This window comes from bacterium, assembly GCA_040754625.1.
Classification (GTDB): Bacteria; JACRDZ01; JAQUKH01; order JAQUKH01; family JAQUKH01; genus JAQUKH01.
Genome location: JBFMCF010000054.1, coordinates 1 through 57671 on the forward strand (window position 1 = coordinate 1; position 57671 = coordinate 57671).

General features: G+C 39.4%; 56 protein-coding genes and 1 pseudogene (1 of these 57 running past the window's edge). 5 read left to right on the top strand and 52 right to left on the bottom strand.

Annotated elements, in window-relative coordinates:
* Positions 1-279: 279 nt before the first annotated feature.
* From AB1498_04170 to hflX, 35 genes and pseudogenes are all read right to left on the bottom strand, one after another.
* The gene (locus AB1498_04170; GenBank protein ID MEW6087477.1) at positions 280-855 is read right to left on the bottom strand and encodes a plasmid pRiA4b ORF-3 family protein; all 576 of its coding nucleotides are present in this window, start codon (positions 853-855) and stop codon (positions 280-282) included.
* Between the two features lie 241 nt (positions 856-1096).
* Positions 1097-1339, bottom strand: a complete 243-nt coding sequence (locus AB1498_04175; GenBank protein ID MEW6087478.1) for a Fic family protein — start codon at positions 1337-1339, stop codon at positions 1097-1099.
* Between the two features lie 110 nt (positions 1340-1449).
* A complete protein-coding gene (locus AB1498_04180) occupies positions 1450-2448 on the bottom strand; it encodes a PDDEXK nuclease domain-containing protein (GenBank protein ID MEW6087479.1) in 999 nt (332 codons plus the stop codon).
* Between the two features lie 506 nt (positions 2449-2954).
* Positions 2955-3800, bottom strand: coding sequence for a nucleotidyl transferase AbiEii/AbiGii toxin family protein (locus tag AB1498_04185; protein MEW6087480.1), 846 nt, complete (start codon positions 3798-3800; stop codon positions 2955-2957).
* 1 nt (position 3801) lies between these two features.
* Positions 3802-4635, bottom strand: coding sequence for a type IV toxin-antitoxin system AbiEi family antitoxin (locus tag AB1498_04190; GenBank protein MEW6087481.1), 834 nt, complete (start codon positions 4633-4635; stop codon positions 3802-3804).
* Between the two features lie 233 nt (positions 4636-4868).
* Positions 4869-7310, bottom strand: a complete 2442-nt coding sequence (gene pbpC / locus AB1498_04195; GenBank protein ID MEW6087482.1) for a penicillin-binding protein 1C — start codon at positions 7308-7310, stop codon at positions 4869-4871.
* Entirely contained in the window at positions 7311-12647 is a 5337-nt protein-coding gene (locus AB1498_04200; GenBank protein ID MEW6087483.1) for an alpha-2-macroglobulin family protein, read from the bottom strand.
* 132 nt (positions 12648-12779) lie between these two features.
* Positions 12780-13289 carry a shikimate kinase gene (locus AB1498_04205; GenBank protein ID MEW6087484.1) on the bottom strand — a complete coding sequence of 170 codons (510 nt, stop codon included), beginning with the start codon at positions 13287-13289 and terminating at the stop codon, positions 12780-12782.
* A gap of 13 nt (positions 13290-13302) precedes the next feature.
* Positions 13303-15177 carry an O-antigen ligase family protein gene (locus AB1498_04210; GenBank protein ID MEW6087485.1) on the bottom strand — a complete coding sequence of 625 codons (1875 nt, stop codon included), beginning with the start codon at positions 15175-15177 and terminating at the stop codon, positions 13303-13305.
* Positions 15174-16280 (bottom strand): chorismate synthase, encoded by a 1107-nt coding sequence (aroC, locus tag AB1498_04215; GenBank protein ID MEW6087486.1) that lies wholly within the window; start codon positions 16278-16280, stop codon positions 15174-15176. Before aroC ends, AB1498_04210 begins: the two co-directional genes overlap by 4 nt.
* Before the next feature lie 8 nt (positions 16281-16288).
* Positions 16289-18097 carry a type IV pilus secretin PilQ gene (pilQ, locus tag AB1498_04220; protein MEW6087487.1) on the bottom strand — a complete coding sequence of 603 codons (1809 nt, stop codon included), beginning with the start codon at positions 18095-18097 and terminating at the stop codon, positions 16289-16291.
* Between the two features lie 28 nt (positions 18098-18125).
* Positions 18126-18701 carry a hypothetical protein gene (locus AB1498_04225; protein MEW6087488.1) on the bottom strand — a complete coding sequence of 192 codons (576 nt, stop codon included), beginning with the start codon at positions 18699-18701 and terminating at the stop codon, positions 18126-18128.
* A 10-nt stretch (positions 18702-18711) separates the two neighbouring features.
* Entirely contained in the window at positions 18712-19155 is a 444-nt protein-coding gene (locus AB1498_04230) for a prepilin-type N-terminal cleavage/methylation domain-containing protein (protein MEW6087489.1), read from the bottom strand.
* A 28-nt stretch (positions 19156-19183) separates the two neighbouring features.
* Positions 19184-19627, bottom strand: coding sequence for a hypothetical protein (locus tag AB1498_04235; protein MEW6087490.1), 444 nt, complete (start codon positions 19625-19627; stop codon positions 19184-19186).
* 151 nt (positions 19628-19778) lie between these two features.
* The gene (gene pilO / locus AB1498_04240; GenBank protein ID MEW6087491.1) at positions 19779-20345 is read right to left on the bottom strand and encodes a type 4a pilus biogenesis protein PilO; all 567 of its coding nucleotides are present in this window, start codon (positions 20343-20345) and stop codon (positions 19779-19781) included.
* A 2-nt stretch (positions 20346-20347) separates the two neighbouring features.
* Positions 20348-20893, bottom strand: a complete 546-nt coding sequence (locus tag AB1498_04245) for a PilN domain-containing protein (GenBank protein ID MEW6087492.1) — start codon at positions 20891-20893, stop codon at positions 20348-20350.
* A 28-nt stretch (positions 20894-20921) separates the two neighbouring features.
* Positions 20922-22097, bottom strand: a complete 1176-nt coding sequence (gene pilM / locus AB1498_04250) for a type IV pilus assembly protein PilM (GenBank protein ID MEW6087493.1) — start codon at positions 22095-22097, stop codon at positions 20922-20924.
* Between the two features lie 69 nt (positions 22098-22166).
* The gene (locus AB1498_04255) at positions 22167-23405 is read right to left on the bottom strand and encodes a hypothetical protein (protein ID MEW6087494.1); all 1239 of its coding nucleotides are present in this window, start codon (positions 23403-23405) and stop codon (positions 22167-22169) included.
* A gap of 52 nt (positions 23406-23457) precedes the next feature.
* Positions 23458-24099: a prepilin-type N-terminal cleavage/methylation domain-containing protein gene (locus AB1498_04260; protein MEW6087495.1), complete on the bottom strand. Its 642-nt coding sequence runs from the start codon at positions 24097-24099 to the stop codon at positions 23458-23460.
* 6 nt (positions 24100-24105) lie between these two features.
* On the bottom strand, positions 24106-26493 hold the full coding sequence (locus AB1498_04265; protein MEW6087496.1) for an Ig-like domain-containing protein: 2388 nt from the start codon (positions 26491-26493) through the stop codon (positions 24106-24108).
* Positions 26490-27239, bottom strand: a complete 750-nt coding sequence (locus tag AB1498_04270) for a prepilin peptidase (protein ID MEW6087497.1) — start codon at positions 27237-27239, stop codon at positions 26490-26492. The genes AB1498_04265 and AB1498_04270 overlap by 4 nt, the downstream gene beginning before the upstream one ends.
* A 141-nt stretch (positions 27240-27380) precedes the next feature.
* A complete protein-coding gene (locus tag AB1498_04275; GenBank protein ID MEW6087498.1) occupies positions 27381-27836 on the bottom strand; it encodes a prepilin-type N-terminal cleavage/methylation domain-containing protein in 456 nt (151 codons plus the stop codon).
* Positions 27837-27953: 117 nt separating this feature from the next.
* Positions 27954-29159, bottom strand: a complete 1206-nt coding sequence (locus tag AB1498_04280) for a type II secretion system F family protein (GenBank protein MEW6087499.1) — start codon at positions 29157-29159, stop codon at positions 27954-27956.
* Between the two features lie 9 nt (positions 29160-29168).
* Positions 29169-30233: a type IV pilus twitching motility protein PilT gene (locus AB1498_04285; GenBank protein ID MEW6087500.1), complete on the bottom strand. Its 1065-nt coding sequence runs from the start codon at positions 30231-30233 to the stop codon at positions 29169-29171.
* Positions 30234-30466: 233 nt separating this feature from the next.
* On the bottom strand, positions 30467-32194 hold the full coding sequence (gene pilB / locus AB1498_04290; GenBank protein MEW6087501.1) for a type IV-A pilus assembly ATPase PilB: 1728 nt from the start codon (positions 32192-32194) through the stop codon (positions 30467-30469).
* 38 nt (positions 32195-32232) lie between these two features.
* Complete coding sequence (locus tag AB1498_04295) at positions 32233-33102, bottom strand: shikimate dehydrogenase (protein ID MEW6087502.1); 870 nt, start codon at positions 33100-33102, stop codon at positions 32233-32235.
* Positions 33103-33113: 11 nt separating this feature from the next.
* Entirely contained in the window at positions 33114-33434 is a 321-nt protein-coding gene (locus AB1498_04300) for a hypothetical protein (GenBank protein ID MEW6087503.1), read from the bottom strand.
* Positions 33415-34938, bottom strand: coding sequence for a ComEC/Rec2 family competence protein (locus AB1498_04305; GenBank protein MEW6087504.1), 1524 nt, complete (start codon positions 34936-34938; stop codon positions 33415-33417). Before AB1498_04305 ends, AB1498_04300 begins: the two co-directional genes overlap by 20 nt.
* Positions 34939-34946: 8 nt before the next feature.
* Positions 34947-35171: pseudogene (locus AB1498_04310) on the bottom strand (hypothetical protein).
* A gap of 12 nt (positions 35172-35183) precedes the next feature.
* A complete protein-coding gene (locus AB1498_04315) occupies positions 35184-37571 on the bottom strand; it encodes a DEAD/DEAH box helicase family protein (GenBank protein ID MEW6087505.1) in 2388 nt (795 codons plus the stop codon).
* Positions 37571-37801, bottom strand: coding sequence for a hypothetical protein (locus AB1498_04320; protein MEW6087506.1), 231 nt, complete (start codon positions 37799-37801; stop codon positions 37571-37573). Before AB1498_04320 ends, AB1498_04315 begins: the two co-directional genes overlap by 1 nt.
* A 43-nt stretch (positions 37802-37844) precedes the next feature.
* On the bottom strand, positions 37845-38594 hold the full coding sequence (locus AB1498_04325; protein ID MEW6087507.1) for a DUF1828 domain-containing protein: 750 nt from the start codon (positions 38592-38594) through the stop codon (positions 37845-37847).
* Positions 38591-39079, bottom strand: coding sequence for a hypothetical protein (locus tag AB1498_04330; protein ID MEW6087508.1), 489 nt, complete (start codon positions 39077-39079; stop codon positions 38591-38593). The genes AB1498_04325 and AB1498_04330 overlap by 4 nt, the downstream gene beginning before the upstream one ends.
* A gap of 295 nt (positions 39080-39374) precedes the next feature.
* Positions 39375-39749 (bottom strand): ComEA family DNA-binding protein, encoded by a 375-nt coding sequence (locus tag AB1498_04335; protein ID MEW6087509.1) that lies wholly within the window; start codon positions 39747-39749, stop codon positions 39375-39377.
* 97 nt (positions 39750-39846) lie between these two features.
* The gene (hflX, locus tag AB1498_04340; GenBank protein MEW6087510.1) at positions 39847-41094 is read right to left on the bottom strand and encodes a GTPase HflX; all 1248 of its coding nucleotides are present in this window, start codon (positions 41092-41094) and stop codon (positions 39847-39849) included.
* A 221-nt stretch (positions 41095-41315) separates the two neighbouring features.
* Here hflX and AB1498_04345 point away from each other — a divergent pair, with 221 nt between their 5' ends.
* The 4 genes from AB1498_04345 (at position 41316) to hemG (ending at position 45386) form a co-directional block, all read left to right on the top strand.
* Positions 41316-41888: a hypothetical protein gene (locus AB1498_04345; GenBank protein MEW6087511.1), complete on the top strand. Its 573-nt coding sequence runs from the start codon at positions 41316-41318 to the stop codon at positions 41886-41888.
* Positions 41889-41904: 16 nt separating this feature from the next.
* Positions 41905-42939 (top strand): uroporphyrinogen decarboxylase, encoded by a 1035-nt coding sequence (gene hemE, locus AB1498_04350; GenBank protein ID MEW6087512.1) that lies wholly within the window; start codon positions 41905-41907, stop codon positions 42937-42939.
* Positions 42917-43852, top strand: a complete 936-nt coding sequence (gene hemH / locus AB1498_04355; GenBank protein MEW6087513.1) for a ferrochelatase — start codon at positions 42917-42919, stop codon at positions 43850-43852. Before hemE ends, hemH begins: the two co-directional genes overlap by 23 nt.
* Positions 43853-43949: 97 nt before the next feature.
* Positions 43950-45386, top strand: a complete 1437-nt coding sequence (gene hemG / locus AB1498_04360) for a protoporphyrinogen oxidase (GenBank protein ID MEW6087514.1) — start codon at positions 43950-43952, stop codon at positions 45384-45386.
* A 30-nt stretch (positions 45387-45416) separates the two neighbouring features.
* On the opposite strand, the gene AB1498_04365 is transcribed toward hemG, so the two are convergent.
* Complete coding sequence (locus AB1498_04365) at positions 45417-47102, bottom strand: AarF/ABC1/UbiB kinase family protein (GenBank protein MEW6087515.1); 1686 nt, start codon at positions 47100-47102, stop codon at positions 45417-45419.
* A gap of 27 nt (positions 47103-47129) precedes the next feature.
* Entirely contained in the window at positions 47130-47426 is a 297-nt protein-coding gene (locus tag AB1498_04370) for a phasin family protein (protein ID MEW6087516.1), read from the bottom strand.
* 126 nt (positions 47427-47552) lie between these two features.
* Here AB1498_04370 and AB1498_04375 point away from each other — a divergent pair, with 126 nt between their 5' ends.
* A complete protein-coding gene (locus AB1498_04375) occupies positions 47553-48200 on the top strand; it encodes a uracil-DNA glycosylase (GenBank protein MEW6087517.1) in 648 nt (215 codons plus the stop codon).
* 22 nt (positions 48201-48222) lie between these two features.
* Here AB1498_04375 and greA read toward each other — a convergent pair whose 3' ends face one another.
* The 15 genes from greA to AB1498_04450 all read right to left on the bottom strand — a co-directional run.
* Positions 48223-48699 carry a transcription elongation factor GreA gene (gene greA, locus AB1498_04380; protein MEW6087518.1) on the bottom strand — a complete coding sequence of 159 codons (477 nt, stop codon included), beginning with the start codon at positions 48697-48699 and terminating at the stop codon, positions 48223-48225.
* 69 nt (positions 48700-48768) lie between these two features.
* A complete protein-coding gene (locus tag AB1498_04385) occupies positions 48769-49101 on the bottom strand; it encodes a DUF4404 family protein (protein MEW6087519.1) in 333 nt (110 codons plus the stop codon).
* 145 nt (positions 49102-49246) lie between these two features.
* The gene (locus AB1498_04390; protein ID MEW6087520.1) at positions 49247-49708 is read right to left on the bottom strand and encodes a hypothetical protein; all 462 of its coding nucleotides are present in this window, start codon (positions 49706-49708) and stop codon (positions 49247-49249) included.
* A 190-nt stretch (positions 49709-49898) separates the two neighbouring features.
* Complete coding sequence (locus AB1498_04395; protein MEW6087521.1) at positions 49899-50279, bottom strand: clan AA aspartic protease; 381 nt, start codon at positions 50277-50279, stop codon at positions 49899-49901.
* A gap of 68 nt (positions 50280-50347) precedes the next feature.
* Positions 50348-50548, bottom strand: a complete 201-nt coding sequence (locus AB1498_04400; GenBank protein ID MEW6087522.1) for a tetratricopeptide repeat protein — start codon at positions 50546-50548, stop codon at positions 50348-50350.
* A gap of 2 nt (positions 50549-50550) precedes the next feature.
* Positions 50551-51276 carry a hypothetical protein gene (locus AB1498_04405; GenBank protein MEW6087523.1) on the bottom strand — a complete coding sequence of 242 codons (726 nt, stop codon included), beginning with the start codon at positions 51274-51276 and terminating at the stop codon, positions 50551-50553.
* Positions 51277-51422: 146 nt separating this feature from the next.
* Entirely contained in the window at positions 51423-52145 is a 723-nt protein-coding gene (locus AB1498_04410) for a hypothetical protein (GenBank protein MEW6087524.1), read from the bottom strand.
* Positions 52146-52580, bottom strand: coding sequence for a hypothetical protein (locus AB1498_04415; GenBank protein MEW6087525.1), 435 nt, complete (start codon positions 52578-52580; stop codon positions 52146-52148).
* 19 nt (positions 52581-52599) lie between these two features.
* A complete protein-coding gene (locus AB1498_04420) occupies positions 52600-52752 on the bottom strand; it encodes an LDCC motif putative metal-binding protein (protein MEW6087526.1) in 153 nt (50 codons plus the stop codon).
* A 136-nt stretch (positions 52753-52888) separates the two neighbouring features.
* The gene (locus AB1498_04425) at positions 52889-53401 is read right to left on the bottom strand and encodes a YHS domain-containing protein (protein MEW6087527.1); all 513 of its coding nucleotides are present in this window, start codon (positions 53399-53401) and stop codon (positions 52889-52891) included.
* Positions 53402-53491: 90 nt separating this feature from the next.
* Complete coding sequence (locus tag AB1498_04430) at positions 53492-54190, bottom strand: ABC transporter ATP-binding protein (GenBank protein MEW6087528.1); 699 nt, start codon at positions 54188-54190, stop codon at positions 53492-53494.
* Between the two features lie 59 nt (positions 54191-54249).
* Positions 54250-54936: an ABC transporter ATP-binding protein gene (locus tag AB1498_04435; protein ID MEW6087529.1), complete on the bottom strand. Its 687-nt coding sequence runs from the start codon at positions 54934-54936 to the stop codon at positions 54250-54252.
* A 92-nt stretch (positions 54937-55028) separates the two neighbouring features.
* Positions 55029-56798: an FtsX-like permease family protein gene (locus tag AB1498_04440; protein MEW6087530.1), complete on the bottom strand. Its 1770-nt coding sequence runs from the start codon at positions 56796-56798 to the stop codon at positions 55029-55031.
* Between the two features lie 100 nt (positions 56799-56898).
* On the bottom strand, positions 56899-57384 hold the full coding sequence (locus tag AB1498_04445) for a TlpA disulfide reductase family protein (protein ID MEW6087531.1): 486 nt from the start codon (positions 57382-57384) through the stop codon (positions 56899-56901).
* Positions 57385-57475: 91 nt separating this feature from the next.
* On the bottom strand, positions 57476-57671 hold the 3' portion of the coding sequence (locus AB1498_04450) for a hypothetical protein (protein ID MEW6087532.1). 182 nt of this gene lie beyond the right edge of the window; only the last 196 of its 378 coding nucleotides appear in the window; its start codon lies beyond the right edge, outside the window; the stop codon is at positions 57476-57478.

Here is a 57671-nt window from a genome sequence, read left to right on the forward strand (position 1 = left end):
TCCGATAATGAAAAACATAAAACTTTCAGGCAAAAAGTTTTTCATTTTAGAGATTCTTTTTCTCATGATTCACTTATGGTTTTGCCAAATATTTTAAAATTGGCGGCTTAATTTTGCCAAACTCAAGTTAACTTATAAACCAATGGGGCCTGAATAGAAAAAGGAAGTCAAGACTTTTGTGGAAGAAATTTAGTATCAGAAATGGATATTTAATTTTGGATAAAAATAGATTTGATTCAGCGATTTATTCTGAAAAGTTTTAGACATAAATTTTCCTTTTTAACCAATTAAATCCACAGAACCAAAATCTTTTTGCTTTAATAATTCATTAATTCCAGATAAATTAAAATATTCCGGATCAAATTCCTCTTCCAGCCACTCCATCATTCCTTCGTATTCTTCGTGCTCGGGATTTTTTATGATTTCTAATAAATTTTCATAGCCTCCCATACCACCACAATCCTCTGGCGGACAGTTTCTCTTGCCGTCAATACATTTTGGATAATAAACTTTTTTCTCTATGGGTAAAAATTTTTCTAAAAGAATAGTGTGTTCCCAGTTATCTCCAAAATCATAAGTGTATGTAAATTTTTCATTTTCTTTGTTGATTAAACTATCCAGTTTGATTGAAGAATAATCAATAATCCTATTTTCATCATCAAATTCATCGTCAGGCAGACCATAAATATTACCCTCTATCTCAAACTCGTGCAAATGCGAGTTTGTCCAGCCCATTATTGTCTGAATAATCTTATGCAGGTCAGGCAATAATACATTTGATTTGACTAAAAACCGCCGCCAGATTGAAGGATGGCTGTCATTTAATGTGATTTTTAATTGATAAATTTTGGTCATGTTCTCCTCCATCGGTAGTTCGCTATTAACCAAATGCCTAAGGATGCTACATTGTCCCATTTATATCCCCTTAATGTCCCAAATGTCCCATAAATGTCCGATATCTAATAGTGTAACGTCCGTCTCAACTTAACGATTACCTAAAGATTCTGTCTTACATCAAGCATTGAATCATCATCTCCAGCCATTTTTTTATCAAAAGGGGCTCAGATTGATTTAGGTTTTTAATAAACTCTATTGTTCATTTTTTTTGTTCCTTCATCTCTAAAATTTGCCGCCCTTTTAAAGTAATTCTATATTTTTGAAATTTGCTATTTGGTTTATCTGGAACAGTTAATACAATATAACCCTTTTCAAGAAGATGTTGGATCCCTTTTTTAAAATTACCTGTCCTTTTTTGATAACCGGCAATTCCAAGAAGTTCTCTCCCTGTTTTATCACTTTCTGCACATGCAGTTAAAATTTTTATTTGCCAAATAGGCAATTCAACTTGGGCCTTTTTAAACTTTGACTCACCTCCAACAGCCTCAAATGCACCTTAAAGCTCTACCGTTAATAAAAAACTTAAAAAAACATAAAAATACCAAAGATTAATTATCTATTTAACGTAAGCAACCGCCGTTCTCTTTTTAATTCTTTTATCAATTCTTCCTCGCTCGGTAAATACAATTTGTATCGGGACGCAAAAATTTGCTTGTTATCTTTAGGAAGCGTGTATCGGACAACGGCATCCTTTTTATTTTCGCACAAAATGAGACCGACCGTTGGATTATCATCCGGCTGTCTCAGGTCGCGGTCATAATAATTTACATACATCTGCATCTGACCGATATCCTGATGAGTCAGCTTACCTACTTTCAAATCCACGAGTGTATAACATTTCAAAATTGTATTATAGAAAACTAAGTCGATGTAAAAGTGGTCGCCATCGAGTGAAATGCGTTTTTGCCGAGCTACGAAAGTAAAACCTTTCCCCAATTCAAGTAAAAATTTTGAAAGATTATCAATAAGCGCCTGCTCAAGTTTGGTTTCGTAAAGTTTGGAACTTGGGGATAAGCCCGTAAACTCCAAAACATACGGATCCTTTATCATATCTTCGTATGTCTGAAGCTCTTGACCCTTTTGTGCCAATTTCATAAGACCTTTTTTATCTTTACTTAAGGCAAGCCGTTCAAAAAGAAGTGAACCTTTTTGACGCTCAAGCTCCCGAGCCGACCAATTATTTTTAACACACTCAATCTCATAAAAATACCTGGCTTCAGGTTTCTCAATACGCATTAAAATACGGTAATGGCTCCAGCTTAATTCTCTACGCACTGTGTCGAGAATCGGATATACTTCATAAAATTTACGCATATTCCATAAATTACTATCATCAAATCCTTTCCCAAAATCAACAGATAACTGCTTGGCGAGGGTTTCTATTAACTTCTTTCCATATATAGCACGGACATTACCTTTCTGCTCTTCCTCTATAATTTCCCGGCCAATTTGCCAATACGCGATAACCATTTCCGTATTAATAGCCCGAGCAACATTTCCGCGCGCTTCCTCAATGATTTTTCTAATTCGATCATATATCCCTGAATGCATATCTGTTTTTTTATTCAGACTATTCGACTTTAACTTATCAGATTTCATATGCTTTTGACAAATTATACCATCAATTTCTTAATTTTTAACGCAATAAAATTTCTTTCTCAGGGAGATATAGTGTGCCACGGGGTGGGGTAAAAAGAGGTGTTTTTTTGATGAGATATTACATTCAAGTTTTTGATCGGAAATTGTGCCCGAAATTGTGCCCGCCGCTATCCAAATCCCTCCAATTTATGCCAACTCCTGCCAACATGCAAGTTTTTCAAAAAAGCCTTATCTGGTAAATAGATGCTTTGTTTTCAGGCACTTACACGATTTTCAATTTTAGCCGGACAAAGTCTTTTAAGTCCACTGCGTCTACCAGTTCCGCCACCCCGGCAACCAACTATCAATTTTTCAATTTTTTAAATCAATTCAGATATTATAACACTAATGAAAAATTTTTTCTAATGTTTTTTATTTCATTTTATTTCCGATTTTCAGCTTTTCACTCTTGCCCGAAATCATGTCCTTATTAACAATCCTGCTTGTCTAAATTCCCTTTTTACCGTTCTATAAATATCCTCAAATTCGGGAAGCAGCGACATTTGGGAAAAAAGCCTGGTTTCCCAAAGTTTTTTTAAGCGTTGTTCTTTCAAAGGAAATTCTTTCAACACACCAGCCAGTTTTTCACCGCGGAATTCTATTTTTTGTTCCACGGCTCCGGTTAATTCTAAAAGACTGATATGTTTATTGTGAATCAAATACCATATGTCATAGAGGTCACGAGGTTCATTCCGTGCCCTATCCAAAAGAGCAATCACTTTCTCCGAAGATATCTCTTGAAGAGAATAAACACTGATGATTGCATTATCCGGAATATCCTGGTATTCATCATAACCCTGGAGAACTTTTTTATGCATGATCGGAAAAACTATTTTCTCTTGTAATGTAATGTCTATTTTGACCCCTTTATTTGAAGCAGCCGGCAGAGGGCCTTCATATCCAATAAAAAAGGTATAGGTATTTGCATGGTTATGCCGATCCTGCCGTGAAAAATAAAATTTTATCCCGGATGTTTTATAAATGTAATCGTAGACAATTTCCAGTTGTTTTAGAATATCTTCCAAAGAAATTTCTTTTGCTAAAGTAAAATCCATGTCTTCTGAAAAACGATAGTCAAAAAAATAACATTTTTTGATAGCCGTCCCGCCTTTAAATAGAAGAATATCCTTCAAAGGAGTTTTGGATAATCCCGCCAAAAACCAGGAAAGGCAATAATCCCGTTCAAGGATTATCTCTGGAATACGCCGTCCGCCTTTCCGGGCAAGACGGTTTGAAAGTAATGAAAGATTTCGTTGTGGTATCACTTTATGTCCTTATTACAGATAAAAGTTCTTCAGGGTTCACATTAAGATGCAATTTCCACTTTCTTAAATATTTTCCTTCCCCTGGCAAAACTGGATCTAACCGTACATAAGTTTCTGTAAGATGCTTAAAAAGAATTCCCATGTTTTCTTGACTCCCAATATTGTAAAGTTCCAATAAATATCCGAGCCTGCGAATAACAGAACCCACATTCATTTCCACAGCATATTCAATAAGCCGGTTTATATCCATATCTTTATGTCCTATCCATAGGCCCTTGGCTACTTCTGTTAATCCACCGCAATATTCCGGTTGTCTAAGACAATCAATAATTGTCCGTTCAGGATTGCTGAGTCTTACCTTTTCTTGCTTTGTCGCCCAATGGTCAGTCAATCCGAAAAAAAGTTTTTTCTTGCTTCGTATAAAACGAAACTCTATACCGTGTGTTTTAATGGGTCTTCGCGATTTTAAGACTGTAACATAAACAACTAATTGCGGCTGGGTAACCATATTGTGAATCTCCATTGCTGTCCCGTGAGAGAGGTAATAATCTTTTCCATTCACAATTTCACGCGCAACAATTAACGGATTCCCCGTATATTCAGATTCTTTTCCAAGCTCAAGCGGTATCAGTATAAAAAGTCCTGCTTTTAATCGTGTAACAATTCCTCTGTTAATAAGTTTACGAACAAAATTCCGCGATGCAAATTCATCTAAATGAAGAATTTTTTGTACATCCTTTAAATGAAATATGCGCTTGTTCTGATCGTATAGGGTAGTAACTAAATGAGAAGAACGAGGGCCCATTGTTTTAGATTTAGTATATTTTTTTTGCATTTTATATCCTTTATGAACAAATATTACAATACTGGTAAAATTTTGTCAATTAAATTATTATATTGTTATTGCATTTAGTGTCCTACCAGGACACATTACGCATTTATGATATGATAGCAAAAGTAAAGCTATGTTTTTATTTTCCATAAAGTAACTCAATAATATTGTTATCTGGTAATAAGTTGCATTAATTATTCTAAATATATTTTTGAAAAATATAGTGTGCCACGGTTTTACTCCACCATTATCCGGACTTCATCCGCGTTATTGAAAGAATCAATCGCGGTAAGCCTGTGCAGTCCTTTTTCAAGCTCCCAATCTGCTTTATAAGGCGGCCGGACTTTTGCATATTCAATACCGTCAACATACCATTTAACATGCTCAGCCGGCTTTCCCACAATTACCTGCAAATCAATGACCTGGCTGAAAAAATCCTTATCGATCACATATCTGTCTCCGTCCAGCGGGTAGGTTATCCTGATGTGGCCTTCCGGCCCGTTAAAAACGTTATACCTTGAGATATCAGCACCATTCCCGATAGAGTGGTGAGAGTTTTCTACAATAATCCACTCTTTTTCAATGGTTTCGTCTCCAAAAACCTCCCCCTCCTTGACATTAATTGCCGGCTTATCCACCGGCTTCACCGGTTCTTTTTGAAAAACCCTGTCAAGGTCTTCTTCAAAACCAGCGAGTTTATTATTTCCCACTGTGCCTTTCCTGTTTTTTTCATAAAGCCATGCCGCGTAATTTACGGGCAGGTATCTTGACTCATTATTTTTTAAATGGAAAATACACGGCGTTTCCGGCACATTTTTTTCAATAAACAACTCTTCTTTCAAATGGGAACAATCAGCGGTCGGCGGCATGCCGGAAAAAGAACATACCTTAACCGATACGAGGCCGGCCGGCACCTGGAATTCCCCGGGATTTGCCTTGTTATATATATAAACCAGCACGTCATAAAGAACAGGGACCGCGCCGTCTTCCCCGTTTAAATTATAGGTGGGCCTGCCTTCAAAATTACCTGTCCAGACTCCAAAGGTATATTCAGGAGTGTAAGCGATGACCCAGGCATCCCGGTAATTGGTGCTCGTTCCGGTCTTTAAAGCGGCCTTAAAAGGAAACTGCAATTTTTTATTGCTGAAGGTAAGCATCTTTGCCGAGTAATCCGAAAGAAAATCCGTAATGATATAGGACGCCTGCGGAGAAAAAACAAACCGGGGAGCCTCTTCTTCTTCATTTAAAATAAATTTCAGCGGCCTGTAAATACCACCGCTGGCAAGCATGGCATAAGCCGCAGCCAGCTGTTGAAGAGTTATCTCCGGGTTCCCGATTGCCATTCCCAATCCGAAATATTCCGGGCCCTTATCCGGGTAGTTTATTAAATTCATTTTTTTAAGGGTATTATAAAATTCTTCATACCCCACCTGTTCAATCAAATTAATGGTCGAAAGATTTAATGAACTTGCAAGGGCCGTCCGCATAGTGACAGGGCCGTATTCTTTCCGGTCATAATTCCTTGGCATATAATCACCGGACGGGGCCTTGAATATTTTCTCGATATCAGACAATATAAGGGACGGGCTGTATCCGGAATCAAGGGCCAGCGCGTAAAGAAACGGTTTTAATGTTGACCCGGGTGATCTTAACGCGTTCGTCCCGTTATTAAACCCTTTCGCTTTTTCGCTGTATTCAAATGACCCGGCCATTGAAAGGACCTCCATAGTTGAATTCCTGACCATAATAAACGCGGATTGATTGGCGCCTTTCGCGTTTAAACGGTCCCTGTGCGATTTTATTATTTTTTCTATGTTCTTTTGGATGCCTGAATCAAGCGTTGTAACGATATCGCCTGTCAGTCCGCTATATTTTTTTGAGACAAAATCCACAAAGTGCGGACCTTCCATCGGGAACCTTTTCATTTTAAAAGATATTCCGCTGTTTTTAGCATCGTTAAATTCTTTTTCACTGATATACCCAAGCTCGGACATTCTTCTTAATACCCAGTTTTTTCTATCTTCAAGCCTTCCGGAATAATTCCCGTAATAATCAAGGCTGCCCGGCACTTTAGGCAGAGACGCGAGCAGCGCGCATTCCAATACATTAAGTTCGCTGCATTTTTTTTCAAAATAAACCTCCGAGGCGATTTTCACCCCCCGCAAATTATTGCCGAGCGGCACCCTGTTTAAATATTGTTCCATAATTTTTTCTTTTCCAAGTTCCATTTCAAGCTTTACACTTTCGACAACTTCGACAAATTTGTTCAAAAAAGTCCTTCTACGTTTCTTGATAAGTTTCACTACCTGCTGGGTAATGGTGGACGCGCCTGATACAATCCTTCCCGCGGCCAGATTGTCCTTTACCGCCCGGGCAATTGAACTCAAACAAAACCCGTAATGGCTGTAAAAATTTTCATCCTCGGCCGCGATAAAGGCGTTTTTTAAAAGCACTGGAACTTCACCGGAGGGGACCCACAAATGCCTTTCCCCGTTTTTATCAACAAAAAAACGGAGCGTTCTTTCTTCCCTGTCTTTAATAATTAAATTAGAAGGATATAAAAGGTCTTCAGGGGAAATATAGTTTATTCTGTATAACATAAAAGTGAAAAGCAACAAAATTATCAACAGGGCCTGGCATATAATTCTTTTTTTAAAAAAGAAAAATTTTTTAAACATTTACTTTCCTTCGATAATAATTTTATCCAGCGGAGTATAAGCGACTATTTCCGGAGAATACATCAATTCAACCTTTGAGGAAGGAACAATAAACTCTCCCGCGCAAACCGCCCTGGCATAATAACTGTATTCATAGGGGCCCTGCCATATATCGTTTTTAAATACAAGCACCCGGTCATTCCTTATTTCAAAATAATTGGGGACAAAATTATAAAAACCGCCCGGATTCCAGTAATACCAGTAATACTCTTCTTTATTATAATTTGACCCGGCCGGCACCGGTTCCTCTGTTTTTATGGCGCTGTTTATCGCCACAAATCCGGCAGGAAAAGGGTCATCAATGGCAATGTATTGATAATGGCCCCCGGCCTCTATTTTAATTTTTACCTTGACTATATCCCCTACCCTGATTTTATTTTTACCGCTTGTGCTTTCGATATCCTTTGAAATTCTAAAACCGTTCGAATAACCTTTTTCGCCGTAATCCACTCTTGGAAAATTTATTTCCACTTTATACATTAATGATTCCCTGGAATCGGAAAATAATGTAAAAGAAGGATTGTCCATAAAATCCCGCGGGTCAAGCTCCAGGGAATAGTTTTTTAGAGGGTCAAATTGGAATTTCCATTCTTTGCCTTGAGGATTTTTAACACCGAAATTTACAAGCCCGCTGGCAAAATTCAGGCCCTTGAAATACTCTCCCAGGGCCGCCAAAGCCCATCCCGTGTCAGTGGTGGTCCTCCATATTCCCTGCTTATCAATATTACCTATCAATTCCAATGCCAGATAATTTTTGATTTCATTGTCTGAAACAATATTAACACACGCTATTAACGCCAAAGCCCTGCCTATATGCCTGCTGTAATAATGCCCGTAATATTCAGAATAACCCGCGGGGGAATTTAAAACATCCAGCAATTCATTTTGCAGTGTTTCCTTCGGCACAAAACTGGAAGCGCCCGCGGCAGCGATCAAAATAATCCGGTTTTCTTTAGGCTCTCTTTCCTTATCTTTTGAAACAGTTTCAAAAGTATTTTTATCCAGCCTGCCGTTTAAGGCAAGAAGATACGAAGCAAGGATTTTAAACGAACTGTCGCTGTTTGTCCCGTTTATTTCGCTCCTTAGATAATTTAATGATTTATCAAACAATGAAGAAGGGACATCAAATCCTCCAAGCCTGGCCCTGGTTAAAGCGTTCACCGCATAAATTGAACCCCATGGACTCGGCCTCCTATCGCCCGGCCAGTATCCAAAACCTCCTGAATCAGTCTGCATACTGAGAATCCTCTCAACACCCGCCTTTAAAAATTTATCTGTCTCTTCTGCGGAAATATCCGGGACAAGGCCCTGTAATATCAGGTTCCTGAGCGCCGCCAGGGGGAAAACCCCGGAACTGGTCTGTTCAATACATCCATAGGGATATCTTAAAAGATATTTTAACCCGGGTGAGAGCTTGAAAAAAGGCGATCCTGAAACAGTCAAAACGCATTTAATTTCATCCTCGTTTAAATCCCGCCACTTTATTGATTCGGTCCCTTCAGGAAATGTATAAATAATTTCCTTCGAACCGGAAAAATTCCCGAATAAAACGTCTTTCCCGCGTATATACCCTGAATTTACAGGGACCTTAACCTCAACTGCATCTGATTTTCCGTCAAAACTGCCGCTAAAAGTTACGGTAGAAAATCCTGCTTTTTCCGCCTTTCCTTTTACGGGAATAAGGCTCCTGTCATATGAGTTCAAAGGATAATTGCTCTTTTCATCCGCGGCTGACAACGCGAGGTTCCCATCCGGCCTTAAATCTATATTGACGGTCCCGCTGCCTTCGGTTTTATTAAAAGCCGACAATAGAAACAAAAAAGTATCGCCTTTTGTCAAAAATCTCGGGAGCCCCGGTTCAAGGTAGAAATCCCTGGTAACCAATAATTTTCTTTCAACCGATTCAAACCGGCTTCCCTTATCGCAGGCAACAACATAAACACGGTATGAAGTTATAGTGTCCGGGCATTTAAAACGTATTGACGCATTGCCGTTTTCATCAGTTAAAACAGCCGGGTTAAAATAGGCAACCGGCCTGAAATCTTTCCTCATTATGGGAGTTGACACTTCTATCCCTTCGTCCCCGCCGCCGCCCCCGGTCAACGGCAAATTAGACAATTCCGAAAACGGAGTCTGCCCTAAAAGAAACGGAGTGAAATCATAGGTAAAAACAGAAAGGGGATAAACAAAACGGATTAAATCATTCAGGCGGGGCGTTCCATACCTGGTTAAGGCGAGGACACTTTCATCAACAACACCAACAGCCAATTCACTTACAAAACCTTTATTTTTTTCATCCAGAACCTTAATATTAAGTTCTACTTCACTCCCGGGCAGGGCTTTAAGTTCCCTGTCTTTCTCATTAATGGCAACCTTTATTTTATTATATTGTTTTTTTACTTCGACATTAACATACCCGAAAGCCACAGACGGCATTTCCTCATCGTATTGATAGCTGTAGTTTGGAAAATCACCCCTCGGGACCATTCCCGTCAATGAAATATAAACGTTTGGATAATAATCTTCTTTTACCGGCACCTTAATCTCGGGTGAACCAGGCGATACCTGGACAAGTTTATAATCTAAAATATCCCCGCGTTCAACCGTCATTAAGTAAGTTGACAATTTCTTTTTAGAATTCACCATTATTTTTATATCTTCATTTTCCGTGTAATATTTTTTTTCAGGTATTAAATTTACCTTTTCATATACCGCATTCCGGGATGTTTCCTCTTCCGAATAATCATAGTAATAATATCCTTCAACTTCATAAATTGTGCTCGAAGTATAAATTTTGCCGTCATTTTCATAACTAAAACTCAAAAGATATTTCCCGCCCCAGTTAAAATCAAAATCAAAAATCGCCTCGCCGTCCGCGATATTGATAAAACTGGAATATTCCCTGTCCCATACAATCTTGCTTACCCAATAAGTGTTGCCGGACTCATTTCTTTTTCTTATATATCTATGATTTTCTCTCAGGACATCAACTTTTAATCCGGCTTTTTTGATTCTTTTGCCCTTCCCGTCAATAAGAATCGTTTTTAATATTTGTCCGTCTTTAGATTTTATTCTGCCCGGGTGTTCACTTATGCCGATAAGGTATTCCGGGCTTATCTGGTAGACAGATGTATTTGTGGAAACCTTGGCGTCAAAATCCAAGACCGCGGCGTTTATTTCAACGCCTGCCATCCCGGACAACACTTCTTTCGATAAAGGTATTTTTAATGTAATCTCGCCTTTTTCATTTAAAATAGATTCCCCGGTCTCAAGGAGTTCATCGTTTATTCCCGTATACCCGAAAGTAAAATCCGGATAATCGTCCCTGTTAAAATTTGTTTTCACCAAATTAACTTTCCATCTTACCTGCCCGTTTTTCACCGGCCCGCCCGCGTAATATTTACCCATAATCACGCATTCGAGATATTCCTGCGTCTTTTCCATATTTACAAACCGCTTGTCTTTTTCGCTCTTTTTCACATAAGAAACATCAACAAAATGCCTCGGGGGTTTAAATTCCTGCACTTCAAAAGTCCTCACGGCAACAAGAGTTTTATCCTGGGAATACAGGTTTATCGTATATGTGCCAAGCGGGAAAAAAGATTTTAAAAAGATTTCGTCCTTTAATGTTCCAAATTCATTAATATCAAAATCCCTGCTGAATATTTCTTCTCCTTTTGAACTCAAAATCTGCACCCTGAACTTCGCCTCCCCTGGAACAAACACCTCTCCTTCCTTGTATTCACGGATTGTCCCTTTAAAATACACGGTTTCCCCGGGCTGGTACATCCCTCTTTCCGTGAAAACATGTCCCTTGTAAAATTTCTTGTTTCCCAGATCCGTAAACCTGCGGTGGTCAAACCCCTCAATTTTTAAATTTTTATTACGGTCAATCTGAAGATAGGAATAATCATCCCCGCCTTTAACTAATATCATGTCCAATTCTTTTAAATTTAACGGCGCGTTTTCTGATTTTTGGGAGTTTAAAGAAAAAGTCCTGTACAGCTTATTATCATTTTTAATAAAAACCACGCCGTCTTTATCCGTCCTGCCGGCCGCGAAAATGTTCAATTGTTTAGTCGCCAATAAAACTGAAATGTCTTTTAGCGGTTTTCCCGTTCTTAACGAAGTAATCCAGACTAATAATGAATTATCCGATTCTTTATATGTAATCCCGATATCGCTTATGCTAAGAAGATTTAATTGTGTCTGGGCAGGCAGAGTCTTATTGTTATTATTTAATCTCACTAATTCAACACTGCCCTTTTCCTTCCCATCCCTGAATTCCAGCGGGATTGAAAAATCATGTTCAACATTTCTCGGCTTGTTGTTGAAAAATAATTTTGAAGTATATTTTGTTTCATCAAGAAAATCAGCAAATATCTTATCCTCATCACTTTTCAGGGATGATTTTATTCCGGCTGACTGCTTATCTAAATTCGCCGACAATTTCTCATATTTAAGCTGGTCCTTTAAATTGATTACCGTTGGTATCAATATAGGCGGTATTTTTAATCCTTCATATAATATTTCATTCACATTCATTATTTTTACATTCAACATCTGCCGGCTGTCCCTTTCAATTATACTCCCGGCATCGGAATACTTTATTGAAGGCAGGTAATCAGGGATAATAAATGAATTTGTCCCCTCAACATATTTCCTCCCGTCAGTGCTTTTAAAATTTTCACCCACCAGGACCTTGTAATTCTGCCCCTGTATAAAATCACCGTGGACATCCACGGAATTATTACTATCTATATTCGTGTGGGCTATCATAGTGTGAGGAAAAAACTTTATAGAATTTCTAATAAAATTCGCCATCTCGTTATTATAGCGATACCTGTTGTATCCGGGGATGTTCGCGAAAGGGGCAGAAAAATTTATACTTATCCAGTGCCTTTTTCCTTCACTAAAGGTTTCTATTTTTGAAATAGTAAAAATGTCCTTAACCTGGAAGTTTACAGCAAAATCCTTTTTTAGTTGAAAGTTGTTGCCTGCATCCCTTAATCCTTCTTTTACAGTTATTTTATAACTGCCTTCGTGGCGGTCTCCAACCGGAAGGATTACAATATTTTTTCTGGGGCTATTGTCGTTTTCAATAAATTCAAATCCCTGCCTGTATTTTAATGGAATACCGTCGACCTCTATTTTAATAAATTCGGCGGCCTCCGGTGCAGTAACCGCTTCGCTGAAATCCAGATGCAATTTCCAATTAAGCGCCTGGATTTCACTGGAAGACTCAAATTTGCCTGAAACAAATAATTCTTTTTCAGGCGCTTTGTTCAACAGATCCAAAACACCCGCATTAATTATTTCAGCATTAATCGATACTAACAACAGTGTCACGATAGTTAATAATACATTTTTACTTTTTATACTATCTCCTTTCAAAAGGAATAATATTAATAAAATTGTATTATAACACTATTAATATAAATCATTAATTTTTTTTATTAACTGTGTGATTATTTTGCCTGTAGCAAAATCCGATGTGTCGATAGTTAAATCAGCCTGTTTGTAACAGGGCGCGCGTTTTTTCAAGATGGACTTTATTTCCTTAAGCGGTTCAGGCTTGTTTAAGAGCGGGCGGGTTCCTTTCTGTTGTTTTATTCTTTCTAAAATAATTTCGGGGCTTGTTTTTAGACATATTATAATCCCTTTTTTCTTAAGACGCTCCATATTTTCGGGTAAAAGGACAGCACCCCCTCCTGTTGAAATAACAATGTTGTTTTTCTTTGAAGCTTTTTTAATAATATTTTTTTCAACATTTCGAAAATATTCTTCGCCTTTTTCTTTAAATATTTTTGAAATCCTTTTCCCTTCGTTCTTTTCAATTAAAAAATCAGTATCAATAAATTCCATGTTTAATTTTTTGGCCAAAATTTTCCCCAGTATAGTTTTCCCCGTAGCCATAAAACCGATTAAAACAATATTCATTACGTTTTTAACCTCATTTTTCCTTTTTGAATTTTTCTAAAAACATTTCATCTTCTTTTGACCAGTTAACTAATTCCCTTTCGTAATCGGTCACTCCCAGATCTTTTATTTTCTCAATCCTTTCTATTTCCGCTAAATTATCCTTAAATTTTCCGGGATCATTTGCCTTCAAGTAAATATATGCCAGGTAAATCCTCGCCCCTAAAAAATTCGGTTCCAGTTCTACGCTTTTTAAAAAATATCTCTCGGCTTCGTTTAATTTTAAACTGGAAAGATAGAATTTGGCAAGATAAAACGGATAAAAAGCGTTATGCGGGTCATATACAAAACATTTTTCCATGACAGCCGACGCCAGATATAAATTAATTTCTCCCTGCATATTATTGTAATAAAAAGAGGCCAGTTTGGAATAAAAAACCGCGTTGTCTTTCTCAAAATATATAGCATGATGATAGAATTTCTCAGCCTCTTTTAATTTTTCTTTTTTTGGCTTATCATTATCCAAAAGCAAAGCTTCCGCAAGGTAGGAATAGACGGGAGCGATACCGGGTGTCCATTTAACTGCCTTTTTAAAATGCCTGACAGCTGAATTTACATCTTTTCTGTTAAGATAAAAAAATCCGGCCTTTGTTTCAAAATATGAAAAAACCGGGGTGGAAACAAAAAATATAAAAATTACGACCGTTATAAAAGACAAATACGATAGATATGAACTTGGCAGGACTATTTCCGCTTTCTTTTTGCAGGTCAGGCTCTCATGCGCCGCCAATAAAAAAACAAACAGGACGGCAATTCCAGGGTGGTGAAAATTGTAATCAAAGAAACCTTGTAATATAATCAAACCGGCCGCCGTATAAATGTTAAATATAAAATTATTATTTTTTTCTTTTATTAAAAAAATAAATTTTACCAAAAATACAAATCCGGTAATAATCCCGGTAAATCCAAGTTCCGCGCCAAGCTCGAGAAATTCATTATGGGCGTATTGGGCAAACCTTCCATACTGGCTCACGGCCCCCTCGACGGGCAGGCGGAACAACAGGTAGCTGTTTTTATAATTGCCGAGGCCGACTCCGTCCCAAAAGTTTTCTTTTATCATCCGGACACTGCTTTTCCATATTGAGATCCGGTAATATGAAAGAACATCCCTGTTCCCGGTGTCCAAAAACCTTTTCATATTTGGTGTGAAAAATACCGCTATAAGAAAAATCCCGGCTATAATAAAAAACCATTTCGAAAAACCAAACTTTTCATGAATCCAGATCAACATGACAAAAAAAAGCAGGAGCAAACCTGTCCGGGACTGTGAATATATTAAACTAAAAATAATAAAGGCTGATAAAAGTAAATAATAAAATACCCTGATATTTTTTTTATCTCTTGCTCCTTTTGAGATTTTACCGGGTATAAATACCAGCAAAGGCACAAGAAAACCCATAAGGAAATTGGGGCTTGCAAATGTGCCGGTCAGCCGCATTTCCCCGAGATAAAATCTTTTCCCGACGGCAAATATTGATTCGGCAAGGGCAAAAAAAAGAAAAATATCGACAAGTCCATCCGCCTCATTATCGGTTTCTATAAAAATCACAAGAAGGTAATAAAGAACAATTATACTGATTATTTTAATCCACTCTTCGCGCGCGAAAAATGAATTAAAATTTCCCAAATAATTTAATGTCGAAAAGACAAAAAGAAAAAAGACAGGCAGATCAAAGTTTGTTCTTTTAAAAATCACTTTTTTTTGGTAAAAAGAACATAAAAGGAAAATACCAAGAAGCAGAAATATCAGGATTTCAAGAGATTTAATGGAAACAATGCCCGCGCTTGAACTGAAAAATACAGAAAGAAAAAAAAGAATAATAAATAAGGTATGGTTAAACCGCCTCACGACCTTTTCACATAATTCTTATAATAAGAAAAACCTGCTTTTATTTCATCCATCGAATCCCCTCCAAATTTTTCCAGAAAGGTGTCAGCTATAATCATGGCAATCATTGCCTCTCCTATGACCGATGCCGCATATACCGCGCACACATCGGACCTTTCATAGCCTGCTTCCACCATTTTTTTCGTGGACATGTCAACTGAAGAAAGCGGTGTTTTTAACGTGGGTATCGGTTTCATTGAGGCCCTGATAATTATTGGTTCACCATTAGTCATTCCGCCTTCCAACCCTCCCGCGTTATTTGTTTTTCTGTAATATTCACCCCTGCCCGCCCTGCCCCTGTAAAAAATCTCATCATGCACATCTGAACCAAGCCTCCTGCCGGCTTCAAATCCCAAACCTATCTCCACCCCTTTTATAGCGGGAATGCTCATTAGTGCCTGGGCCAATTTCCCGTCCAATCTCCTGTCCCAGTGGACATAACTTCCTAAACCGACCGGTGCGTTAAGGACCTGGATTTCAAAAATCCCGCCCAAACTATTGCCTTCTTTTACAGCTTTGTCAATTTTTGATTTTATTTTTTTCTCAGAATTCAAGGCTTGAGATTTTATTCCGCCGATTTCTACCACATCCGATTTTATTTCAATGCCGAATTCTCTAAGAAAAAGTTTACAAACCGCGCCGGCCGCCACCCGCATCGTTGTTTCTCTTGCGCTTGAACGTTCAAGAACATTACGGATATCATCATGATGGTATTTAATGGCCCCTGCGAAATCAGCATGCCCCGGGCGGGGTCTTGTGATTTTTTTATAAGCCACGGGATGGTCCATTGACACAGACATAATCTCTTCCCAGTTCTGCCAGTCCAGATTAGGGACGACAAGGACAACGGGATTTCCCAATGTTCTTCCAAAACGGACACCGGCGGTTATGTCAACTTTGTCTTTTTCTATTCTCATCCGCGGACCGCGGCCGTAGCCTGCCTGCCGCCGGGACAATTCTCCGTTAATAAAATCAACGTCTATTTTTAAACCAGCCGGCAATCCCTCTATTACAGCGGTCAAATTCCTGCCGTGTGATTCACCCGCAGTTAAAAATCTAATCATACATATCCTTATTTTCTTTTGCCTCTTGTTTTGCTTTCCTTTTCCATTTTTTCTTTTTCCAATTCTTCCGGGCTTTTTTCTAAATCGATGGATTCCATTCTTTTTAATCCAAGAAAAGCGTCTTGTTTCATCTCTTCGTCCGTAATTATATGAGGCGTGACAAAAATAAGAAGTTCATTGTTGCTGTTCGAATCGGCCTTATTTTTAAAGAAAAACCCTACAAACGGTATATTGCTCAAAAACGGGACTTTGTTTTCCGTTTGTGAAATATCTTTTCTTATCAACCCGCCAATAACGGCTGTTTGTGAATCTTTAACCATCACCATGGTCTGCGCTTCAGTAGTATTTATTTCAATTTCGCCCTTTGACACAGGCTGAGGTTCAATAAAACTTACCTCCGGTTTTATCTGCATCGAGATATGATTATCCGCTGTAATATGCGGTTTCACTTCTAATTTTATTCCTACAGGGATCAGTCTTGTCACCGGGCGGCCGTCTTCATCAAGCAGTCTGATAGGCACTTTTTTACCGATAGTAATAACAGCGTTTTCATTATCCAATGTACAAACCTTAGGACTTGCCAGTAATTCTGTTGTCCCCCGGTCAAGCATGGCGTGAAGCGCGGCGTTAAGTGAAAAATTATCAATTACCGTTCCAACTGTAATATTGCTTGTCCCGGACAACGCGGGAAGCATTCCGACATCAATACTGGCCCTGCCGCCCGGATTAACGGTTTTTATTCCACCGCTTGAGCCGTCAGGAACACCCCAATTTATTCCAAGCCTCTTTGTATCATCGCTCTTTATTTGAATCAGTTTGCTTTCGATAATAACCTGCGGGGTCCTTTTATCAAGGACCGCAACCATATCTTCAATCTTCTTGATATTTTCCTGTATATCGCTGATAACCATTGAATTTGTTCTTTTATCCGTCATTATGTTCCCGCGTTCACTAAGAAGTTTTTGAAGTGTATTTTTCATCTCTTCAACAGACGCGTAACTGACAAAGATGGTTTTAGTGTTTAAAGGTATCATTGGTTTTGCGGCCTCTTCAGCCTTGAGTTTGGCAAGTTCTTCTTCAACACGCGCTTTCTGGTCGGCCTTTATTTTGGCAACTGATGCCACCCGTATAATATTCCCCGTCTTTTCATATGTAAAACCGTTTATTTCAAGAATCGTTTTTAAAGCCTGTTCCCATGGGACCTTTGAGAGACGCAGCGTGACCTTTCCCTGCACTTCGCTGCCCGCAACAATATTAAGCCCGCTTTTATATGAAAACATTCTCAAAACATTATTAATATCGACATCACGAAAGTCCATCGATATCAGGCCCTGGTCTTCTGTTCCCGATTCATCATTTGTTTTTTGCGCCAGGGGTTCTTCTTTGTCCTGCGGGACATTATCCGATAAAATATCAGATTCGCCTTTTTCCAGAATAATGGCAAAACCTGTATCATTTTTTTCAATTTTATAAGGAAACATCGCCTGCAATTCAAAAACCAGCCTGACTATTTTTACGGGAGCTGCCTGGTATTGGCTTGATCTGATAATTTTGATAAAAGGATTATTGATATACTGGTTGGCATTTTTTAAATTAGAAACAGAATCTAAAATATCAAATATAAGAAATTTTTTATCTTTCAATTCCAATAATTTATAATCAGCTCCCCTGTCCAATTTTATATCAACCTTGCAGGAATTGCTGAAGGTTGCGATATCTATGCTATTGACCTGGATATCCTTCTCTTCAGCCCGGTTATTTCCAAAATAAATCAAAAGAAAAAACAGTAAAAAATAAAGAAATATATTTTTTTTCACTTATCTTCCCCCCTCTCAAATTAATGGGTTATTTTTCCGCTTTCATTTCGATTTGCCTGTTCAATATATTATTGCCTTTCATCATCGTCAGGTTTACGGAATTTTTATCAATATCTTCTATTCTTATTTTTTTATCTTTTCCGATATAATCATTTTTCTGGTAAATAGTATCATCTCCTCCAAAAAGCACAAGGTAGCCTTCTCCATCCCCCAGGATTGCCGCAATTTCAATTTTACCCCATTCTTCATTAAAGATATTAGCTCCCAATTCCGCCATTTTTTTCTCTTCTTCTTCCTTCCTTTTCTTTTCCTCCAATTCCGCTTTCATTTTTTCTCTTTCCAGCATAAGCGAATAAAAAGGGTCTTTTCTGTTCTCGTAAGGATATATAAAGCCCGACGGTTCTAAAAGGGAAAAATCTATTTCTTTAGTTACCATAAGCTGTTTTTCAGCAACTTTTACCGCCTCTTCACGGTGTATGTTTTTTCCAGCAATTTTACTCACTGCCTCCCTGACTTTGGAAGCTTCTTTTTTTGTGTCTACTTCCTGCTTTGCACAAGCAGCGAAAATAAAAATAATTAATAAAAAAAATAAATTTTTTCTCATGATATTTTAATTACGGTGCCACCCAGACCTCTATCATATCTTTTTCTTCTGAATAATACAGCCAGCAAACTTTACCTTCCTTATTTGCTCCGGCTTTGGTGCGGACCAAAATTTCAAAAGGCGAATTATCGCCGGCAGTAATAGAAGGTACTTTAAATTCCTGGATCTTGGTATCATAAAATTGCCTCAGGTAATTATTCGGTTCAACTAATTCCTCCTGAAGAACATTTATCGAACTTGCATTATCCAAATCCGACTGGTCCGGGTAATGCCCATATTCTATATAATACATATTTATACCTTTAAGAATTGTATTCAAATTATCTTTAGCGGCCGCTATCCTGGTCTTGTCTTTGGCAGTCATAAAATTCGGGACAGCTATGGACGCCAATATCCCGATAATAAATATAACAAATACGAGCTCAACCAACGTATAGCCTCTCTCTTTTTCCATAAATAACCTCATATTAAACCCTGTTTTTTTATTTCCACATTGAAACAATTCCAGGCCAATCCAATATCAACGTACCTATATCAGTAGTTTTCCCTGATTCAACTATTACATTTGTCCAAAATGGAACTGCTTCAGCGGAGGTAGTATCACTTACCCACCATATTCCGTTAACTTTAAGCTTAAGGTCAAAAGTGGCCGAATTAACATAAACAACAGGAGGCCCTAAATCTTCTGTCCCAAGGTTAATATCGATCTCAAAATTGCCGTCATTGGGATTTATCGGTGCGCGAAGAGACGGGCCTTTATAGCCGGATTTCCCTTCAATAACAACCTCCGTGTCAGTATTATTGCTCCCGGGGGGGGCATAACCCGGCCGCAATATTTTCCCTTTAAGTGTTCCATTGGCCCCGTAATTACTCCCGGCACAGCCAATTAATGATACGCAGATGAATATTAAAAATATTTTTTTCACCCCGCCCTTCCTTTCTTATCATAACTCTTTAGTTTTAACAAAAAACTAATTAGTTTCTCCCGCTCTTCTTTAACAATTCTTAGGAAGAGCGGGGTTCATGTTTTACTCCCTGCCCGCCTATGGTGGGCCTGTCCGCCTAAGAGGACTTACGCTATTTTACAACAGCAGAAACATTCTCCAGGTAAATATAACTTTTAGCTATCATTTCAGCCTTTATCGTAATATGCTCATCTTTTTCATTTATATTGGATATTTTTATACTTGATACATTTATTAACCTTGGCAAACCCGCCAGTTTATTCAAAAAAAGCCCTACATTATGGAACCCGCCTTTAACATTTAACGTAATCGGGACTTCCCCGTAAAATTCTTTTGTTATAATCGACTGGGGTTTAAAAAATAGAAAGTCTATGTTTGATTCCCTCCCTTTGGCATCAATACTTTTCAGCAAATCGGGTATTTCCTTTTCCTTGGGAAGCTGCATTTTAACACTGGTTAGTTTCTCTTCGAGATCTTTTATTTCGTTTTTCAGCCGTTCCTGGTTTTTTGCCTGGATAGACGCTTTTCTCAATTGAATTTCCTTATTGCTCCTGTCTTCTATTAACTTATCAAATTCTTTTTCTTTCGGCAAATACAACAAATAAACATATCCCCCGATTAAAATTAAAATTGCCAGTGTATACAAGCCATATCTTTGTTTTTTGCCGATTTTAGCCATAGTTACATTTCCTGCTTTAAGATCAATATTATCTGAAATTTAACAGTATCTTCCTCGCTTTGAACAACCTTCTGCGCGTAATCCAGCTCCACTCTTTGAATAAAAGCTGATGTTTCCAGTGCCAGCATAAATTTCGCGAGTAAAAGATTTGTAAAAGAAAAACCGTTGATAGTAATGGTCCTCCCGTCATTCTGCGTAAAATTCGTAAGCCAGACTCCATTGGGCAATTTTCTTGTCAAATCATCAAAAAACCTGGGCCATATATTACGGTCAACCACTATCTTCTTTATAACATTCATCCGCTGGAGCAACAAGGATTTGTCTTTCTCCAGTTTGTCGACATTTCTTGCAACTTCACTTAATTTTTCCAGTTCTTTTTCCAAAACACCGATTGAATTTTTTATTTCTCCTATTTTACGGCTTTCATACGCGGAAACCAGTCCTCCAAGGACCGCAATTAAAGCAACAACACAAATTAACAATGTTATTTCCTGTTGAAACGGCCCGAACAATTTTTTTTCCGGCGGCAATAAATTAATTTTTATCATTATATGCTTCCTCTGCTGCTATTTGCCATCACCTCAGCGCCAATCCAATGCTTACTCCTAAAACAGGCGATAATTCTCTTAATTTTGCCATGTCGAATTTAGTTTCATCAATCTTTATATTGGCCAGCGGGTTTGCAACTTCAACAGACACTTTAAAAATATCAGAAAAATAATCAATTAATCCTTTCATCCGTGCTGTCCCGCCGCTTAAAATTATTTTTTTAATTTCCTTCTCTTCTCCCATCCCGTGGAAATAATCAAAGGATCTCCTGACCTCATTAACCAATTGCTCCATCACATTATTGACGACCTTTTTAATCCTCTCTTCATCACTCGCTACCGCGGCAATTTCTTCTTTTGGCTCTATTTTTTGCGAGTCTGTTTTAGCCCCTTCCAATTCTCCCGCACCACGTATAAATTGTATCCCTTCCGCGACATCAGCCGTTTTTCTCCCTAATATCTGCGAATCAATCTTCATCAGGTTGATTTTCATCTCTTCCGCTTTATTAAAATCAACATTAAACTCTTTTTGTATCGCCCTTGTAAAATGATTGCCGCCCACTGAAATCTCGCGCACGAAATAAGGGCTTGTTTTTTTCATAATATTCAGGTTAGTCAGTTCCCCGCCGATATTCAAGAGACATAACACATCATCGTCCTTTACTCCCGAACTTGTCTCGTAGGAATTAGCGATTGCGAACGAATCCAGGTCAACCAGCACCGGCTTTAAGCTTAACTGGGACAAAATATCCATATAGCTTTTAATTTTGTCCTTCTTTGCCGCAACCAGCAGCACACCCATTTGTTTCAGTTTCTCATTTTTTTCGTCAGGAATAATCTGGAAATCCAGGACAACCTCGTCTATTGAAAAAGGTATATGCTGTTCTGCTTCCCAGTGGATTGAATCCCGCAGTTCTTCCTCAGTCATTAAAGGCATCTTTATCTTTTTTACAATGACTGAACGGCCTGAAAGGCCTACTCTTACCTCTTTTATTTTGATATTACTTTCGGTAATGACCTTCCTGATAGCTTCTACAATAGAATTGGCATCAACAATTACACCGTCTGATATGGCTTCCGGGGGGAAAGGCGCTGAACCGAAGCTGATTAACTCAATTTCATTTTTCTTTTTTTGAAGTTCAACCATTTTGACCGCATCGGTCCCGATATCTAAACCGATAGTAATATTTTTTTTGCTGAACATTATTACTCCTGATAAAATTAAGGCCTGATTCTGTTATCGGAAGATAAATGAACAAACTTGAAGAGTTTGTTAATAAGTTGTATCAGGGGTTAATTCTTTCCAGGAATAAGTAGTTAACTGGTCCAACCCCACTCCCGGGATAACTAACTCAAGCAGGGTCGTGTCAAAGGCAACATTATAAGCGCCGCCGCCGCCGTTAAATACTGCTCCCTTGGCGAATAATGCGCCGTTGCCGATTCCTGAATTTCCGTTTAAGGTAAAATTCCCCTCGGTAAAAAGGACACCGTCTGTTGATTCAGACCTGCCGCTGAGAGTAATATTTCCCGTGGCCGCTATAGTAAAAGGATTACCCACGCCATCAGGGCAATCCACCCCGGGATTAGAATTGGTAGCAGGATTGCCATCCGGGTCCGCGTCATTTCTTACATGTGTAATTATTGCGCTTTGAAGGGTGAAATTACCATTGACTACTATTGTCCCATTCAGATAAACATCCTGATCAATTGTAAGGTCTCCGTTGTAATAAATCAACCCGGCGGGATTCACTGCATCATGGCTGTTCAGATAAGCTATTAACGTATCATAATTACTGATGACCACGCCTGTACTGTATAGATACTCCCCGTTATTGGGATTTACCCCCCCGTTTACAGCCGCGGAGGCATACAAATCAAAATTAAACGAAATAGGCGGGAGTTCGGCGGCACCGGAGGTTATAACTCCATTAACAGTCCCCGCAGCAGTACTTGTGCCATGAGATGAAATATTCCCGTTGATTGTGGCAGACCCGCCGTCCTGGTTTAAATCCCCGTTTGCATATAAATCACCGTTTACCGTAATCCCCCCGTGCAAGGTAAGGTCACCGTCAGAAAATACGGCATGTTCAAAATGGGTATCCGGATCTTCCACAGTTGTCTTTTTCAGGACCAATTCTATCCGCCGCCGCCTGTTCAGATGCTTTCCCTGGGATTCAATAGTGATAAATTTATTTGAACTAATTGTATTTCTTACTCTTACGGAATATACGCCTGAATCAAAAGGGGTGTTGTTTATAACCGTAGAATAATTGCCGGAAGGGTTCGTGGCCCCATAATTTTCATTCTGGGAAAGTTTAAAGGTTGCCTCATGAATACCGGCATTGGCATAATAAAATGCCTTTTCCGTTTTTTCTTCCGTCGAAGAAAGTTGTATTTCATGCTGGGATATATATAAAAAAACAGTGATAAAAATCGCTATCACAGCAAGGAAAAGCATGGCGATAACAAGCGCGATACCTTTCTGGTTAACTGCAGGTTTATTTTCTCCCATTATTACCACCTCCTAAATCAGTCTTTTACTTACAACTTAAAACTTATAACTATTAGAACAGCTTCAGGTTCCTCAATTGCACGCTTGTTTCAACAATAGTATTTTTGGGCCCGTCTAAATCAACAACACTGTCGCTGTTAAAATCAAACCTGTCTGTATCGACCTCAACAGTAATTTTTATCAAAGTAACCCTGGCCAATTCATCAGATGTGTCTATCGCGGTAGAACTCGCGCCGCCTGGATCGGACGCCGCGATTTCAGCCGCGCTCACAACCCCATCCCCGTTAGTATCCAGCGTTAAATCATTCCCAAAATAATCAAAAGCAAGCGCCTTTACATATTCCCCTTTAATATCGTCGCTTACAAGCACATTAAAGGCGTCTTTTATCAGGCGGTGCATTTTTTGATTTTCCACAGGCCCCTCCAGGTAATAAGAAATCCTGTTCCCGTTCGTGTCCCGCACTGTCAAACTGTCGAAATCCGCGGAAAAAGCAGTCGCCTCCCTTATTTCTCTCGCCATCACCTCAACCACAACCCTCGCATTCTGGCTTGAACGGACTTGTTTTCTCCCTGCCTGGAATGCCTTGTTTGCCTGTATAAAAATTGTATAAACACCGGTTATTATTATTATAAAGATAAACATGGCAACTAAAAATTCAACAAGTGTAAAACCTTTTTCTTTATTAATATTCATAATTATTCATGGCCCAAATGTTATAAAAACATTTGAATTCTTAGACGCATTATCATAACCAACAGTCAATTCTTTGCCATTCTGGCCCTTTGTGGCATTAAATATTATTCTGATTATCAACCTGTCGTTTATCGCGCTTGAGCTGATATTTTCCGTCCATGAATAAGCGTGATACGAGCCTACAAAATTCCTGGCATCTTCATCATCAAAGGCGGTCGATCTGTATAAAATACCCGTGGAATAATAATAAAGCTTGGCATAAAATTTGCCCTGGATATTTACATGTTCATTGGAGGCCCAGACAGTAAAAGTCCAGTCGCCGGACGGGTTCACAAATACAGTATCCGACAGCCAATTTCCATAAACATATTCTCCCGATGAGGCGACAACTTTGTCAATTTCCTGGACAAAAGCCTGGTCCGGTGCGGTAGTCGTAAGGTTTTGATAACTGCTGTTAACCGGGGAGTTTTCCACATGGAAAGAATAAGTAGCTGTCGGAGAATTTATTGTAGTAAATGTCCATGCCTGTTCGGCAGACATTGAATTACCGGCTAAATCTTTAACTCCTGTTGTCACAACAGCGGTATATGTTGTCTGGTAGCTTAAATTGCTTGTTGGTGTAAGTGTAAAAGTATAATTCGCGGGATTATAGGTAATACCCGCGGGAATATTTGTCACACCGCCCTGGAGAAGCTTAACATTGTTTGAATTAGTAATGGTAGATTCAATCATTGGCTCGCTGAAAACCCCGCTTACACTTGTGTCCAATGGAACACCGGTTGCGGCGTCAGCCGGTTTAAGATTTGACAAGGCCGGCGGTATAGTATCAGAAGCAATAACCGTAATATGATAAAAATTACCGCTCTGGGCATTTGGTGGAGAGGTAACTAAATTCCCCGCCTTGTCCCACGCGGCAATATAATAATCCACATCATAATTACTGTCACCGCTCCAGTCCCTGATTACCTCCGAGAAAATTACAGCCTGCCAGTTGCCGTTATTAATATTCCCTGAAACCAAAGACATTTTGGCCGTAGTGCTGTATGTGCTATCTACATCCTGGTACCCGATAAAAGGCCCGGTTGTAGTGGAATCTATCCCCATAAAATCCGTCATTTGCGCTGTAATGGTTATACTGGTAGATTCAATGGCTGACGAAACGGGCGTAGTAGTTATGACCGGCGGGGTAGTATCTTTTACGCCAAAATAATAAACGGGACTCGTCCCCGAATTACCCGCGCCGTCCCTCGCTTCAAAGTAATACTCGGCATCCTGCACCAGGCTGAGCGGGTCCCTGTCCAAAACATAAGCCGCGGGCACGGTTCCCGACCACGTTCCGTATGTTAAACTCCCGCCGGCCAATGCAAGTGTTGTAGAACTGTAACTATTGGATTGATACCAGAGCAAAGGGCCGACCACGCTTAAACTATCCGCCATTACTACCTGTATAACCGCGGGATTTCCCGCTTCAACAGGTACAGCGGTAACTACAACCGGCGGGGGAATTACCTGCGGCGGTGTTGTATCAATAACAAACGTTCCGGTACTTGATCCGGGGTTGCCCTGTTCATCAACACCAGACACATTTACGAGCGCGGTCCCATCCGGGGTCGGTCCGTCCGTGGGATCATCCGCATTCCCCTGGGAAATGGTTACAGCGGAAGAATTTTGATATGTAAAATTGTTGATTGCCTCATTATAATCAGCGGCTTCTACCAGGGCAACTGTTATGGCGGATCCCTGGTAAGCTGTCCCGTATGCCGGTATAAAATTTAATATGGGAACACCTCCTAATTTTTCGCTCGCGCTGACATTTATTGTAATAGTCCCCGCGCCCGTAATGCTTGGCGTCACCTGGCAGATAAAAGAGGGGCCTATATTATCACTCCCGGCAAGAAGCCTGGGACCTACATAAGTTTGCAGGGTATGGCTTTGCGCCACCCCTTTCTGGTCGCTCCAGTTAAGGTCAATAATCAATCTTTTATAATCCGTGGTATTTCCAAATGAGTCATAAGCGCCTGTCCCGTCTGCAGGGTCGTCTATCGGTTGAACTTCTATAAACCATGCGACAGGAGTATTTCCCACGTATGTTGTCCCCAGAAGCTCGTTTTCTGTCACATCTCTTGTATTATTTAAATTTGAATCTTTATACCCGGGGCTGCCCGTCCCGATATAGTAAAAATTCATGTCTTCAATCTCTTCTAATTTCTGCCTGGCAAAATTAATGACAGACATTTTGTTTTCCGCTTTTTTAGCGCCAAGAAAACCATAACTTAACAGGGAAATCAACGCCAGTAACCCGACTGAAAGTATTAACATAGCCACGAGAATCTCAACAAGCGTAAATCCCATGTTAGTTTTTAGTTTTAAATCTTTAGTTTTAAGTCTTTTCATCCTAACCACCACCTGTAAATTGTTTCTCCCCAAAAAATGGAAATGACCGATGCCGTTGCAAGATACGGCCCAAAAGGGATCTCATCCCTTCTTTTTTTAATCTTAAAAACAAGCAGGATAATTCCGATAAAACCTCCTATTATAAATGAAAGCAAAACCGTTAAAAAAGCGTTCTTCAACCCGAGAAACACGCCAATCAATCCTGCCAGTTTAATGTCACCTATCCCCATGCCGCCGCGGCTTGCAAAAACAATAAATCCAAAAACCCCAAGGCCTAAAACCATTCCCAGAAACGCATCAAAAAAATTCAGAAAACTTTTATCAATAAAGGCAAACACAAGATTTAAAACTAATCCTGTTATTATCCCCGGAACAGTTATTATGTCTGGGATTAACGTCGTCCGCGCGTCAATAAAACCAATGACCAAAAGCATTGATGTCAAAAATACATACATGAATAATTCTCTGGAGAAACCCCACTTTACATATATATACCAAAAAATAATGCCCGTCAAAAATTCAACTGCCGGATATTGCAGGGAAATCCTTCCCAGGCAATATCGGCATTTCCCTCCCAATAGTAAAAAACTAATTATTGGGACATTATCGAACCATCTTAAATTCTTTTTGCATTCAGGGCAGTGTGAAGCGGGAAAAATTACAGATTCATCCTCTATAAAACGGCAGATACAAACATTCAAGAAACTTCCTATACATAATCCAAAGATAAATATTATTAATGACATGAAAATAAAGAAAACTCCCCCAACCCCCTCTTTATTTAAAGAGGGGGATAAAAGGGGGCGTTAAATTTTCCTCTTAAAAAAATAACGGTGGCAAGTCTATTAACTTTACCACCGTTATTCCGGTTTCGACAAAACCAAATCTTATGGAGTGCCAAGAGTACTCTTGCAGTTAGCCAATGTATCCGGGCCTGCTTTCGTACCAGCCTGAGTTAAGCCGAAATAATGGTCTGCATCCCTACCGATCGCATAAATACGATAAGCGGTGGGCGTGCTGTTGACATCATTAAGCGCGCCGGCAAAACTTCCTGTTGTGGAATCCAATTTTATATTTGTAGGAAAATCATCGCCTATAATAGTTGATAAAGCTGTTCCCGTGGAAGCCGCCGCGAGCGTAGGATACGCTCCGTTGTCAGCCGCGTACATTTCCAACGCCGTCTTTACCGCTTCAAGTGTCGAAAGGGCTGACGCGTCCTGCGCCTTGCCTCTTGCATTTAAGAAATTGGGAATTGCTACTGCTGCTAAAATACCTAAAATTGCTATAACGATCATAAGCTCGATTAACGTAAAACCCTTTTCTTTCTTAAATATCTTTTTCATATTGATTCACCTCCTTTCAAATACTAAACTCATTTTCGGGAAAAACCTTTTAAAACTTTAATTGAACCTGTTTTTTATATATTCCAAATAACTCCAATTGTCAAGTGAAATTATATTTTACCCGACAAGCTGAGACATCTTTATTATTGGCAGGAACAAAGCAATAACTACAACGCCGATTACAGTTCCTAAAAATACCATTAAGAGAGGCTCAATCAGGGCCGTCAATCCTTCAACCGCCGTATTGACCTCCTCATCGTAAAAATCCGCAATTTTTGTAAGCATCTGGTCCAGGGCGCCTGTTTCCTCCCCGACAGATATCATCTGTGTAACCATGGCCGGGAAAACACCGCTGTCACGCAGGGGGACAGCTATATTCGCCCCTTTCTGAATACTGTCTCTCGCGTTATTCACGGCGGTTTCAACTACCGTATTGCCTGCCGTTTTCGCCGTTATGTTCAAAGACTCAACTATAGGCACGCCGCTTGAAATAAGCGTCCCGAGGGTCCTCGTGAATTTCGCGACCGCTACCTTACGGAGAAGTATGCCGAAAACCGGCATCTTGAGAACAAATTTATCTACTTCCCTCCTGCCTTTATCTGTATTTTTTATCCTCCACAAAAGGAAGCCTACACCGAAAAAAAACCCAAAAACCAGGAAAAAATATTTTTTCATAAAATTACTGGTATTTAAAAGCGCCTGGGTAATCGCGGGAAGCTGGCCCCCAAAAGAAGAAAACATGGAGGCAAACGTGGGGACAATAAAAAGCATAAGCGAGCTTACGATAACGAGTGCAATAATAGAAACTGTAACAGGATAAACCAGGGCGCTTTTTACCTTTTTTTGCAGACGTTCCGCATTTTCAATATACAGGGCAAGACGGTTCATAACTACATCCAAAACCCCCCCGATTTCTCCCGCATTTATCATATTTACAAAAAGGTTGTCAAAAACCTTCGGATGTTTGGAAAGCGATTCCGCGAATGTGGCCCCGCCTTCCACTTTTTGCGTTATCTGTTCAATAATCTTCTTGAATTTAGGGTGGTCCATCTGGGAGGATAAAATAGTCAAACACTGGACCAGCGGCAGCCCCGCGCTGATCATAGTTGAAAACTGCCTGGTAAATATAGCTACATCCCTGGTTTTTATGGCTTTGCCAAAGTCAAAATTAATATTAAAATCTTTTGACTTTTGCTTAATAGAAATAGGTGTAATGCCTTTTGCCCTCAAAAACATTACAACATTATTCTGGTTGTCCCCGTCCATCGTGCCACTGATAATCTGGCCTTCACGGTTTCTCCCTGAATATGTAAAAGTAGCCATAAAACTCCTTTATCTCCCTTTACCAAGCATCTGATAAAACTCTTCCTGGTTGAATGAATGATTAACTGCCTCGTCATAACTGATTGCGCCCGTGGCATAAAGGTTCAAAAGTCCCTGGTTCATAGTCTGCATTCCCAATTTCTGGCTTGTCTGCAGAGTAGAATATATCTGGTGTACCTTCTCCTCCCTGATGAGGTTCCGTATGGCCGGGTTTGGAACAAGAACTTCCAGGGCAAGCGCCCTGCCTTTCCCTCCTGCCTTGGGTAACAATTGCTGTGATATAACTCCTTCCATGACAAAGGACAACTGCATCCTGACCTGGGGCTGCTGGTGAGGAGGAAAAACATCAATAATCCTGTTAATGGTCTGTATTGTATCATTGGTATGAAGGGTCGCGAAAACCAGATGTCCCGTTTCCGCGATTACAAGTGCCGCGCTTATGGTCTCAAGGTCCCTCATTTCACCTATCAGGATTATATCAGGGTCCTGCCGTAAAACATATTTTAAAGCGTTAACAAACGAAAATGTGTCCTGACCGACTTCTCTCTGGTTGATAATGGATTTTTTATGCATATGCACATATTCAATCGGGTCTTCTACTGTTATAATATGGCAGGAACGCTCGCTATTTATAAGGTCAATAATGGAGGCTAATGTTGTCGACTTCCCGCTTCCTGTAGGGCCCGTTACTAAAACAAGACCGCGGGGCTTTCTCGCCATGGTCTTTACAACACCTGGGAGACCTAATTCCTCAAAGGAAAGTATACGGTAAGGGATAGTCCTTATCGCACACGCAATACAATTCCTGTCATAATAGACGTTTACCCTGAAACGGGACAGGTCTTTTATGCCGAACGCGGTGTCTAATTCCCTTTCCCGTTCCAATTTTTTTTTCTGGTCGTCGCTTAATATACTATAAACCAGTTCACGGCATGTTTCGGGAGTAAGTTTTTCTTCTCCGAAAGATATTAACGTCCCGTCAATTCTGAACTGGGGAGGCATTCCTACAACCAGGTGCAAATCAGACGCGCGTTCTTTAACCATGGTTTTAAGCATTTCAGATAAAGAAAACATATTCCTCCTTCAATGAGCAAATGATTTATAAAGCCTACAGGCTTCATAAATCATAGCGTAGCGTCTGCGAATTGAACCCCGCACCTAACCGTCTATTAAACCTTTACTATGAAAATTCCATACGTTACGGAATATTTACATCTCACCCCACAGAAGGTTTTGGTGCGGGGTAAATTCGACCTAACAACTTAGCTTTGTCCGCCTTCGGCGGACTTGCCAAGTTGTGGTCTCATTTAATGTCCGCCAAATGTTACCCTGACAACCTCTTCAATTGAAGTCATCCCTTTTTTAAACTTGATTAACGCGCTGTCCCTTAATGTATTCATGCCCTGTTTGCGCGCTAAATCCCTTATTTCAATAGAGCTTGCTCTTTTAAGGATTAATTCCTTGATTTCTTCTGTTATCGGCATTACTTCATATATGGCAAGCCTGCCTTTGTATCCCCTGCCATTGCAATTCTGGCAGTCCTTGCCCCGGCCTTTGTAAAATTTATTGTTCTTAATCTCTTCCTGTGTTATTCCTAAATCAAGCAGCGCCTGTTCAGGATATTTTACTGCCTCTTTACATTCAGGGCATATCTTCCTTATAAGGCGCTGTGCCATAATCAGGACCGTGGCGGAAGCAATTAAAAAAGGCTCGATCCCCATGTTCATAAAACGGCTGATAGTGCTTGGCGCGTCATTCGTATGTAAAGTGCTCAAAACCAGATGACCGGTCAACGCGGCTTTAATTGCGATATCCGCCGTTTCAAAATCCCGGATTTCACCGACCATTACAATATTCGGGTCCTGCCTTAAAAATGAACGCAGGGCGGCGGCGAATGTAAGCCCTATATCTTCCTTTACATGGACCTGGTTAATTCCTTTCAGATTATACTCAACGGGGTCCTCTGCCGTCATTATATTTGTGGTCACGGCGTTAATCGTGTCAAGGGCGGAATATAAAGTGGTTGTTTTGCCGCTCCCTGTAGGCCCGGTTACAAGGACCATCCCGTAAGGGCTGTGGATGCCTTTTTGAAAATTATTTAACTCGGTCTCCTCAAAACCAAGCTGGGTCAAATCCAGCATCAGTGAACTTTTATCCAGGATTCTCATAACAATCTTTTCCCCGAAAAGAGTAGGGAGTGTGGAAACGCGCAGGTCTATGGATTTATTTTTTAATTTCAGCTTTATCCTTCCGTCCTGGGGCAAACGCCTTTCAGCGATATCAAGCTCCGCCATAATTTTTAAACGCGAGATAATCGCGCTTTTAAGCCTGAGCGGCGGCTGCATCACTTCATAAAGGACGCCGTCTATCCTGAACCTCACCCGGAAAACCTGCTCGTAGGGTTCAATATGAATATCACTCGCACCTTTTGATACCGCGTCGGCAAGTATGGAGTTTACAAGTTTAACTACGGGCGCCTCTTCAATCGCCTCTTTGAGCTTATTAACATCAACCTCTTCTTCCTCTTCAACAACCTCAAGTTCACCGCCTTCCCCTTTTTCTTTGTCCATGTCTTTTAAAACTTCTTCCATCGCACCCGAAGAGGCGTAAAAATTTTCTATTACCTTCCTGATAGCGGTCTCTGAAGACACAAGCGGAAGAATTTCACAGCCTGTCATAAACTTTAAATCGTCGATCGCAAACACGTTTTTGGGATTCGCGATGGCGACAGATAAAACATTGCCGTTTTTTTCAAGCGGGACGACAAGATATTTTTGCGCGGAATCCGCGGAAATAAGCTTTAAAATATTTTTATTAAATTCATAGTGGCTCAAGTCAACAGACGCAATCCCATACTGTTTTCCTAAAAACGCAGTAATAGTTTCCTCAGTGACAAATTTCAGCCTAATCAGGTTATTACCTATAGTGCCGCCTTGCTTTTGCTGGTTTTCTATTGCCTTCTCCAGTTGTTCTTCAGTAATAATTCCGGCTTCCACAAGCATCTGTCCGAGCTGTTTATTTGATTTCTCAGCCATTTTTTACTCCTTCATGCTATTATTATCTTATCGTGATTTTATTTCTTCTGCTTTATGAAATTTTTTACCGCGTGCTGAATTATTTTTACCGGCGGTTTCTTGCCCGTCCATATCTCAAAGGCCGATACTGCCTGGTAAATCAGCATCCCTAAACCGTCTATTGCCTCCAGTTTTCTCTTTTTTGCCTCTATAAGCAATTTTGTCCCGAACGGAGAATAAATAAGATCATAAAACAATAAATCTTTGTGCAGAAAATTTGTATTAATCAACAACCCGTCGCCGTGTTTCAATCCCACAGAGGTAGTGTTCACCAAAAGACTGCTTTCCTGCAAATATCCTTCAATGTTTTTCTCGTTAAGCGAGACCGCGTCCATGACGCACTGCGGAAATCTCTTGTTTAATTCATGGACAAGTTTTTTCGCCCTGTCGATATTCCGGTTTGCAACTATTATATGCCCTGTTTTTTCCCTGGCCAGGGCAAAAACAACCGCCCGGGCGGAACCTCCCGCCCCCAGGACAAAAACTGTTTTCCCCTTCGGTTTTGTGAAACTTGTTTCATTTTTTAAAGAAAGGATAAACCCATCCGCATCGGTATTAAATCCTTTCAATTTATCTTTTTCAAGCTTAATTGTGTTTACGGCACCTATAATACCCGCGTCGTCATCAATAAAATCCAGGTAAGGGATACATGTCTCTTTATGAGGAATTGTTAAATTGACACCGCATATTCCAAGTGTCTTTATACCGGCTAAACTTTGTTTAATGTCCTCGGGTTTTACCAAAAACGGGAGATAAACATAATTTAATCCAAGATATTCAAACGCAGTATTATGAATTACGGGCGACAGTGTATGTTCAACCGGGCACCCGAAAATACCGGTTATTTTAGTTTTACCGTTAATTATCATAAAGCCGTGTATTATTTATTCTGGCGGTTAGTAATTTTTTCAATTTCTGCTTCTTTAACTTTAACAAGAGCTTCCAATTTTTTTATATCCTCGCATAATTTAATAATTTCATCATCTTTAATTTTATGATATCTATATACTTTTTTCCCAATCAGGTTAAAATTTCCGTCCATTTTGTGTTTCAGATTTATTATATCCAGTTTTAATTTTCCCGTATGATAAAAATTTACCCCCTCTTCTTTTCCCTTCTTCGCAAGCCCGACTACCGTCTCGCCGAGCTTTCCCAGGTTCCTCTTTGCATCTTCAAATATATCATCTTTTTTGTCCGGCATAAAATCCCTTCCTGTTTATATATAAAAGTATAATAATATAATAGCACAAAATAAAAAATAAACCAGCACTTTGTATATGAAAATTCGAATAAGGAAGCTGCGCGAAAAAAAGAACGATTTTCTCCAGTGTTATAAGTAAAAACCAGTTTGTGTCCGCCAATATTTTTACAAGAAAAGAAATTTTTGAAAAAATGACCATTGAAATACCCAGATACAAAATAATACCTACAAGCGGGACGACAAAAATATTCGCTATTACCGATATTAAACTGACCTGCTGAAAATAAAAAGCGCCTACAGGCCACACTCCGACCTGAATTGCCAGAGAAAGTAAGAAAAGCTCTTTAGCGCTGTGAGAAAATTTACCCATATAATTATCAGGGAAATTCATGTTTATCCTTTTTAGATCTTCCATTTTCCCCTTCTCTTCTTTATTTATTTTTTTTATTTGGATTTTTTCAAGCTCCGGATATATCAATATCATGGATAAAACGCAAATAAAAGAAAGCTGAAAACTGATCGAAAAAAGGGCCAGCGGGTTGAACAATAAAATAATCAAAGCGGCCAGAGATAAACTGTTTAAAACATCGTTCTCCCGCTCCAGGATGTATCCAAAAAAAATGATGGTTAATGTAATGGCCGAACGGACCACAGGAGGATTCATTCCTGTAGCCAGGGAATAAAACCAAATCATTAAAATACTTGGAATAACCGCTATTTTTCTAGGTAATCTCAATATACCCACTAAGATCATGAAACTTATTGTTCCTATCAGGCCGACATTCATTCCCGATACCGCAAGGATGTGCACGGTTCCCGTATCCCTGAATATCTTCTGAACCCCTTCAGGAATAGTCTGATCGCCGCCCAGAACAATCCCGCTGATCAAAACAGACTCCATCCTAGGGAGATAATAAAAATATAAATTTTGAATATATTTTTTGAAAGAAATACTTGATTTTTTTATGCTATTTCCTTTACCCTCTCCGATTTTCTCTACCTTTGAACCGCCCGTATTGGAAACCGCGTTAATATCCTCGCTTAAAAGATAAAAAGGCGGTTCTTCCAGTGCTCCTTTGAATTTAACAATATCGTTATAGGAAAATATTCGCCCGCCATAGGCCCTGAGCCGAATAAAACCTTTTATTTCTTCGTCGTTAATATTTTTCAGTGATAAATCATAATCCGTCCATTTGGGATATATTTTAGGCTCATCCGCGATCTTCCCGGTAATTTCCACCTCGTTTCCGATAAATCTTTTAAGATTTTCGGACTTGGGGCTTTGGATTGAGTTTAAAGTAAGAATAAAACCAGAGGATAAAATAGCCAGGCTCAGAAAGATATTACAAATTATCTCTTTTTGCTTAATAAAGAAAAAAACCGAAAAAAGAAAAGAAACAATTAGAAATAGGAAAATTTGATAAAACGGCAGATAAAAATAACGCCCCAGAATAATACCAAAAATAAAAATGCTCAGAACTTTAAGGCATGGTTGTTTCGTCATTTGACAAATTAATCCAAATCAGCCACTTTTGTAACTTGCCTGTATGTTATATCTTTGAATTCATTAAAATGCGCGTATCCGCACTTAATTTTTCTTTTTTCGCTGACTTTCAATTCCTGCCCTTCCGACTTTGTTTCCGCGACAAAGTAAATCGTTTTCTCATTCTTTTTGACTAAAGCCCAGTCCGGGTTATAATCTCCGATAGGTGTTTTAATTTTAAACCAGAATGGAAGTTTAAAATAAAATTAAATATCGTCCCTGTTTTCACATTCCTTCGCGAATTCGTACTCCACATTGGAATCGAGCGGCATAAGCGCGCTATAAATGGTTTTACCCTGGTTGGATATATTAAAAGTCAGGCCGTTCACATGGATATCATATTCTTCAAACAACCGCATTTCATACTCCCTGTTCCCTATTTTTTCATATTTGATACCGTCAATCATTAGCCCGGAAAGAACATCTTTGACGGCTGTAACAGTGTTATCGAGAAAAAGCTGCGGATTAATGAACACATCGTTTATTCTGCCTGAGTCTTTTAGTATTTCCAGAATTGTCGCCCGCGTGAGTTCCGTGCGTTCCTGTATATAAAAAAGAATATCGGGAATTTGAAATATGCTGTCAATTGAAGTTGTATAAGAAGCTCTTATTTCAGCAATAATGCCGGATTCGTCGAATTCCAAAGCCGTTTTTGTGGTTTTGATTACGGCTTTTTTAATCAAAGGCATATTCCGCACTGCTTCTGCGGCTTTTTGTATCAGATCAAAGGTCTGGTATTCCACTTTGTAATTTGTCTGATATTTTATTTTATCCCAGATTTGTTTAAATTTCTCATCCAGCTCAAAACCTTTGCGATACCTGACTGTTTTTCTTTTTTCCTTGTTCTTAATCCTGCCCGCGAAGGATACCCCGCAATCCTCTTCGATTTCTGTCTGAAGCTGTTTGGCAAACTCCTCATACGATTCATTGGCGATAACAGTCAATCTGTTCACACCGGGATCCTGGACACGATTCCCTTCCTGATTTACGGAAAGCCTCAGGCCTCGCCCGATTTCCTGTCTTTTTTTAAGCTCGGATTTTGTTTCATTTAGCGTGCATATCTGAAACACATTCGGATTATCCCATCCCTCCCGCAACGCCGAATGGCTGAAAATAAAGCGGAGCGGCTCATTGCTGTCAAGAAGCTGTTCCTTGTTTTTCATTATCAGCTTAAAGGTATCGTCATCATCCAGGGTATTGCCTTTCGTGTCTTTCCATTTTCCTTTTTTATCCTTCGAAAAATAACCATTATGGACCTCTTCCGCTTTAAATGGAAGTAACCCTTTATATGCCGATTTTTCTGAAATTTCATCAAATATTTTTTCGAACCATAACGCGAATTTACCTTTAACCGCGTTCCCGGCGGCATCATAACTTCGATAATTCGCCACCCTGTCGATAAAAAACAACGACAAAACTTTTATCCCTTTATCTTTTAGTTTTCTCTCCTTTAAAAAATGCTCTTCCACCGCCTTTCCTATCTGTATTTTCATTACCTCATCGGAAAATCCGCCGAACGTATTGCCGATAAATAAGTTTTCGCCGTTTGAAAGCTCAATAAATCCCTCCGCGGCATCTATACCGTTAATAATGTATCCATTTTTGTATATTTCCCGTTTGCCGGATAACTCATATAAATCATCGCCGACTCTTGCGGTGACTGACTTTCTTTTTACCCCGTCTTTTGTATTAATATCTATTTTTATTTTTGCCGAGGTGCTGGTTTTGGCAGTATTTACCTTTTCGAGACAAATAAAACCCCCGTTAAAATCATTTTCTGTGACAACGGAATCCACCTCAATTTGTTTCACGAGCCCGAGATCATACGCCTTGACCGGATCGAGACTATAAACCATGTTGTAGCGATTTGTATGCGTGGCGGAATAACGCAGGGTACACAGGGGATTCAAATTTCCCACCGCTTTTTTCCTGATATCAGTCTCCATGTTTTGCGGTTCATCGACAATAACAATCGGCATTGTTGCCTGGATGAATTCAACAGGTTTTTTCCCTGTAAGCTTATCGTTGGGTTTATTGATTATATTTTCGTCTTTGGCAAAAGAATCAATATTGATGACCAATATCTGAATATTATTGCTGACGGCAAAATTTCTCAGATTTGAGACCCGTTTTGAATCGTATATCTGAAAATTCACGGGTATCTTATCGTAAAGGTTCTGGAAATGATCAAATGTGATTTCAAGATTTTTAAGGACACCCTCGCGAATGGCAACGGATGGGACAACTATAACGAATTTTTTAAAACCATACTTTTTATTAAGTTCGTAAATCGTGCGCAGATACACATAAGTTTTGCCCGTCCCCGTTTCCATCTCAACGGAAAAATTCAATCCGTCCAATTTCTCGGTTATGGCAATTTCATTTAACCTTTGTATATCCCTTAAATTTTTGAAAATCTGTTCTTCGCTGATAGAAAGCCTGTTGCCAATGCCATCTTCGTTCAAAAACAAACTTTCATTTTGAAATGAAAATCCGAAATCACCCTGATTTAACGGCTGGCCCTCGAATATATTGACAATGGAGTTTATGGCATCGTGCTGGTATTGCTGGTTTGGGTCGAAATGAAGTTTCATTAATTGTCTTTTAATTTTTGGATTGATTTTTCTTCAAAATCAGTATCATCTTCAATTATCGAATCATCGCATACATCATAATCAATAGCATGAATGATTTCACAAATCGTCTTTCCTTTTTTCAATAATACCTTTGAAAGTTCCGGGAAACGTTTTTTTATGTCACTACAAAATTCTTCGAGTTCTAAGCAAAATCTTTTATCAAAATAATCCCAATGTCCGCCACTCATTATAAATTAATCTCCTCTATTCAAATTCTATATAAATCAAGCATTAAGCAACTAGTCTTAATTTTCTTTCTTCTTTCCTCGTCCAAGGGAATTCAATAATACCGTATTCAGCAATAGCCTGGGATACTTCCGATGGAATTTCTTTTTCAAGGTCATTAAGAATCATTATCCCTTCATTATTGCGGGCAAGTTTTGTATCTTCAAAAGCAAAAAGATGCGCCATAATATTCTGTTTTTTAGGGCTATTTACGACCTTTAAAATTCTCTCGCCGGCTTTATCCGAAGGTGGTATTAAAATATCAAATTTATGCTGGAAAGTGCTTTTTCCCTGCAATATAATATTTCGTGAAAATCGAACGGAATTCTGCATCAGAAAATTAACAACATCCTCAAGAAAGAAAGCCTCCACTTTCGGTTCAGCCAAAACAAATAAATCATCTACTGATAAAACAGCTTGTATTAAATTATGTTTTTTAACAGGGAATGTCGAGGGTGTCGCAAAGGTCATAAGTTCATTGCCTTTTACCATAACTCCAAATCCATTTAATATGATTTCCAGCTCTTTCTTCCTAGAAGGAGAACTTAAATCAAGTCCCTCCATTTCTAAATTTGATATAGTTTCGCCGTCATCCGTCATGATTATTTTATCATTCGCGTCCTTTTTTAAATAAATCTGTATATAATCATTTATATGATTAACAAATGGTGTGGTAATTTCATAATAACCATTAATTTCTTTATAGGTGATTTTTTGTTTTAACCAGTCAATATAACTCTGAATAAGTTCTTTCATATAAATAATGTCTCCTTAACTTTGGGCATAGAAATTACATTGCAATATTCTAAAAATTTATTCATTATTTCATAAAAACTTTGGTTTGTAATATTTAAAAATAGTTCTATAGGCACAGCCCATTTATGATTAAATCCTTCCACATATATGTGAATATGAGGGCAAACTACAACAACGCCATTGTATGATTGTAAAATATCAAGAGGAGGATTTTCAACTTCCGGATTAGGATGTGAGGGGCCTTCTATATCTAATCGCCTTAAAACAAACGACTTTCTTGCTCTGTTTTGATAGGTTATTTTTTCCGCTTTGATACTTGCTCTCGTTATATCAAACAAAAATAATTCTCTTTTATCTTTTGATGTAAATGGCAAAACTAATTTCTCGCCCTGGCAGGGAAAATTAAATTCCTTGTTTCCCTCTTCAGGAATTTTTTCCATCGCGAAGAAAAAATCTGCGTCCTTTTGGCTTAAAAAATGTGGCATCTTTATTTTCTCCTCACACCGTCTTAAACTCAATCCCCGCGTCCTTCATCTGCAACGCGGTATTGGTTTTTAATTGATCATTATTCTTAAATAATCGGTCTAATGTGATAACCTTATGAGGTTTTTTAGAAATTACATTCTTAATGATTTTTTCATTAATTTTTTCCAAAACGAGGGCAATTTTCCATTTATTCCAGTTCGTTTCTTACTCATAATCGCAAATTCTACAGTAAAATCATATAAAAATCAAACTAAGTTTTTACAAAATTTTTACATGATCCGTTTCCTAAGAATATTATTTGGTTTCTTTGTCATTTACGGTGATTTGCTCTCTTATTTTACTGAACTTTTTCTCCCCGATACCGCGGACTTTTTTAATATCTTCGATAACCTTAAATCCCCCGGACTTTTCACGGTACTTTATAATTTCCGCGGCGATCTTCGGCCCTATTCCCGGAAGCGTGTCCAGCTCCCCGATTGAGGCGGTGTTAATATTTATTTTTTTGTTTATTGTCCTTACGGCGCCATGATTTGCCAGCCTTTCTGTTTTAACGGATTCGAAAGAAGTGAGGGCCCCTCTGCCCCTCGCCCACTGGACACCCAGGCCCAGAATAATCGCGCCGGTTAAAAATAGAATAATGATCTTTTCCTGTTTGGTAAAATAAAACATAATATTAAAAAAAAATCACCAGTGCACCAGTCACCACGCCACCAGTTTAAGACTATTTTTTCTTTTGCTGGTGACTTTGAGACTTGTAACCTTTATATCATTTTTCATTTAATTTACCCTGCAATCTATCCGCTATGAATTTCGGCAATCTCGCTTTTATATCCACCCCGTTCTCGGTAAATTCCTTTTCCAATATCTCACCATGCGCGGATATTTCACTCGCGATATCCATACGGCTGAAAGGAATAGATAATTTTATTGTGGTGTTGAGATAGTCCAATTTCCGCGTGAGTAAACAAAGCAGATTATCCAGCCCTTCGCCTGTTTTGCATGAAACAGCGACTGAATCGGGAAATTCATCTTTCATTCTTTCAATGAATTTTTTTGATGGGGTCTGGTCAGTCTTGTTCAGGACATTTATAACCGGTTTTTTATCCGCTCCCAATTCCTGCAGGACATTGTTTACAGATTTAAACTTTTCGTTTAATAAATGCGAGGAAACATCAATAACATGTATAAGAATATCAGCGCCCTGGACTTCTTCCAGTGTGGCCTTAAAAGATTCGATTAAACCATGAGGAAGGTTGTGAAGAAAACCGACGGTATCCGTCAGAAGAACGTCCTGGTTATTCGGCAGGGACAATCTTCTTGTTACGGCGTCTAACGTGCTGAAAAGGCGGTTATCCACCAATACATCTGATTTTGTCAGGGCGTTAAGAAGTGAAGATTTGCCGGCGTTTGTATATCCCACAAGGCTTATCAAAGGCAGTGCGTTACGCCTTCTCTGTGTCCTCAAATTATCCCTTCTTTTGCGTAAAATATCCAGCCTGGATTTCAAATGTGAAATTTTTTCTTTAATCCTTCTGCGGTCAATTTCCAGTTTCTGCTCACCCGGCCCGCGGGTCCCTATCCCGCCGCCCAGACGCGAAAGTTCAATCCCTTTCCCGGACAGCCGCGGCAGCAAATAATTTAACTGCGCCAGCTCAACCTGTATCTTTCCTTCATTGCTCTTCGCGCGCCCCGCGAAAACGTCAAGGATCAGCTGTGTCCTGTCGATTACCTTTATATCAACAATGTCTTCGATTTCTCTCTGCTGGGCCGGTGACAGGTCACAGTCAAAAATTACGACTTCCGTGCCCAATTCCCCGGCCCTGCCGTTTATTTCATAAACCTTACCCTTACCGATATAATATGAGGCATTTATTTCCTTAAGCGGGCAAACCAGCAAATCCGAGACCTCCCCTCCGGCTGAAACCACTAAAGACATCAATTCCGACTTGACATCTTCAATATCCCACTCGTCTCTTTTACTGATATGAGGAATAACTAACAGCGCTTTTTCCATAATTTTAATGTCATTAAATATAGCTGCTAAAACTCATGTGTGATTTTTTGTCCGGCCTTTGGCTATTCAAAATAAATATTTTTTTATTATCCAGGTTTTTGTATAACGCAGATGATACCAATTATTTCTTTTTTAAACAATAGATATTTTCTGCTTGACAAATGTTTTTTTTGGTTTATAATTGTAGTCAAAATTGACTACAATAATATTAAGAGAAAAAAATGGATTTATTGAGCCTCGGCCGTTCAAAATTAAGAGAAGCTATATTCAGGCTTTATTTTGTCGCTCCTGAGAGTGAATATTATCTTCGCCAACTGGAGAAAATTCTGAAAGCAGCCGTCGGCAATATCCGCCGGGAACTGCTTAAACTTAAAAAAACAGGCCTTTTTTTGTCCCGTAAGAAAGGACACAAGGATTTCTATTATCTAAACAAGAAATATCCCCTCTTTAATGAATTAAAACAGATTGTAAACAAAACAATCGGACTTGTCGACAAAATCAAAAAAGAAATAAATAAAATACCCGGTATCGAGACAGCTTTTATATACGGCCCGGTTGCCAGGGGTGAAAATAATCTTAAAGCTGAAGTTTTTATTTTTATCATAGGACAGGCAGACAAAAAAAAATTATCAATACTCATCCGCAAATTGGAAAAAATTTTAAAACGAAAAATAAATACATTTGTTACGGGCAGAAAAAAATTTATTTTTAAAAAAGACACAAAAGATTTTTTTATCTTCGACCTTTTAAAACGGCCGAAAATTTTTCTCATCGGGGACGCGAAACGGTTATAATAATAGAGGAGGATTAATGAAAAACGATGTTATTCTAAAAGCCTGCCGCATGGAAAAAACTCCATTTACACCTGTCTGGTTTATGAGACAGGCGGGAAGATATATGGAAGAATACAGGAAAATACGCGAGAACTATTCTTTTATCGAGATGTGTAAAAATCCGGAAATCGCGTGTGAAGTAACATTACAGCCTGTCCGAAAAATCCCTCTTGACGCGGCGATTATTTTCGCTGATATTCTCCTGCCGCTTGAAGGAATGGGGATTGATTTTTACTTTGGCAGGAATGAAGGCCCTGTGATAAAAAATCCAATCAACACAAAGTCCGACATAGAAAAAATAAGAATAATTGAACCTGAAAAAGACGTGGCTTATCTCTTAAAGGCAATAAAACTGGTCAAAAAAGAACTTGACGGGAAAATACCTCTTATCGGTTTTTCAGGCGCTCCTTTCACACTGGCAAGTTATATGATTGAAGGCGGCCATTCACGCGATTATCTTAAAACAAAAATAATGATGTATAACGAACCCGTATCATGGCATAAAATGATGGACAAACTTTCTGAAATAATAATTATTTATCTCTCAGCCCAGATAGAAAGCGGTGTTGACCTTATCCAGCTTTTTGACAGCTGGATAGGATGCCTGTCGGAAAATGACTATGAAAAATTTGTTATGCCGTATTCAGAAAAAATATTCAAGGCCGTGAAAAAACAGAATGTTCCGGCCATTCATTTCGGCACAGGGACAAGCCACCTGCTGGAGTTGATGAAAAAAGCAGGCGGCGATGTCCTCGGTATCGACTGGAGGATAAACCTGGATGAAGCATGGCAAAAACTGGGTAAGGATACGGCTGTACAAGGGAACCTTGACCCATCCGTGCTTTTCGCGCGGCCATCCGAAATAAAAAAGCGTGTAAAACAAATTTTAAACTTTGCAGATAACCGGCCCGGCCATATATTTAATCTCGGGCACGGAATTTTACAGGGAACACCTGTGGAAAATGTAATCCTTTTAGCAAATACAGTCCATGAATACAGTAAAAGCAAATAAAAAAATCGCGGTATTACTTTTAGCCTTCGGCGGACCGGTTTCTTCTGAAGAAGTCGAACCGTTTATTAAAAATGTGACCGGGGGGGAAATTGCTCCTGATAAAATACAGATGGTTTTAGAACGTTACAAAAAAATCGGCGGGAAGTCCCCTTTGCTGGAAATAACCCAGAAACAGGCGGACTTGCTGCAGGAAATGCTAAACCAAAATGAAAACAGGTTCTTGGTCTTTGTAGGTATGAGATACTGGCGTCCTTTTATCGCCGACACCTTAAAAACAATAATCTCAAATGAGATAGAAAAAATTATCGTCCTCCCGATGACACCTTATTATTCCAGGGCAAGCACCGGCGGTTATTATAATGATTTTCTGAAAAGCCTGTCCCAATCTGATAAAAAGGCAGATTATATTTTTATAAAAAACTGGCATGACCACCCCTTGTTTATAAAAGCCTTCACCGAATCAATTATTGAACAAAAAAATAAATTTTTAAATAAAGACCCTGAAATTATTTTCAGCGCCCATAGTATCCCTGAGAAATTTATTAATGAAGGCGATCCCTATGTATCACAGATAAAAGAAACCATAGAGGCCGTTTTAAAAAACACAGGTCTTGCCAGGTGGCACCTCGCATTTCAAAGCAGGGGCTTAAGTTCTATGGAATGGATTGGGCCCGAAGTGTCTTATGTTTTAGAAAAAATTAAAAACACAAATAAAAAAGATGTCCTGCTTGTTCCTATCGGGTTCATTTCCGACCATATTGAAACATTGTATGATATTGATATTTTATATAAAAACGAAGCTTCAAGACTTGGTTTAAATTTTAGAAGAGTACCTTCTCTGAATACAAATCCGACCTTTATTAAATCGCTGGAAGGATTGGTAAGAGGATACTTGCAGGAGGATTTAAAATAAACCCCGCTCTTCCTAAAAAACTAAGAAGAACGGGACACAAAAATTGATTGATATTTTTTTAAATCTAAAAGAATTAAATTAAGAAAGGAAGGGCGGGGTGAAACAAATAGCTATTATAGGCGGAGGGATCAGCGGGCTTTCAACGGCGTATTATTTGAAAAAATTCCTAAAAGCCAAAAAAACCGACACGCAGATCCATATACTGGAAAAAGAAACCAACCTGGGAGGAAACATCATAACTGAAAATAAAAACGGTTTTATCATAGAGGGCGGCCCTGACTGTTTTATATCAGAAAAACCATGGGCGTTAAAATTATGCAGGGAACTTGGGCTTGAAGCGGAACTTTCCGGGACTAACGAGGAAAATAAAAAAACATTCATCCTTGTCAATAAAAAACTAATCGAAATGCCTGAAGGATTAATGTTAATGATACCGACAAAAATCAAACCTTTTTTAAAAACACCGCTAATTTCACTTAAAGGAAAAATAAGAATGGGAATGGACCTTTTTATTCCCGTAAAAAAAGACGGTACAGATGAATCACTGGGAAGTTTTGTCCGGAGGCGTTTAGGACAGGAGGCCCTGGATAAAATTGCTGAACCCCTCGTTGCCGGCATTCACGCCGGAGACCCTGAAACAATGAGCCTGAAAAATACCTTTCCCAGGTTTCTTGAAATGGAACAAAAATACGGTTCGCTGATAAAAGGAATGATTGCACGGATGAATGAAGCACAGAAGTTCACAAAAAAAACGGAAACAGGAAGTCCCAAAGTAACGTTGTTTATGACATTAAATGAAGGCTTGATGCAATTGATAGACGCGTTAAAATTGAACCTGTTGGACAACACAAAAATTATGATAAAAAACAATGCCCTGTCCATTGACAAAATTACTAATGGAAATAAAGTATCATATAACATTAAAACCGATGTCTTCACGTTAAAAGATATTGATATTGTTGTTTTGACTACCCCCGCGTATATTACTTCCGGATTAATCAAAAATTTCGACAATGAACTTTCAGCCATACTTGAAAATTTTCCCTATGTTTCCGCGGCGACCGTTTCAATCGGATTCAGGCGAAAACACATACAACATCCTCTCCATGGATTTGGTTTCGTGGTCCCAAAGACTGAAAGAAGAAAGATTATGGCGACCACATGGACATCATCAAAATTCCCGCACCGCTGTAATAAAGATTACGTCCTGATGCGGGGTTTTTTGGGTGGAGCGGCAAATGAAAAAATGGCTGAACTGGAGGAAAAAGAAATGGTTGAAACTGTATTGAATGAATGGAAGGTAATAATGGGTATTTCCGCCGAACCCGTCCTTCAAAAATCATACCGCTGGATAAAGGGCATGCCCCAGTATGTTATCGGCCATGAAACCACAGTTGAAAAAATTGAGAAATTATCTTCCAGGCACCAGGGACTTATTATTAACGGGAATTATCTAAGAGGGGTCGGGATTGCCGACTGCATTCATAATTCGGAATTAATCGCGCTAAAAATCGCGGAAACAATAATTCAATAAATAACGCTGCCGGAATAAACAAAGGTTTTTTTACCCTTTGTTATAACTGATAATGGACACAATCAGGAAAACTGTTATAAAACCGACACCGCAATAGCCAAGCAGTGTTAAAAAAGGCACCCCGAACAAAATAGGGGCAGTGGTATTTTGTAAAACAATGGCTGACGCTATGGCAAGGCCGGCGATAATGATACCGATTGAAATTTTGTTTCCAAGCCGGTCAATCTCCGCCTCAATTTTTTTGTCCATCGGATTTGTAATTTCAAATCTTAAGCCCCCTGTCTGGACTTTCCTGAGAATCTGCTTGATTTGCTTTGGAAATTCGCGGGATGTATCTGTTAGATCAAAAATTAATTTTAATAACCCGCTGCTTAAATCTTTGAAACTGAATTTTTTCTTCAACAGGTCAAACGCGTAAGGTTTAGTCGTTTCGATAATATTCATGTCCGGCTTTAGTTTTCTTGTAATATTCTCAAGTATCGCAAGTGACCGCATCAAAAGCAGGAAATCGACATTAACGCGGATTTTATATTTCTGGGCGTTATTAAGGGTATCCATGAAGACATCGGAAATTTTAAATTGTTTTATAGGAACATCCAGGTGCCTTTCCATATACGCGACGATATCTTTATGGAAAGAAACATAATCAATCGGCTGTGTCATCATGCCAAGTTTAATATAGGCGTCCACTATTTTTTCAAAATCGCGGGTGACAATCCCGACAAATACCTGTGAAAAATTTTCTTTTAATTCCCTGTGCAGGTACCCGACCATCCCGCAGTCAAGGATTAAGATTTTCCCTTCCGGTGAAATAAGTATATTTCCCATGTGAGGGTCCGCATGGAAAAACCCGTCTTCAAAAAACTGTTTAAGGTAAGCATAAATTATTTTCTCGGCCAGCTTCCCTTTATCTATTTTATATTGCTTGAATTTTTCTTCATCGTCAAGCCTGAAACCGGAGAGTCTTTCAAGCGTCAACACGCGCGATGTGGTATAATCCCACCACACATTGGAAAAACAGATATCGGGGTCATTCCTAAAATTGTTATGCAATTTTTCCGTGTTGCTCGCCTCAATGATAAAATCCATTTCCCGCCGTATCGAATTATCGAATTCTTCAACCAGCAATAACGGTTCGAACAGCCTGTCATCCCCTAATTTCTTTTCAATATAATTGGCAATCATATAGAGAATACGGATATCCGTCAAAATCTTCTTCTGTATCCCGGGCCGCTGCACTTTAACAACCACTTCTTCACCGGTGTTTAACACCGCGTAATGCACCTGGGAAATGGACGCGGCCGCGGCCGGTTTTTTATTAAAACTTTTAAAAATTTTTTCAACAGGCTGGCCAAGCTCATCTTCAATTATTTTCTTTACCTCTTCATAATCAAACGGCTTCACCCTGTCCTGGAGCCTTGTAAAAGCCTCGATAAAATCCTGAGGCAGCAAATCCGGGCGGGTACTCATGATCTGGCCGAATTTAATAAACGTGGGGCCTAACTCCTCAAAAACCAAAGTAAGCCGTTCCGCGGGCGTAAGATTAATTTCTTTTTCAGGCAATTTCTCTATTTTTAATCCGAAAATCCTCTTGCCGAAAGAAAGATATTTATCTAAATTTAAAAAAGATACTGCCTGTCCGAAACCATGTTTGATTAAAACATTTACTATCTGCCGGACACGCTCCAAGTTACTGTAAGTTTCACTTAAATTCACAGGACTATGCCTTTCGCTTTATATATTTTATTTGTTTTTCAGGACTGCTTCCAGTTTTTCAATTCTTTTTTCTAATTTTTCGATATCCTGCTGTGTCGCAAGTTTAGCTTTTTTAAAAATTTGTTCAAGTTGTTCCTGGATCTTTTCTTCAACGAATTTTTTATTTTCTTCAACCTGGCTTAACAGGCTTTTCACAGCGCCTTTCCCTTCCTGCTCCGAAATCTCCCCTTTTTTAACCAGCTCATCAACAATCTTGGAGACCTTTTCTTCCGTAAGGGCCGCGACCCCCAAACCCGCCATAAAAAGTTTTTTTACAATATCCATTTTGTCCTCCTGTTTTAAATTTTTAACCTTTTGTATATATTATAACTCCGGAGAAAAAATATTCAATCGAAAAATTATTTTATAAACAGTAAAAATAAGTTATAATTAGCGGCAAGAGATTCTAAAATGGCTGAATTATCAAAAACCGGTAAATTGCAAATAATAGAGGATAAACTGCAGAATTGTTTCAGATGCGAAATTTCAAAATCCAGGAACAATCTTGTTTTTGGAACGGGAAATCCCGATACCAGGATTATGTTTATAGGTGAAGCCCCCGGGCGCGACGAAGACTTGCAGGGTAAACCGTTTGTCGGGCGCGCGGGACAGCTTTTGACAAAAATAATCGAGTCGATTGGATTAAAAAGGGAAGAAGTATATATCGCCAATATTCTTAAATGCCGTCCCCCTAATAACCGCGACCCCGAACCTGATGAAATAAATAACTGCGAACAATTCTTGAAACAGCAGATAGAAATTATCCAGCCTGAAATTATATGCAGCCTCGGGAGAATTTCCGCACAGGCTTTGCTAAAGACACAAGCACCAATTTCAAGGCTCCGCGGACAATTCTTCATCTATGAAAATATAAAACTAATCCCGACATTCCATCCTGCTTACCTTCTAAGAAATCCCCATGATAAAATAAAGGTGTGGGATGATATGAAAAAAATCAAAGAAATACTTGATAACCCCCGGCCAAACCGGACAACTCCGGAAACAAATAAAGAACAAAAGCCGGAGAAAGAATTCTCAAAACAGCTGAATTTGTTTTAAAAAGGCTAGTGCTCTGCTGATTTCACCTCGATATGTTTAAAACCTTATATCTTAATATGCCGGCCGGGACTTTAATTTCCACCTTGTCATTCTTTTTGAGGCCCAATAGATTGTTTCCTATGGGCGAAGATATGGAAATCCTGCCCTCTGTAAAATCAGCCTCTACTTCCGAAACAAGGGTATATTCCAATTCCTCATTTGAGTCGAGGTCCTTCAGCTTAACTGTCGCGCCTATTAAAACTTCATCGTTGGAAATCTTTGAATCATCAAGTATCTGGGCACGGCTGAACTTATCCTGTAATTCAGAAATCCTTTTTTCGTTAAATGCCTGGGCCTCTTTTGCCGCGTCATACTCGGCATTTTCGCTTATATCCCCGTGGTCCCTTGCCGCGCCAATCTCTTTGGAAATTTCCCGCCGCCGCGTAGTTTGCAAATATTTAAGTTCTTTTCTTAATTTTTCATAACCTTCCTTGCTTAAATAAATTTTTCCTTTAGTCATATGCGCTCCCTTTAATTAATGTCTTTGTTTAGTCAGCTTGTGATAATTTTTTAACGTGTTTTTTTATTTTTAAATTCCCATGTTCGACAAGATTCTCGCTATGGAATTGACTGTTTCTGTTAATTTGGGGTGGGAAACCTCCAATCCTTCAATAGATGCCGTTAAACCCTCCAGTGAAGATTTTATAAGATTGGGATTTTTTTCTTTTCTTGTTGTTTCGTGAGCACTTATTTCCGCGAAATGAGCAATGCTTCGCGCGTCATCTTCGCGGTTTTCACGGAGCGCTGAAACTTCCGATTTCAAATCGGACAAAAGCCTGAGAAGTTCTTTTTTATTATCTTTGTTTATAGTTTCCGATTCTCTGATTTTTTCTTCTATCTTTGTGATTGTGGTATTTACCATTTTGCTGTCCTCCACTAGTTAAAGCTTATATGTTTATTATACCTTAATTTTTTCAAATAATTAATAAAAAATAAAATTGGAAATATTATAGAAGTCGGTTCATTACGAAGTTTTTCAAAACATGTATCAAATTAACCTTTTATTATTATTTCAAATAAAACCTGACACCGAACAAAATATCAAATTCACTTTTAGTGTCAGGTGAGACCTGAAAGAGAGGCGCGGCCTCTAAAAATAATTCTACAGGATGCTTCTCAAAGACATAATCCAGCCCGGCTGAAGTCCTTAAATACAGTTTATCAGAGTCCCTGTTTTCTTCGATCTTTAATCCAAACCCGGCATGCCCGCCCAACAAACCGTTTTGATCTTTAGAAAACAAATCCCACGCGTGCCAAAGGTAACCGCCGTATATTGCCGCATCATGTTTAAAACCTATCCCGAACTCAACCGCGTTTTTCCTGCTGAACCGGTATTTTAATACCGGCCCTGTTTCGTGGCCGGCAGAAACACCCAGCCCAAGCGGTTTTTCAGAAACAGCCGGGACATAATTATTTTCCAGGAACAATATCAATAAAGCAAAGACAAAATATAAAATTGATTTTCTCATAGTTTGATTGTATCACATCACAATTATTTTTAGAAATAATATATTAAACCTGAGCTCGTAAAAAGGAATAAATTCCCCAAGGTAATATACAAAATAACAATAAAGTTTATGGCTCTTGATTGGCAGAAAGTATCACCAGGAATCAACGTCCCTCCCTACTTCAGTCTGTTAAACTGTTAAAATTTTTAATTTATTTTACCACAGCAGAGGGTATATTTGGACTTTTAGGATTAACAGTTACTTTTCTTCTTGAGGGATGCACAACTAAATCCATGTCTTCCATAGGCACTGCACCCATTAGTACAGAATCACCTAATACTAATGCCCCTGTAAAACAAGTACGATTTGCGAATTTTATTTGAACAGGGCCGACATAGGGAACTACTAATGATTTACCGTCTGCTGTTGTAACTTCTCTTTTTTCGATTTCTTCTAGTTCAAGCTGCACCATCAAGTGTTCAGGTATGCATAATGTCATTGCACCGGTATCAACCATCGCACTAACTTCCAGAGATTTTAATTTTGTTTTCCGTGGATTTGAAAGAACTATATTTGTATATACTAAACCCATGATTAATTCCTCCTCTAAAGAAAGTATATCACAGCTTTTTCAAAAATTTTGATATTTTTAATAATCGATTAATTCTTTGTAGAGTAGAACACTGGCGCAATACCAAGAGCAGCTTCCTGGATACTATATTCTTCAGGATATTTTTGTATAATTTCCTCGTATTGTTTTATTGCATTGTCATATTGCCCAATATTACGATACGATTCTGCAATTTTGAGTTTAACTTCGGGAACACGGTTATCATTTGGAAATAATTGAATAAAATTCATGATTAGAAATAATATATTAAACCTGAGCTTGTGACCCTGTTATGGCCTAACCCGCTTTCGGCAACCGCGCTGATTTTATCAGAAATATTATACCTGCCTCCGAACAATGGAGAATAATTTCCTTCACGTTCGCCGTCAACTTTTTCGTTTGTTATAGAATTTTTCAGCCGGTTTTTTCCGCTATACGCGCGGAGCCCCCCGTAAATCCCGAATTTATCCGCCACTTTTGTCTCAATAATAAGAGCGGATTGGATCTCGGAAATGATAAAAACCGAATCTCTGCCTTTTTCGTTTTCGGTTTTTTGAAGAAGCCCGTAGGACATGGAATAACTTACCAGAAAATAAGAGTTTATTGGTTCAATAAATTTCGGCAGTTCATATCCAATACCAGCCCCGTAAATAATTCCGCCGCTTCCCCTGAACCCGTTTGAATCATTAAGTTTAGTTGAGACTGGCAATCCGATATTGGCCTGAATCGTGCACTTTTCAAAAAGCGAATACCCGTACTTCAGAAGCAGGGCGCTTTGCCCCAGATTAAACTGTTCCCCACCTATTTTTTCATGACTGGAACCATACGATCCGGCCAAAGAAATATGCGGCCGGCTTTTTTCTCCCTGCGTAATAGCGCAGCAGGCCCCTGACGCGAAGACTTTCCGCGGCAGGAATCCGCTCACTGAAATACTTATTACGACTAACGCTAAAAAAGTGTATTTTAATCTGTTTGGCATATATCCCTCTTTATGTTTTATTATTCGGGTCATTGTCGAATTTCGCTTTGTATTCTGTTTCTAAAGATTCTATTATTGTAATCTATTTTCAAATTATAAATGGATCTTTTTGGTTTACCTCATGAACAAAGGCAGGGTCACACTCATTAAAACCATCTTGTAAATCCAAGATTCAATCCGAAATCCGGCCCACCTTTGTTGAGGCCGACAAAATTGCTGTATTTTATGGAATAATCTTTATTCAAGATATGAAAGAGACTGAAATTAAGCTCTAACGGATTTTTTTCGCCTGTAATAATCGCCCGTCTCCCATCCAGTGAAACTTCAATGTCCGTCTTGCCAAAAATACGTGACGCTCCAATACTGTAAAGATAAATATCATTGTAATCAAACTCCCCATCACCTGTTTTTATGTAACCCGCCCTCACAGAAAACCTGTTTTTATTAACTCTTTTGGACATCTCGGCAAAAGCGCCGTAATCTATTTCCCCAGTGCCTAATCCCTTACCTTCATCCGCAAGCGGCAGTTTGACAGCAAGAGACCCATAAAGTGAAATTTTACCCGGGTTGTCTCCTGAAAGCAAACTGCCGCCCCTGATTACGAGGTCTCCCGCTCCCGCTTCGGTGCCGGACATCCCTGAATCTGAGTTACGCAAGACAAGAAATGAGCCTGACATACTTACATCATATTGAGGCGCGATATACCCAAATCCGGGAGAAAAATAAAACAGGTTTGAGCGCGTCGATGTTCCAAAATCACCTGTTTTGAAACCCGAATTTATATCAAAATAATAACGGCCGTCATCAGCCCTGGCAGAAGCATAAATCGCGGCAGAAAACAGCAACAGGAAAAATGTTGAATATTTCATTTATTTATTTTTTTGCTCTTTTTGCATATCCTTCATCTTTGATTCCAGGTTTTCCATCTTTTCCTGCATCTTTTTTGTCATTTCGTGGTCCATTTCACCTTTATCCATTTGCGCTGCCATGTCTTTCATCATGCCCGACATTTCATTCATCATCTTTGACATATCTTTCATTTTTTCATGGTCCATTGATTTCATATTTTCCATATTGGTGGTAATATTTTTCATCATTTCATTCATCTTTCCCATCATTTGAGACATATCACGCATCATATTTTGATTCATCATCTGGCCGGACATCATCTGTGATGAATGCTGGCCGCCCATATCGCCCTTGTCTTCCCCGCCGCCCATCATTCCGCCACCGTCATGCATCTGGGACATTGAAACTGAACCAAGTAAAATCAAAACCCAAACAACCATACTTAATCTTTTCATTCGAATCTCCTTTCTTTTTCTATTTTTCTTGAACCTCCTTATTTTCAGGGGGCCGCGTTTCCGGTTTTGGATGGACCTTTGTTCCTCCGCAGCAATCAGGAGATTGTCCCCCAAAATTTTTCTCATTAGATTCCGCCAATTTTCCCAGCCATTTTTTAATCCATTTTATCATAATTTTCCTATTATTTTGATTTATATACACGAATGACCACCGGTAAAACTTACGATTCTCAATAAAAATAACGATAAAGGGATGGGTTCTTACAGTGGTCATCCGCGTATTATTGCATCTGATATTTTATTATTTCTTATTCCTTGATATATTTTTTCGGGTCCTTGTCGAATTTTTCTTTACAGGCCTTTGAACAGAAATAATAGGTTTTCCCGCCATACACCGAAGTCGCGTCCGCCTCCTCAGAATTGATTTCCATTTTGCAGACAGGGTCTTTGACTTTCATATTCATTTTGCCCTCCTTTTTCTGGTTTTCCTCTTCTATTTTTTTTATAAATTTTTCAGGGTCCTTTTTGAATTCGTCGATACATGCCGCGCAGCAGAAATCATAAATCTTCCCCTTGTATTCATAAGCGACCTTTGTTTTTTCGTCAATCTTATCACCGGTCACAGGGCATATGATATTTCCGATATTTTCAGGCTCAACCGCCCTGTTAATCACAATATCTTTTCCACCTGTCTTTGTTTCCTTGTGTTTTGAACTGCTGTGTCCGGCATGGCCGTCATCCTTCGCGCAGCAATCCATCGCGAAGATACTGATTTGCGCGAATAATAAAAATCCGATTAATAAAATAATGTTTTTTTTCATATTTTGTCCTTTCGTAGGGGCTGGGTTTCCCAGCCCTATATTATTACATTTGTTTAATAAAGGGCGAGGCAACCTCGCCCCTACAAAAATTTAATGATAATACAAACTCGATTCTTCTTTCGGAATAATTTTTCCGTCCTGTAAATGGATTATCCTCTGCGTCATGCCCGCCAATTCCAGGTCGTGCGTGGCGATAAATATCGCGATCCCTTTTTTCGCCAGCTGATTAAACAAAACCAGTAACTGGTCCCTGACTTTCAGTTCAAGCTTCCCAGTGGGTTCATCCGCGATTAAAAGCTTCGGATCGTTAATCAGCGCCCTGGCGATCGCCATACGCTGTTTATCCCCGCCTGAAAGCATATACGCGGGTATGTTTTCCCTGCCTTTTAAACCAACGTCTTCTATAACTTTATATATTTTTTCTTTTTCTATCGGTTTCTTGGCAAATACCAGGGGCAGTTCCACATTTTCCACGGCGAAAAGATTTGGTATGAGATAGAACTGCTGAAAAATAAATCCAAGATAATTGCGCCGGACATTAATCAACTGGGATTCGTTGAAATGCGTGACATCCTCACCGCCGACATCCAGGGTGCCTGATGTGGCCGTATCCAGGCAGCTTATAAGATTCATCAATGTGGTCTTGCCCGAGCCCGACGGCCCGACAATCGAAACAATCTCGCCTTTCTTAATTGAAAAATCCACACCGTCCAGGGCCTTGACGGTCTCTGAACCGCGGGTATAATATTTTTTTAGGCTTTTTGCTTCTAATACTATATCATTAATCATTTGACACCTCTTTTTTCTAACCGTTTAAACAGTTCAAGCAGTTTAAACGGTTTAAACCGTTATTTAACAATTTCATCCTTCTCAATCCGCCCCTCGCGCAAATGCACAACCCTATCCGCCTGGTAAGCCAGTTTCACATTATGCGTCGCGGCTATTATCGTGATATTTTCTTCTTTGCCAAGTTCCCTGAATAAATCATAAATTCCCTGCGCGTTTTTTGTGTCAAGATTACCAGTTGGCTCATCAGCCAGGACAATATCCGGTTTGTTGGCCAGCGCGCGCGCAACAGCCGTCCTCTGCATCTCGCCGCCTGACATTTCTTTCGGCAGATGGTTCATTCTTTTTCCGAGCCCCACTCTTTCCATTAAATGCTTAGCCCAGCTCAGGTCTTTTTTGTTGGCGAACATCATGGGTAATTGCACATTCTCAAGGGCTGTCAGTTCTTTAACGAGGAAAAATTCCTGGAATACAAATCCCAGGTGATGAAGCCTTAAGTCACGCATACGAGAGTCATCAAACAAATTAAGATTTTGGCCCATAACCGTCAAATTACCGTCCGTTACATGATCAAGGCACCCGGCAAGATTTAGAAATGTGGTTTTCCCGGCGCCTGACGGCCCCATTATCGAAATAAACTCACCTTTGTTTATAGTAAGCTCTATTCCTTTAAGCGCGACAATCTCTTCCGCGTAAAGGCGATAGACCTTTTTCAATCCTTTTGTAGTTATAACTTGTGTATTTTCCATATTAACCTCCTGATATTTAAAAACGGTTTAAACAGTTTTTAAATAAACCCGTTTAAACGGTTTGAACAGTTTAAACGGTTTAAACCGTTTTATTATTCCCCGCTCCTTATCGCTTCAATCGGCCGCATCTTCGCCGCGCGGTATGCGGGCCATATTCCCGACAAAACTCCAAGGACAATCGCACCGAGAAATGAACCGATGATTATCCCAGGCGTGAAATTTATTATCTGGCCGGCCGGGACATAACCCGCTTTGGACATTACCGCCCTGATTAATTTTTCAATAAAACTTCCGCCGAACACGGCAATGACCGTCCCGAAAATACCCCCAAAAACACAGATAATAATTGTCTCAAGCCAGATAAGCTTGAATATATCCATACGTGACGCTCCAATCGCCTTCATTATCCCTATTTCCTGGGTGCGTTCAAACACACTCATTAAAATAGTATTCATTACCCCGATCAGCGCGACAAAAATCGCGATAAACGCCACGGACATAACGAGGATCTTCGCGGTCTGCACGAGATTGAGAATCGTCCCTTTCACCTCCGCCAAACTTACAACCTGCGTTTCGCCCAATTCCTTGCGGTTGTATATCCTGTCGGTAAAAAGCGGGAGCTGGGCAAGGTTATTCAGCCTGACCCCGATACCTGTCAGCATTTTGTGTTTTCTGAAAATCCTCTGCGCCTCTTCAAGCTGGATAAAATACGAACCGTCATCCTTCCCGCCGCCTCTTTCCAAAATTCCGACTACCCTGAAGGTATAAGAAGTCAACACGGGTCTCTCCACTTCCTTTTCAATTTCTTTTGATTTCCCGCTGGCGGGATCCGTGATTTTTTCCTTTACCTTTTCCCTCGCCATTTCTTTGACCTTGATTGTCAGCTTCTGGCCGACCTGGACAAACCCGGTCTGCGCGGCCTCCCAGCCGACAACCATTTCGATCTCGCCTTCTTTATCATAGTCAACGATTTTCGGACTTCCTTTTGGATCGACGGCCACCATATCCATATCGATTTCCTCGGCATTCGGATACGCCAAATCTATATTCCCGACATTGTAGCTGTCTTTTGTCTCATTAATAATTACACCGACAACTTTACTCCCGTCTTTTAACGATAATTCATCTTTTGTTTCATCGCCTCTTTTTATCGTATTCACGGCTTCCACATCCAATTTATTATACAATCTTGACGGAAGTATGACCTTTATTGTCGAGACGATCTTCTTTTTCTCGATAAAATCGCCGCTAACAGGGTCAAGCTCTGTCCCAACAACTTTTTCATATTTTCCTTCACCTGTAATCAAACCTTTCAACACTTTGCCGTTTTTCAAATATATCTCGTCCGCTTTAACCTCGCGGGTGTTAAACCACCTGCCCATGGGGCCGTCTATTTCTTTTTCAGTCTCATTGCCCGATGAATCAACAACCCTTTCTTTATGTTTTCCCGATGCTATCAACATCATCGGGCGAAGTTTTGTGTAACTTTCCATATCTATACCCCAGAATGTGTAAAATCCATCCCCGTTTTCTTTAATTAACGGGTTCATTAACATCGGGGTAAGTTCGGCGACCTCCTTGTCCTGTTTTATTTTTGCTATCGTGTCATCTGTAAGATACCGAAGCGCCCCTGTCCCCGCCAAAGCCACTGTCGCCAATTCGTAAGGACACCCCTTGGCGGTGATTAAGACCTGGTATCCCATGCCGGAAACGTCCTTTTCCAGCGCGATGCGATACCCCGAATTAAACCCTAAAAGGCTAACCAAAACCGCCACCGCCACACCCACACCTCCAATTGTCAATAACGACCTTATTTTCCGCCTGTATAAATTTTTATAGGCCAGATTTAAATATTTTTGCATTGTAATCTCCTCTGTTGTAGGGGCGAACCCCCGTGTTCGCCCTTAATATAACGGTATTCGTTCCATTATTTGGGCAGACACAGGGGGCTGCCCCTACATTTTACTGTTTTAGATAATTCTCTATCTCTCTAATATCAATGTTTAACTTTTTTATCAATCCATCCTTATTAATCAAAATATTTGTCGGAATCGCGCGCACCATATAAAGGTTCCCTGTCTTTCCTTTTGAATCCAGCAATATTTTGTATTTTATTCCGCTCGCCCGGACAAAGGATTGGACTGTTTCTTTTGGTTCCTCCAGATTTATCCCTACAATCTCTATTTTATCTTTATATTTTTCAGCAAATTCATTTAAACGCGGTATCTCCTCTCGGCACGAGGGGCACCAGCTTGCCCAGAAATTCAGGATTATCTCTTTTCCATTTAAAAGGCTTTCCAGAGAAATTTCATTGCCGTCCAAATCCAGAATGGAAAAATCAGGGGCTTCGTCTCCAACCGCCATAAACCGCGGTTTTGGGCCGCTGCAGCCCATAAAAAGCATGGAGCATAGAGCATAGAGCATGGGAATCAAAATAATTTTTTTCATAAAGTTTAACTATCCTCCTCTAACCTCTCTTAATCTACCCTTATCAGGGGAGAAACCGATTATCCCCCTGATAAGGGGGAATAAAAGGGGGTTATTTTATCACCAACCCCTTCGCCAGGACCTTCGTCTCTTTCGGTTCCCCTTCAGTCTGATAAACCAGACCCCTGACAATCACATTCCTGCCGACCCTTTGAGGGATTGTTATCGGGGTCCCGTGCATTTCAATGTAAATCATGGCGCCGTCTTTATCGCGGATATTTACCCATCCGCCGGTAGGGCATTCAGTG

Excerpts from the sequence above, each read along its gene's own strand:
- AB1498_04435 (MEW6087529.1), bottom strand. The coding sequence starts at position 54,936 with ATGGAAAATACACAAGTTATAACTACAAAAGGATTGAAAAAGGTCTAT.
- AB1498_04190 (MEW6087481.1), bottom strand. The coding sequence starts at position 4,635 with ATGCAAAAAAAATATACTAAATCTAAAACAATGGGCCCTCGTTCTTCT.
- hemH (MEW6087513.1), top strand. The coding sequence starts at position 42,917 with ATGAATACAGTAAAAGCAAATAAAAAAATCGCGGTATTACTTTTAGCC.
- pilO (MEW6087491.1), bottom strand. The coding sequence starts at position 20,345 with ATGGCTAAAATCGGCAAAAAACAAAGATATGGCTTGTATACACTGGCA.
- AB1498_04425 (MEW6087527.1), bottom strand. The coding sequence starts at position 53,401 with ATGAAAAAAAACATTATTTTATTAATCGGATTTTTATTATTCGCGCAA.
- AB1498_04270 (MEW6087497.1), bottom strand. The coding sequence starts at position 27,239 with ATGTCATTAATAATATTTATCTTTGGATTATGTATAGGAAGTTTCTTG.
- hemE (MEW6087512.1), top strand. The coding sequence starts at position 41,905 with ATGAAAAACGATGTTATTCTAAAAGCCTGCCGCATGGAAAAAACTCCA.
- AB1498_04255 (MEW6087494.1), bottom strand. The coding sequence starts at position 23,405 with ATGGGAGAAAATAAACCTGCAGTTAACCAGAAAGGTATCGCGCTTGTT.
- aroC (MEW6087486.1), bottom strand. The coding sequence starts at position 16,280 with ATGATTAGATTTTTAACTGCGGGTGAATCACACGGCAGGAATTTGACC.
- AB1498_04370 (MEW6087516.1), bottom strand. The coding sequence starts at position 47,426 with ATGGATATTGTAAAAAAACTTTTTATGGCGGGTTTGGGGGTCGCGGCC.
- AB1498_04205 (MEW6087484.1), bottom strand. The coding sequence starts at position 13,289 with ATGAATATTGTTTTAATCGGTTTTATGGCTACGGGGAAAACTATACTG.
- AB1498_04385 (MEW6087519.1), bottom strand. The coding sequence starts at position 49,101 with ATGGTAAATACCACAATCACAAAGATAGAAGAAAAAATCAGAGAATCG.
- AB1498_04415 (MEW6087525.1), bottom strand. The coding sequence starts at position 52,580 with ATGAAAAGATTAAGTATGGTTGTTTGGGTTTTGATTTTACTTGGTTCA.
- AB1498_04405 (MEW6087523.1), bottom strand. The coding sequence starts at position 51,276 with ATGCCAAACAGATTAAAATACACTTTTTTAGCGTTAGTCGTAATAAGT.
- AB1498_04315 (MEW6087505.1), bottom strand. The coding sequence starts at position 37,571 with ATGAAACTTCATTTCGACCCAAACCAGCAATACCAGCACGATGCCATA.
- AB1498_04345 (MEW6087511.1), top strand. The coding sequence starts at position 41,316 with ATGGATTTATTGAGCCTCGGCCGTTCAAAATTAAGAGAAGCTATATTC.
- AB1498_04260 (MEW6087495.1), bottom strand. The coding sequence starts at position 24,099 with ATGAATATTAATAAAGAAAAAGGTTTTACACTTGTTGAATTTTTAGTT.
- AB1498_04245 (MEW6087492.1), bottom strand. The coding sequence starts at position 20,893 with ATGATAAAAATTAATTTATTGCCGCCGGAAAAAAAATTGTTCGGGCCG.
- AB1498_04445 (MEW6087531.1), bottom strand. The coding sequence starts at position 57,384 with ATGAAAAAAATTATTTTGATTCCCATGCTCTATGCTCTATGCTCCATG.
- AB1498_04180 (MEW6087479.1), bottom strand. The coding sequence starts at position 2,448 with ATGCATTCAGGGATATATGATCGAATTAGAAAAATCATTGAGGAAGCG.
- AB1498_04410 (MEW6087524.1), bottom strand. The coding sequence starts at position 52,145 with ATGAAATATTCAACATTTTTCCTGTTGCTGTTTTCTGCCGCGATTTAT.
- AB1498_04330 (MEW6087508.1), bottom strand. The coding sequence starts at position 39,079 with ATGCCACATTTTTTAAGCCAAAAGGACGCAGATTTTTTCTTCGCGATG.
- pilM (MEW6087493.1), bottom strand. The coding sequence starts at position 22,097 with ATGTTCAGCAAAAAAAATATTACTATCGGTTTAGATATCGGGACCGAT.
- hflX (MEW6087510.1), bottom strand. The coding sequence starts at position 41,094 with ATGGAAAAAGCGCTGTTAGTTATTCCTCATATCAGTAAAAGAGACGAG.
- AB1498_04170 (MEW6087477.1), bottom strand. The coding sequence starts at position 855 with ATGACCAAAATTTATCAATTAAAAATCACATTAAATGACAGCCATCCT.
- AB1498_04295 (MEW6087502.1), bottom strand. The coding sequence starts at position 33,102 with ATGATAATTAACGGTAAAACTAAAATAACCGGTATTTTCGGGTGCCCG.
- pbpC (MEW6087482.1), bottom strand. The coding sequence starts at position 7,310 with ATGTTTAAAAAATTTTTCTTTTTTAAAAAAAGAATTATATGCCAGGCC.
- AB1498_04375 (MEW6087517.1), top strand. The coding sequence starts at position 47,553 with ATGGCTGAATTATCAAAAACCGGTAAATTGCAAATAATAGAGGATAAA.
- AB1498_04285 (MEW6087500.1), bottom strand. The coding sequence starts at position 30,233 with ATGTTTTCTTTATCTGAAATGCTTAAAACCATGGTTAAAGAACGCGCG.
- AB1498_04305 (MEW6087504.1), bottom strand. The coding sequence starts at position 34,938 with ATGACGAAACAACCATGCCTTAAAGTTCTGAGCATTTTTATTTTTGGT.
- AB1498_04275 (MEW6087498.1), bottom strand. The coding sequence starts at position 27,836 with ATGAAAAAGATATTTAAGAAAGAAAAGGGTTTTACGTTAATCGAGCTT.
- AB1498_04430 (MEW6087528.1), bottom strand. The coding sequence starts at position 54,190 with ATGATTAATGATATAGTATTAGAAGCAAAAAGCCTAAAAAAATATTAT.
- AB1498_04320 (MEW6087506.1), bottom strand. The coding sequence starts at position 37,801 with ATGAGTGGCGGACATTGGGATTATTTTGATAAAAGATTTTGCTTAGAA.
- AB1498_04440 (MEW6087530.1), bottom strand. The coding sequence starts at position 56,798 with ATGCAAAAATATTTAAATCTGGCCTATAAAAATTTATACAGGCGGAAA.
- pilB (MEW6087501.1), bottom strand. The coding sequence starts at position 32,194 with ATGGCTGAGAAATCAAATAAACAGCTCGGACAGATGCTTGTGGAAGCC.
- greA (MEW6087518.1), bottom strand. The coding sequence starts at position 48,699 with ATGACTAAAGGAAAAATTTATTTAAGCAAGGAAGGTTATGAAAAATTA.
- AB1498_04420 (MEW6087526.1), bottom strand. The coding sequence starts at position 52,752 with ATGATAAAATGGATTAAAAAATGGCTGGGAAAATTGGCGGAATCTAAT.
- AB1498_04400 (MEW6087522.1), bottom strand. The coding sequence starts at position 50,548 with ATGAATTTTATTCAATTATTTCCAAATGATAACCGTGTTCCCGAAGTT.
- AB1498_04390 (MEW6087520.1), bottom strand. The coding sequence starts at position 49,708 with ATGAGAAAATCAATTTTATATTTTGTCTTTGCTTTATTGATATTGTTC.
- AB1498_04225 (MEW6087488.1), bottom strand. The coding sequence starts at position 18,701 with ATGAGAAAAAATTTATTTTTTTTATTAATTATTTTTATTTTCGCTGCT.
- AB1498_04300 (MEW6087503.1), bottom strand. The coding sequence starts at position 33,434 with ATGCCGGACAAAAAAGATGATATATTTGAAGATGCAAAGAGGAACCTG.
- AB1498_04335 (MEW6087509.1), bottom strand. The coding sequence starts at position 39,749 with ATGTTTTATTTTACCAAACAGGAAAAGATCATTATTCTATTTTTAACC.
- AB1498_04395 (MEW6087521.1), bottom strand. The coding sequence starts at position 50,279 with ATGGGTTTAGTATATACAAATATAGTTCTTTCAAATCCACGGAAAACA.
- AB1498_04230 (MEW6087489.1), bottom strand. The coding sequence starts at position 19,155 with ATGGAAAAAGAGAGAGGCTATACGTTGGTTGAGCTCGTATTTGTTATA.
- AB1498_04280 (MEW6087499.1), bottom strand. The coding sequence starts at position 29,159 with ATGGCTACTTTTACATATTCAGGGAGAAACCGTGAAGGCCAGATTATC.
- AB1498_04265 (MEW6087496.1), bottom strand. The coding sequence starts at position 26,493 with ATGAAAAGACTTAAAACTAAAGATTTAAAACTAAAAACTAACATGGGA.
- AB1498_04325 (MEW6087507.1), bottom strand. The coding sequence starts at position 38,594 with ATGAAAGAACTTATTCAGAGTTATATTGACTGGTTAAAACAAAAAATC.